Below are 43127 nucleotides of genomic sequence, written 5' to 3'. Positions count from 1 at the left end.
CTTACCCACCGTGCCGCACGCTCTTGCCCTGTTCACGGGGCGGCGAGCGGCGCCGTGGATAAGCTTTTTCACGCAAGGCTCCACTTAAGCCAACGATTTGACTGTCCAATCAAGCGGGACCACTTCTGACCCCAGGGCCGTTCAAGTATTGGACCTGGTCCGGGAGAAAATACGCGAAGGAAAGACGACCGATGCGCTTGAAATACTCAATAGTTTAGGTGACCCATCCACCCTCAAAGACCAGTTTTCCCGCTTCCGTTGGTACACCAATAAGGCCGCCATTGACTTGGCTAATGGAGAGCACGCGCTTGCGGCACAAGGCTGCCTCCAAGCGTTCAAATTAGCACCCGGCCAAGAGGTCGCCCATTTCAACAAGGTGCGAGCGCACATCCTGTTGGACGACATTCAGTCCGCCAATGCCGCTTGTAAGGAAGCCTTAGAGCGCTTTCCGGAAAGCGCTACTCTTTGGTCCCTCTACATATACATTCTGGACAAAGAAGGAGTCACCTCGCCGTTTGATGGAATTCCTGCCTCAATAGCGGAGTCCCGGGACATCCTTTTAATGAAGGCTGAACTTCATCATAAGCACTCGGAGCATGCGGAGGCCATCGAACTTCTTAAAAAAGCGGTCGAACTAGAACCAGACCAAAACGACGGAAAGCGCGCCTATCTGGCCGTAGCGCTGTCTTGGGCTGCCCAGGATACCGTCCAAGCTCATTTCCGCCACATGTCGGAGGAACACCGAGAGCTTCTCCTCAACGCAGTTTCGCTCTTCGAGCCACTCGAAATTAATCTGCCAGCCATCCAATCCGACCATATCTCCCTTGAGATTACAAACAACGTTTGCGCGGCGCTTCTGCTACTTGGAGAGAAAGAGCGTGCGCGCACCATCGTAGGCCTTTCCCTGCAACGGCATCCACTAGCAGATGGCCTTTTAAGAATTCGCATCGGCCAACTCGCTGAGCAGAATGACCTTAGCGCAATAAGAAAGCTTACTGACGCCCATCTAAGTGAACTACCGCCAATTCTTCTTGCACAGCTGGCAGAAATTTCTGGTAACGCAGGTGAGCTGGAGTGGCACGACCTGGTGATGCAAGAGGTCGAGGCTAAAATGCACCTCGACAAAAGACTGGAAGAGCTCCGGGCTTTCCGCGCATTGGCGATGTCACTGGCAGGTGATGTCGAACAAGGTCTTCAGTTCGCCCGCGTGTACGTGGAGACCCACCCCACTCAAATGATGGGCCAAGTTATTCTGGCACAAATTCTTCAGCATTCCGGCGACATAGAAACAGCAAGCGGCGAAGCGAAGAAATGCGTAGGCCTCATCAATGACGAAAGTTCCAGGGCTGATGTAATCCAAGTCGCGGAGCTTTTGTATCAACTCAAGGCCTTTGTGGATGCCGTTCCACTATATGAGCGATTGGTTTCCAACCCTGGTGCTGACACGCTTACTTGGCGGCTACTCATCTGCTTGCTCCAAGGTGATATGCGTGCAAAAGTTCGAAAGGTCCTAGAGAGACTGTCAAGCCATGTACGGGCCCAGCCCGAGTTTCGCAGAATTGAATGCAACTTGGCCAGGCGCACATCCGACTGGATGCGCATGAAAGACCTGCTACTGCTCGATATTGCTGAGAACCCGGACTCATGCGACGTGGCGCTGGGCTATATCGGTGCTCTATATCAGCTCGGGGAAAGTGAAACTCTCAAGGATTTCTTGTCAAAGGATACCGTCTTCAAGGATAGCTCTCCCGAAAATGAGTATGAATATGCAAAGCATCAAATTTTTGGAGGATTTGAGCAATTAGGAATGCGCCGAATATACCGGCTGTATCGAAACAACCCTTCCAGTACAAAACTTGCCAGCTATTTCGCCGCCCTTTCCCTGATGTGTAAGAACTGGGGGGCTTTACTAAATGCTGGCGGTGCCAATCAAGGAAGCGCATTTGAACTCAGGAGTGGTTCAGAAGTGTGGTGGGTGGCAGTGGAACAAGAAGGCTTATCCGCGCAAGGAGGATGGCCAGAGTTCGTGGAAACCCGTTCACCCATTGCGACTGCTCTCAGTGAATGCCAAGTTGGGGACAGCATCTCTATTTCTCGGGGTTTTGCCAATCAAACCTGTGAAATCATCAGTAAAACTTCACTTATAGGATTTGCGCATAGAAAAGCACACGAGCAACTTAAGGCATCACCACTACCGCAGGGTCCAGTGTGGACTGTCAGTCTCGATAGTCTTGTTAACTCGATTAAGATGAGCAACGCGGATGCCTTGAAAAATATACAAGAATCCCAAATGGAGAGCTCTATTCGGGCTTACAAAGAGGCCCGCTTACCGCTATGCACCTTAGCAAAAGGGGTTAGCGTGGACTTAATTTCGCTCCTTGTTGATTGGAAAAATTACAATGAGAGCCTTATGGTTTCCAGCGGTACTCCTTTGGAAATAAATGAGGAATTAAACGTACTTAAGGTTCGTTCAAATAGATATGTTTTTGACCTTTTCACAATTTCGGAATTAGTCCGGCATGATGCATTCGATGCGGCTGTAAAGGCCCTCGGAAAACCGCTCGTACCAGCTTCACTCCGGGCTTATATCTTGCAGCTGCTGCACGCGGAAAACTCCCCACATACCGCCTATCGGGCACTAAGTCGTAGGGAGCAAATTCCTGGGATTGTGGACCCATACTTGGGCCATCGAAAGTCTTTCCTCGCAAAGCTCCTTAGAGTAGTTGATATGAACTGTGAGCTGACGCCGGTATATGGTCCAGAACAGTTGACGGCTGACCAACTAGAACTCTCTGAAGTTCTCGATGAAAGTAACACCGATATTTTCTACCTTTGCTTGGAACGCGGTTCTGTATTGGTATCGGAGGACTTCAATATGCGACTGTTAGCCAAACAGGTGGGAGTAAAGTACGTACTCGGTATTCAACCCATACTTATGGGTTTGAGAGATGCAGGTGCTATATCTGATAGAAAATACACAGATGCGATAGGGCGAAAAATCAATGACGGCCATTATTTCGTAAACGTCTCAGCAAGAGATTTACTATCTTGGGCAAATATAGATAGAAAAAAAGTCAGCTGTTTAGTAAGCACAGGATTAAAGGCATTCCAGAATCAACATGTAGATTTTAACTCTGTCCTTAGAGTGTTTTGCGAATTCCTAGTAGCCGTATCCAAGGATTCACCAGTAGTCGTAGTGGCTCGATATGTAGAACTCGCACATGCCTCACTGAGTTCCAACTTGCAGCCTACAGGAAAGAAAGTGTTACGTCAGAAGTTAGGTGAACTTTTGCAAATCATATACGGAAAAGGTGGCAGAAAGCTCCCGGTAAACCAAAGAAGACTGTTCGGCGAATTCTTTAATAAAAATGCGTAACCGGGGACTAAAGTTCGACCGCTTCAGCGGGCTGCCAGTCAAATCTGAATTCGTACCACTGCAAGCACGGCGGCCCGCAGCTAGTAAAGCTTACCCCTCTACGTTTCGAAATTCTGACAGGTTAGTGACTTCTTCAATCCAAGAAGTGGCATTCCTTCCTGTACAGTAGAAACGTAAAACTCCCGGTTCAGGGCTTTCTGGCGTGATTTCATATCCTGCTGTTACGGGCGGCATGCTACCACGGTTATTCAAGAAGGAGTCGGCTAGTTCCTCGGGACCAATCTCATCAAATTTTTTCGCAAGCGCTTTAATCGCTTGCATCGCGCTCTCGTGTGACATCCGGTAGCCTGGCCGGTGCACATGAAACACTTCTTGAATTACTCCCTCCTTATACATTTGGACACGAATACACTTCTCTTTCGCTTTCAACTTCGGACATAGCTTGTAGCCTGTATTCAATTCCAATGTTATAACCCATCCCTTTCTAAGACATTAATTTTTACTAAATCGATGTCCACCCGACTAAGACCGATTGCCTTCATGCACTGAAGGTAAAAAGCGAATGAGAACGACCCTCGGTGCATTTTGTTTGTAATGGCACTTGGTGTCTCTTCTACTCCAATTTGCTCGAGCAGCTGGGACAGCCGTTTGTAACCAATATTCTTTCGGGCGAGTTCCGCCCTCAGGATGGCCTTGGCCTCCTGGTTCCAGTCTGTCATGTTGTTATTTTGCAACAATTGTAGTTAAGTAATTATTATATTCAACTTAAAGGCCTCTTTCAGACCTAATAAATCGCAGATATGCGATTAATATCGCGCTTTCGTGATTTTTAGACCAAAAGTCTAAAAGTGATTCCTTTTGTTTACCCGTCAGCACAGCCGTGCTGGGCATCTCACTAGGACAAACTAAAAAGGAACTGAAGTGGCAAAAATTAAGTGGACGGAAAAGAAAATCGCTCAAATGCAGGCCGAGGGCTTGGGCGAAGGTAAGCTGGCTAATTACAAACCCTGGATTCACGTCAGGGACTTCAGCAGTCGGGGGCGTGCCCGCCGCATCTGGAGCGTCAAGACTGGCCGCGTGCATCAACTGCTCTCCGACGTCGAATACCAAGTCTTCATTGCGCTGGAATGGCAATCGAACATCGTTGATATCCGGGAGCAGTTCCCCCTGGACCGCGCTCTAACTCAGGATATCGCACGTAGCCTGGGCATCGTGCATCCATGCTACCCAGGGACTACCGTGCCGACCGTGATGACGGCCGACTTCGTGGCCACAGTAGTTAAGGACGGCGAAACCACCTCGATTGTGTTCAATGCCAAAACTGCCGCCGAAGTCGAAGACCCACGCGCAGTCGAGAAGCTGGAAATTCAGCGCGAATACTTTCACCAGTTGGGCTTTGAGCACCACCTCATTTTTGACTGCGACCTCCCACCCAGCAACATGGCCAACATCGGTGAGATTCGTGAAGCGCCACTCCGTCCAGATGAGCTTGAGCCGCGACCAGGCTACTTCGATGACCTATGTCAGCGCATGGTCAACGACATGCCTGCCGCACACCAGCAGATGTCGCTATTGAAGTACTGCATCCAATTCGATGAGCGCTTTGGCTGTCCTCCTGCAACCGGCATTCGCGTGGCAAAAATCCTGATGGCCAGGCGCATACTGGTTCCTGACCTCAGCTCACCAAAGCTGGAGCAAGAGCCGCTGTCGAAATTCGTGCTTATGTCCAAAATCGTGCCACTTCGAGCAGTTGGTGGAGCGTAATGCTATTTAAAAACGACATTTTCACTTTTGAGGGCCGACGATACCGTTTTCTTCATGCCGACAACTACCGTGGTGTGGCTTGGGTATTCGCTCTCGACGATTCGAACGCGTGGCCAATAAGCCTGCCCCTCGCCGTCACTCAGCGCTTCAGCGGCGAGGATACGCATCAGGTGATGCCCGTACCGCAGCCCTCACAGGCCATGCTCTCCAAGCGGAACAAGGCCTTCGAGCGCATTCGACCACTCGTGGAAAATCTTCACGAAGTTTACGCTGCCGAATCCCGAGGCCCCCTCGTGGAGTATCGTGCAGCCGAGCTGCAATGCTCCAAGCGTACGCTTTACAAGGACCTTCGACGCTGGTTCCAGGGTGGTCAGACACCAGATGCCCTCATAGCACAGTACCAAAACTGCGGACGAACTGAAGTCGCGGTCACTGTTCGGCGCGGAAGGCAACCGGCTGAAATCTATGACCTGGATAACTTGGACGAGGAACCCCAGCCCGGCTACCAAACGTATCAGCTCTCTGAAGATGACCTTCGCATTTTCCGCGAGCACATTGAAAAGCCTAAAGAAGGCTACCTTCATGACGTAAGGCTTACGCAAGAGGCTTCCTATCAGCGGCTCCTTGAGAAGCACTACACGACTGTCGATGGAAATGGCGTCGCGTATATTCGACATGCTGGAAATCGGCCCAGCCGACGCCAGTTCACGCACTTCCTGCGGAAGCACTACAGCCTTGAAGTCCGTCTCCGCAGCAGGAAAGGTGATAAAGCGTTTGAACTCGAACACGCCGCTAAAATTGGCTCCATCGCCGGAGACTGCGATGGCGTCGGCCACTACTATGAGATTGACGCAACCATTGTGGACTGCAACGTAGTTTCCGAATCCGACGTCACAAAAATCATCGGCAAACCGACGCTCTATCTAATCATAGACCGGAAGTCCCGCTTGATTGTTGGCTTCTACTGCGGCCTGGAAAATGCCAGCTGGACCGGTGCAATGCAAGCCATTCTGAGCATTGCAACCGACAAGCGTGCCTTGTGCGAACGCTACGGGGTCAAGTACGACCCTGAAGACTGGCCCGCAGATAAGGTCTTCCCGCGCTTCTTACTCACCGACCGTGGTCCTGAATTCCTGGGCAAAAACAGCGACAAAATCGGCAATGGGCTAACGATTACGATAATCAACCTGCCCGCAAAGATGGCCAAATGGAAGCCCGTCGTCGAATGCGAATTCAAGTTGACACACCAAACGGTTACGGACGTTGTGCCAGGCTACGACCCACCATTTAACGCAAAGAAGCGGCAAGGCAAGCGATACGACAAAGACGCATGTCTAACTATGAACGAATTTTTCGCAATCATGCTGCGTACTATCATCGCGCACAATCGTAGGCCGATGACCACTTACGACGCTCCCATTGAGGAAATCACCGCTAGGGTTCAGCCTATACCTTTGCACATCTGGAATCACGACATCCAGAAGTCCGCGAGTAACTTGACACGCTATACGGAGGCGCAAGTACGGCTAGCTCTACTACCGAAGGAAAAAGCGACCATCACCGAATTCGGTATACTCTTTAAGGGCTGTTACTACACATGCGCGGAAGCCGAAGCTCGCGGATGGTTCATCCACGCTCGAAACACGTCTCAGTCCGACGTCATGGTCTCATTTGACTATCGCCTTGTGGACTCAATTCTCGTCTATAACCCCCACGACAAGAAGTCCACATTGGATGCGAAGCTGACGCCACGGTCTGAAAAATTCTCAGGCATGTCGTTCGCTGAAGTTGACTACTACGAAAAGCTACGTGCGCAAGAGGCAGAAGCCAATCGTCAACAGCGCCGCCAAACAACATTTGAGTACCACCAAGGTGTTGACCCGATTGTTCAAGCTGCGAAGAAGCGCCATCAGCGCGTTGCCGCAGGCGTCAGTCGTTCGGCTCGCAAGGCCGACACCAAAGTGGCACGTGCTCATGCTTTGAAGGAAGAACGCAAACAGCTTGCTGACGTCGGTCAAGCAGTCACTGAGCATAACCAGCCCTGGCGCGATGCAGGCGCACCACCGCAAAGCATACAGCCCGCGAGCCCCGCGTCAGCGGCCGGAACCAAATCCACAGCACAACGCCTTCAAGAACTACGTCTGAGACTACAAAATGGAAACTAATTACATGCAAACACTTAGCCCCAACTGCGTAACCGCGAACTACACGCCGCAGCGGATACCTCAATTTATTGGTAACAAGCTTATCGAAGCTTTGCCACCGTCCATGTCGGATGATGAACTTTTTTTGGCGCTGTCACTGAATCCACCGTTTGCGCCTGAACAGCGGACTTGGGCCACTCACGAACGCATGTATATGCTCAAAGAGCTGAAAAATTTCATGGTCCCTCTCGCCAAGCACATCGAGCTTGCACGGGCGTTGGACTCGATGATTCGCAGCGGCTATGTGGGCCGCGCACCGCGCACGCCAGAGCACACTGCAATCTTCAAGACCATTCACGAGCACGAGAAGGCCAAGCGTACTTTTGCCCAAGCTGCTAACACGCACACGCCACAAATCTCTACATCGCTAATCGGCATATCGGGAATGGGCAAGACCACGCTGGTCAAACGCTGGTGCGCTCACATCGACCAGGTCATTTACCACCCAGACCTCCACGTGTACCAGGTCCCGTATCTTCACATCGAGATGCCAAGCGATGGCTCTAGTGTCAAAGGTCTTGCGCACGGCATCCTTCAGAAATTGGACCAGCTTATCCCAGGGGCCAATTACTATGAAGAGTACGCAGTAAAGGGTCGCCCCGGCGCTGACACATTAATGCGAAGTGTCGCTCGGCTGCTGAACCGCCACTTCGTAGGTATTCTCATCTGCGATGAAGTTCAGAACCTTGCAAATTCCCGTAAAGGCCAGCAAACCGTGATGACTGAACTGGTCTCGGCCTGTAATGACCTGCGTGTTCCGATTTTATTCATCGGGACCACAAAGGCTTTGAAGGTCCTGTCACTCGATTTTCGCCAAGCTCGCCGCTCTTGCGGCCACGGGGTCGCTCCTTGGCAGCGCCTATCTTTTGAGGTTCATCCCGGGGAAGTCAACGAATGGCAGGTGTTCGTGGAGATTCTTTGGCAAAACCAATGGGTTCGAAATCCGGTCGAGCTCACTGATGACCTACTCACAGCTATGTATCGCTACTCGCAAGGAATCATCGACGTCGCCATAACGTTGTTTGCATCAGCACAGGCTCGGGCGATGCTAGATGAATCGGAAACCATCACTCCCGAGCTTATCCGCAAAGTGTTCGTGGATGAACTTGGGCCACTCCATGGTGCAATCGATGCACTGTACCACGATGACGTCGAAGCCATCTCGCTTTTTGACGATATCGGCTCTCAAATCGAACTGAACGGCATTATCGACAGCATGTCTCGTAAGGCTCAGAGCAAAGCATCGCCCTTGTACCAAGTGACGTCAAACGACGCCACATATGCCGAACGAATCTCCTCAGGGCTGGTCGCGATGGGCTTTGGCGAAGAAGAATCACTGGCTGCTGCTCAGAGCACAATTAAACCCAACCAACGGCTTTCTCTCATCGAGGGAAGTAAAAAGGCAATCGAAGCACTTACTGTTCCGAAGAAAACCTCGAGAACTAAATCGAAGGAGTTGAACGAAGAAATCGCTACTTTTGATGGCCGACCGGCCGACTATCGGCGAGCTCTCTCGGCTGCCAAGCAAACAGGAGAATCTGTACTACACCACATGCGAGCACTGGGTCTGGTAAAGCCAACGCATCAACTCTTGGAACTTCGCTAATGCCGGTATTGCCCCAACCCTACCCGGATGAAGTAATTGGGAGCGTCATTGGCCGTGCCGCCTATCATGGCGGCCTGCCGATGAAACGCCTAGTTCAATCACTGTTTGGCGACACCAGAAGCTGCGTGTCATTTCTAATGGCCAGCAAACTGCCGGAGATTGGTCGCTTTACCGGCATGGACCCGGAAGAAGTATTGGTGCGACACACTATGTACCCGTATGCGGTCGCGTACATTCCCAAAAAGGAACAGGGAAAATTGCGGTCCAAGATACTATTACCTGGAGAACGCGAATGTATCGGCTCGTTGACCAAAAACGTCTCCCACGGCGTATCTCACCGTAGATTCTGCCCCTTGTGTCTCGCAGAGGACTTGGCGGAACTTGGCGAAAGCTATTGGCGTCGTTCGCACCAACTTCCTGGGGTGCTAACTTGTTCACGTCATCAGGAGCCACTTATTGGGACGGCAATCCGCCTTAGAGACAACGTGCACCTGAGGACCATCGCACTGCCTCAGGACGCTAAAAGAACAGTGCTGTCGATACCGGTAAATGCGGAAATCGCGCAGACCTTACAAACGATATCTCTGAATGCATTGAATTCATTGGTCCCACCACGGAATGACTGGGCTACAGTTTATAGAACAATGGCAGCCGAAAAAGGATACGCTCGAAATGGCGGAGACATCTCGACTAGGCACATGTCACAGGACCTCGCGCAGTTCTTCGGTCCCACGCTGCTTAAAGATGCCGGTTGTACCGTTGCTATGTCGTCTCTGCAACCATGGCCCAGCCTCATGGTCCGTGAGAGCATTCCGCAGAACTTCGCAACACCAAAACATATATTCTTTCATGCGTTCTGCACGATATCGGGTAGCCAAACAAGAGACTTTAGCTACGCTAGACCTGGCAAAAAAACACTAGATTTCCCAAAGGCTGATGCGAAAGGCCTTCGCCAGCTTGAACATCTCTTGAGTAGCGAAGCCGCACAAGACAAACGCTTTACAGTAAAGGAACTTCTCCAGGCCATCGGCCTTTGGCAGCCTTTTCGCCACAACCGACAACAATTCCCGCTGCTCAGTGAGCGCATCGAGCGCTTCAAGGCGTCGAATCAAAGCGAGCGACAAACAGGCCTCCGCCCCTATTGGCGGGAACGCCTTCGAAGCCGGAAGTCTTCAAAAAGCACGGAGGGCGCAACCAGCTGATGTTAAAGGCTTTTCGGTATGAATCTGCATTTTTCATATTTGTACCGAAAAGTGCCGCAGCACCGACCACTGAGGGACCTGCCCGGATAAAAAGGATTCCTAAACTGCTTTCTACAACGGAGAGCAGAAATGAACTGGGCAATTGGAATAGGAACTCAAGACGGAAAACTTGCAGCAGGTATCGCGGCAGCCAGTGGTGAAGTCCACCTTAAACGGCTTGACGCATTGATTGAAGAAGGCATCCCAGCACCTTCGGTAAGACAAAAGAAAGTCGGCCTTATCACCAACCTCAAAACCTGGCAGCTTGTAGCCCCCGACGAATACATAGCCGCCCATGGACTGGACATTCAACAGGCCCGGATGTCTCGACATCAAATTTTTGAGTTCAAGGTCCGAGACACGACAGTACAGGTACCGGCGTTGGTACTGATACGAGCATTGTTCTATCCAGCCAAACAACTACTTCCCACAATGTTCGGGCCGCAAGCTCTGGATGCAATCGGCTTTTTGGACGATGACATACTGCATATCGAGAAATCTCGGACGCATGTCAGCTACCACTGGGCTAATGAAATCGTCGTTTCTCAACTTCGCTGGCTATACGCCTTCCCGAGCGCGAATAGGTCAGCATATTCAGTTCATGAGCATGCCCTACGCGGAATAATTGGGCTAACCCTGCCGGACGCCGTCATTACGCTCGCGGTTTCAGGGAAGAAATTGGGCAGCACATATTTTGCAACTGAGGTTAGGATTAGCAAAATTGTGGCGCAAGAAGCCAGCTTCAGCCACGTTACGTCTTTACCCGCCACCATCATAGAAGCGAGCAGTTCGTTGTCCATGCCTGCCGACCAAACTATTCCTTTGCGAGATGGTAGCGCAGACCTTTCGGACGACGAATGGGCTCATGTGGCACCGATACTCCTCTCAAAGTCAAATCACAGATTCCGTCTTTCGCAGCGCGACCTATTCGATGCCATTCTCACTAAGCTTTCAACTGGTACACCCTGGCGAAAACTTAGCCTCCGTAGCGGAACATATGTTCACGCCTCTCAAGCATACCGTGTCTGGAAGTCTGAATCTGGCACCTTTGGTCCCGCCCTCGAAACGCTAAAAAGGCTGAGAAGCCGAAACTAATCCAACCGCATCAAATAAGAAGCCCTTGGTCGAATGTCTGACCAAGGGCTTTTTTGTTTTTGAGCACTTTGCTTGAGGGCAGAACTATGTGTACAACCAGGGCAGAACTTTAATGTACAGTGAACTGGAAAAAGGAGCGCCTTGAGAGCAGCACTTTAATGTACGCAAAAAAGACGAAAAATCATAACCCATTGATTTCATTAAAGATGCCAGGGCAGAACTTTAATGTACACCACCACGGGAGATGCCGCGCTGATCACCGAGCACCAGCGCGACGATCACACCGGCGTAAGGCCGGCCATCGAGTACCCGCAGTATGCGTACCCGCAATGCCGCCCGCCCCGCGTTGATCACACAGGAACCGCAAGGAACGAAGGCGTCCAGCAACAGCGGCGCTCGGCTATGGCGCACCACGGCGCTGGCACCTATGCCCTGTTCCAGCAGCCACACTTCGTAATCGAAGCCATGCGGGTTAGCCTGGCCATGGGGCCGGGTCAGGCGCAGCTGCAGACGCCAGCGCTGGCCCGGCTCAAGTTCTGGCGGCGGGCCCGGGTGCCGGCCCTGTGACGCATACCAGCCCAGTGCCACACGCTGTGGTATGGTTTGATGTGTATCCGAGTAAATGTGCTCGATACGGAAATCACAGCGCACCACGTCGGCCGAACGATAGGGCAAACTCTCGACAATACCTTCCACCAGTAGATCACGCCCTTCGTCAGCCTGTGCCAGGGGAGTAAGCAATGCCAGCTGGGCCATCAGGGCAGCCCAGAAAAATCCGGCCAGCGCGGCCATGCCAGAAAGTAGCAGCGGCGCGCCCCGGGCCCACAACAGCCGGCGGCGCCAAACCACAGCCAGCGCGGCACCCGCGAGCGCGCCCAGCAGGTACTCGTACCAGCCGGGCAGCACGGCTTGCTGCTGCAACAACAGCACCCCCGCCACAAAACCGATGCTGAACCGGCGCATGCTGCCTACCCTCCGCTACCGTCGCTCCTAAAGGTCCAGCCATTATGCGCGTCCGGGCACGGCGCTATGCAAGAGGGCAGCGGTATCGGTGCCGCCCTTGTTCTTCCTCAAATGAGCAAGCGGGGCAACACAGCAAGGGCATTGACCGTCGTGGCTTGCGCCACGTCCATCGGCGATACGCCGCGCAGCTGGGCCAGCTCGGCACCAATGCGGGCCAGCTGGTCCGGGCTATTGCGGCCCGGATGTATCCAGCTCGGTGCAATATCGGGCGCATCCGTCTCCAGCACGATGGCCGACAGCGGCAGATCCGTGGCCAGACGGCGGATCTGCAAGGCGCGGGTATAGGTCATGGCGCCGCCAAACCCCAGTTTGAAACCGGCATCGATATAGGCTTGCGCCTGCTGCATGCTACCGTTGAACGCATGGGCAATGCCACCAGCGGGCCGGATCTGGCGCACATGCTTGAGCACCACATCCTGCGAACGCCGCACATGCAGCAGCACCGGCAATTCGAACTCGCGCGCGATCTTCAGCTGCTCGCGCAGGAAATGGATCTGCTTTTCGCGCATGGCCGGTTCGGTCAGCATGGGAATGAAGAAATCCAGGCCGATTTCGCCCAGCGCCACGAAGCGCGGATCGGCCATGGCGGCTTCGACCTGCGTGCGCAAAGTCTGCAGATCAGCTTCCGTGGCCTGCGGTACGTAAATGGGATGGATGCCCAGCGCGTAGCTGGCATTGCCGGCGCTGGCAGCCAGCGCCGCTACCGTGGCGAAATTGGCCGCCTCGACGGCCGGTATCACGATCATCTGCACGCCCTGCTGGCGCGCCAGCACGGCCTGCCCCACACCATCTCCGGCAAATTCGTGCGCATCCAGATGGCAGTGGGTATCGATCCACATGGGCTAGTCCTGATAGGGCTGCAGGCCGCTATCGGTCAGCCGCAGCACGCGGTCGCAGCGGCGCGCCAGTTCCAGATCATGGGTGACGATGACGAAGGCCGTACCGAGCGTACGCGACAATTCCAGCATCAGATCGAAGATCTGCTGGGCCGTGGCCTGATCGAGGTTGCCGGTCGGTTCATCGGCCAGCACACAGGCCGGCTGGGTGACCAGCGCACGGGCCAGCGCAACCCGCTGACGCTCGCCGCCGGACAGTTCGCCCGGCACGTGGGTGACGCGTTTGGCCAGATTCACGCGGGTCAGAATGTCCTGCGCAGCGCTGCTGGCCCGGGCGCGCGGCTGGCGCCGTATCATCAGCGGCATGGCCACATTGTCCAGCGCGCTGAACTCCGGTAACAGGTGGTGGAACTGGTAGACAAAGCCCAGTGCCGCGTTACGCAGCTCGCCCCGTACACTTTCGCTCAGGCTGGCGAAATCCTTGCCTTGCAAGGTCACACTGCCCCGGGTCGGCGTGTCGAGTCCGCCCAGCAGATGCAGCAGCGTCGATTTGCCGGAACCGGAAGCGCCGACGATGGCCACGCGCTCGCCGCGGCGTACATCGAGGTCGATGCCGTTCAGCACCTGCACCGAATAACTACCCTGCGTGAAGGTCTTGCCCAGATTGCGGCACGACAGTACCAATGCTTCGTGATTACTCATAACGCAGTGCCTCCGCAGGTTTCACGCGGGCAGCCCACCAGCTCGGGTATAGCGTGGCCACAAACGCCAGCAGTACGGCCACGCCACCGATCTTGAACACGTCAGGCCAGCGCAGGTCGGACGGCACGGTGCTGATGTAATAGATATCCTTGGACAAGAACTGCACTCCCAGTAAATGCTCGATAAACGGTACGATCACGTCGATGTTGAGGGCCACCAGCACACCCAGCCCGACGCCGATGATGGTGCCCAGTATGCCCACCAGTGCGCCCTGTATCATGAAGATCTTCATGATGGAACGGGGCGTGGCGCCCAGCGTGCGCAGGATGGCGATGTCGGCCTGCTTGTCGGTCACCGTCATCACCAGCGTCGACACCAGATTGAACGCTGCCACGGCAATGATCAGTGTCAGGATGATGAACATCATGCGCTTTTCCGTCTGTACGGCAGCAAACCAGTTGGCATTCAGCTTGGACCAGTCGCGCATGATCAGATCGCCCGACATGCTGTTCTTGAGTTGCTGCGCCACTTGCGGCGCCTGATGCATATCCACCAGCCGCAGACGCAGGCCGGCCGGTGCATCCAGCCGCAGCAGCTTTTCCGCATCGGTCAGATGGACAAAGGCCAGCGCAGAATCGAATTCGTTGTGGCCGGCTTCGAATATGCCGACCACGGTAAAGGTGCGCACGCGCGGCAGCACACCAGCCGGCGTGGGCTGGCCCTGCGCCAGCGCCAGCGTGACCTTTTCGCCCAGATTGACGCGCAGGGCACGCGCCAGCTCGATGCCCAGCACGATGTTGTAGCTGCCCGGCTGCAGCGCATTGAAGCTGCCGCGCCGCGTCTGCTTGGCCACATCCGATACGTTCGGCTCCTGCTCCGGCAGCACGCCGCGGATGATGGCGGGCCGCAGCACATCATCACGCACCAGCATGCCCTGGGTTTCGGCGAACGGGGCGGCGCCGATCACGGCGGGATTGCGGCGTGCTTCGGCGGCTGCCGCGTGCCAGTCCGGCATGGCGCCGCGCGCATCGAATACTTCCACGTGGGCCAGCACGGACAGCATGCGGTCCGTGACTTCCTTCTGGAAGCCGTTCATGACGGACAGCACGACGATCAGGGCGGCAACGCCCAGGCCGATGCCGGCCATGGATATCAGCGAAATAAACGAGATAAAACTATTGCGCCCGCTGCGCTTGCCAGCGCGCGTGTAGCGCAGGCCGACCAGCCATTCGAAGGGCAAATTCTGCATAAGACTCATGGGCTCCGGTGAAGGTTTGCATAGACGAGCCCGAAGTGTGCCACATATTGGCACCAAAGCGGGAGACAGCTTAATTAAGAACAATAAAAAACCGCGCCGTGCAGGAGTGCTGCGACGGCGCGGCCGGGCTTAGATTCTCAGGGAATTAAGCGAATTTTTCGTTCTTTTGCTTGCGGCGGCCAACCAGACCGACCAGGCCCAGACCCACGGCCAGCATGGCCCAGGTATCTGCTTCCGGCACCGCAGTCACTTCGCTTACGCCCAACAACTCTTGCGACGCCTTACCATTCACAACCCCGGTGAAGCTCACATAGTTGTACTTGTTGATCAGCGTATGGCCAGCAGCAGTAATCAGCATTTGCTCTGCCAGATTCACGATAGGGTCAACACTTTTCGGATCGGCTTTATCTGTCGCCGCAAACTTCATGGCGCCTTGACGCAGGTTAGCGTCGTCATTCTGCAGTTCCCACAACGCCAGCTGGAACGCTTGTTCCTGGGTGCTGTTGTTAAGGGAGCCAGAATAAGCAGTCTCGAACAGCTTGCGTACGCTGTCTTTCGCTACGAAATTACTATTAACCGTATATTTTGCAGCCGTCTGGAAATCGATCTCTGGCTGTATGCAGTAGGCAAAGTACTTCTGGGTTGAATTACCAGTACCGGCAATTTCATAAATAGAAACGCCGATGATGTTAGCGCCAAAGTCGTAGTCTGCCTTGATTCCGCCAAAATAAGAGCTTGATTCGAGGTCGGCAAGTATGGTTTCGGACTTCGTCGAAGTAGCAGTAAATTCGGTGCCAGCATAAGCAACGGCGCCAAAAGAGAGGAGCGAGGCAGCCACTGCGCCTTGAATGATTTTGTTGAAAGTGGTTTTCATAATGTAATCTTAGTTGTCTTTAGAATATTTTATCAAAGAATCTTAAATATGTGGAGGAATTTGACTCTGACCAACTAACGTTGTCACAATTTCACCACTAATCAGATCGGCAATGGTCGCCGTGGTGACGCCCGCAGCCTGTGCATCTTCGCGTGCCACGTTGAAGTAGACGTCAGTCATGTCGGCGCTCTGGCCATTGCTCATCACCACGCTGCTGCGCTCCAGATGCACGTTGTTATTGGCATCGACGAACGGCAGTTCCACATAGCTCACCTTGAGGCTGGCCACACCGGCCTGCTCCAGCGTCATCAGCTCGCCCGCATCGGTCTTGCCGTTGCTATTGGCGTCCTGCCAGATACGCAGGCTGGCAAACTGGGCATCCTTGGCATCGACCACGCCATCGTGGTTGCTGTCATAGGTTTCCAGCTTGGCGAAGCCCGAACCTTTGGCTGCGCCGCCGAACAGCTCGCTGATATCGTCGATGCTGCCATTGCCGTTGCTGTCGATGGCCAGGAAGCCGTCGCTGGCCGACAGCCAGCCGGTCTGGATGGCTTTGCCCGTGCCCAGCAGATCGAAGCTACCCGTCATCGCTTCGCGGGCGATGGTGTGGATGCCGTCACCGTTCAGATCGATCGCGATCGGGGTGATGGTGGCATCCCAGCTCATATCGTTCTTGCCCGAAGTCAGGGTGATGGTGTCGGTATGGGTTACGTTGGCAAAGTCCTTGCCGTCGCCTACCACGTCCGAATCGATCGCATCGTTGCTGCCGACGTTCTTCACGCCCCACTTCCAGTTGCTCATGTTGTAGGTACCATGATCGGAAGCGAAGGTCACCGTCACATTGGTCTTGTCGAACACCAGATAGTAGGTGCCTGGGTTCAGGTCGGCGAACTTGTAATTGCCGCTGGCATCGGTCTTGATGGTCGAACCCACCTGCTTGTTGGTGGTCGAATCGAACAGCGAGACGCTGATGCCGCCGATACCCTCTTCGCCGCTATCCTGCACACCATTGTGGTTGGCATCGCGCCAGACCTTGTCGCCGATGCTGGCTTTACGGTACACGCCGGCATCCTTGTAGCTAACATCCTGGCCTGCGGACAGCGTGATGGTATCCATGCGGCCCGTGCTGCCGCTGACGCTGGTGATGTCCGAATTGGTGGTACTGGTACCTGCGCCCGTCTTGGTGAAGTAGTAGCCGGTCTTGTTGGTCACTTCCACCTGATACGAGCCTGCTGCCAGACCGGTGAACTGGTACTGGCCGCCGTCGTGGGTGACGGTGGTGGCTTTCAGGACGTTGTTGGCGTCGTACAGTTTCACCGTTACGCCGTCCACGCCTGCTTCACCGGCATCCTGCACGCCGTTGTAGTTGCTGTCTTCCCACACCAGATTGCCGATGCTGCCCGACTTGATCAGGCCCGCTTCGCGGGTCAGATCATTAGTGCCGGAGCTGACGCTGAACTGCGACGTCACGCCATTCGCGCCAGCATCCGAATCGACGCTATCGTTGCTACCCTGATCCTGCTTGGTGAACATGTAGCCGCTCGGTGCATTGAACTTGACCGAATACTTGCCCGGGCCCAGATCGCTGAACAGATAGTTGCCGCTGGCGTCGGTCACATCGGTAGCAACCACCACGCCTTTTTCGTTCAGCAGCGATACGGTGACATTGGCCGCACCCAGCTCGGTCGACTGCTTGATACCGTCGCCATTGGTGTCGTACCAGACTTTGTCGCCGATGCTGGCTTTCTGATACAGGCCGGCATCGAGGTTGCTGACGTTCTGGCCTGCTGCCACCGTGACCGTGCCCAGATTGCCGCTGGCATCGGCGTCGCTATCGAGCGCGCGGTCGCTGCCGGCACCCGCCGTGGTCAGGGTGTAGCCGGTCGGCGCTTTCACGCTGACCGAGTAGGTGCCCGCTTCGACCGAGAACTTGTAGTTGCCGTTGGCATCGGTGGTAGTAGTCTTCACCACGTTGCCGGCCGCATTGCGCAGTTCGACCGTGACACCGGCCTTGCCGCTGTCGCTACCGTCGTCCTGCAGGCCGTTACCGTTCTTGTCGATCCAGACTTTGTCGCCGATGGTGGCGGCAGCCAGTACACCGGCATCGACCGATTTGTCGGTCTGGCCGGAAACCAGCGTGACGCTGTGCGACAGGCCGTTGGCGTCCACGTCCGAGTCCACCGAGTCGCTGGTGCCCTGATTGGCCTTGGTGAAGGTCATGCCTTCCGGCAGCGAGCTCTTATCGAACTGCACGGTGTACACGCCCGGCTTCAGATTGCTGAACATGTAGTTGCCATCGCAATCGGTGGTAACGGCATTACCTACCTGCTTGCCGTCGGCATCGAGCAGGATCACTTTGACGCCGGCTACGCCGCATTCGTCGCAATCCTGCAGGCCGTTCTTGTTGCTATCGAACCAGACGCGATCGCCGATGGCGGCAGCCTTGTACAGACCGGCATCCACCGTGTTATTGACTTCGGCGGCAGCCAGTTTGACCACATTGCTCACGCCAGCGCTGCTGAAATCGCTATCTTTCGTGTCGTCGGTGCCGGCATCCTTGGTGGTGAAGCTGTAGCCGCTCGGTGCCGTGACGGACACCGTGTAGCTGCCCGGATCCGCGGTGAAGGTGTAATGACCGGCCGAATCCGTGGTAGTGGTAGCCACCACCTTGCCCGTAGCATCCTTGAGCTGCACGGTGACGCCGCACAGACCGCTTTCGCCGCTATCCTGCACACCATTGCCGTTCTTGTCTTCCCAGACGGTGTCGCCCAGCTTGGCCTGGATCGCCATCACGCCAGCGTCCAGATCATTGTTGACCTGACCCGACGTCAGCGTGACCTGTGCGGTTTTACCCGTGGTGACGTTGGCATCCGAATCCTTGGCGTCGCTGCTGCCCTGATCGGCACTGGTAAAGATGTAGTTGGTCGGCAAGCTGGTCTTGTCGAACTGTACGCTGTAGGTGCCAGGCTTCAGGTTGGTGAAGCTGTAGCTGCCATTGGCATCCGTGGTGGCGGTCACGCCCGTCGGATTGCCGGCCTGATCCAGCAGGATGACTTTCACGCCAGCCAGACCCAGTTCGCCCGTGTCCTGCAGACCGTTGCGGTTGGTATCGAGCCAGACGCGGTCGCCCAGCGTCGCGCCTTTGTACAGGCCGGCATCGAGGTTGACATTGCTCTGGCCCGGTGCCACGGTGACCAGATCGCTCTGGCCGCTGGCATTGATGTCGCTGTCCACGGCGTCGTTGCTGCCGGCATCTTTGGTAGTGGCGAACATGCCGCCAGGTGCCGTCACCGAGATAGCGTATTTGCCTGCATCAACGGTGAAGCTGTACTTGCCGTCGGTACCGGTGGTGGTGGTCTTGACGATATTGCCTGCCTCGTCTTTCAGATCGACTTTGACACCAACCAGACCGGCTTCACCCGCATCCTGGATGCCATTGCCGTTCTTGTCTTCCCACACGCGGTCGCCGATGGTCGCTTGCAGCGCGACCACGCCGGCATCCAGATTATGGTTGGAACCGCCCGAGCTCAGCGTAACCTGCTGGGTAATACCGGTGTTGACGTCGGCGTCGGAATCCACGGCGCCATTCGTGCCGGTATGGGCACTGGTGAAGGCGTAGCCCGTGCCCAGCGTGGTCTTATCGAACTGCACGCTGTACGTACCCGGCTTCAGGTTGTTGAACAGGTAGTGGCCGTCCACATCGGTGGTGGTGCTGGCCACGGCCTTGCCGCTGGCGTCGAGCAGCGTCACTTTGACGCCGGCGCGACCGGTTTCGCCGGCATCCTGCACGCCATTGCGATTGGCATCGTTCCAGACTACATCGCCCAGTTCCGCGAACTTGTACAGACCCGCATCGACGGTGGTGTTGGACTGGCCAGCCGTCAGCGTCACGCTGCCGCTCTTGCCGGCTGCATCGATATCGCTGTCTGCGGCCGTATTCGTGCCCTGGTTCTTGGCAGTGATGCCATAGCCGCTTGGTGCCGTCACGGCGATCGAGTAGGTGCCCGGATCGACCGTGAAGCTGTACTGGCCGCCATCGTGACTGACGGTCGAAGCAACAGTGTTGCCCAGGCTGTCTTTCAGATCAACTTTCACGCCATCGATACCGGTTTCGCCGCTATCCTGTACGCCATTGCCGTTGCTGTCTTCCCACACGCGGTCGCCCAGCGTGCCCTGCTGTATGGTCAGGCCGGCACGCACGGTCAGGTTGTCGCCAGAATTGAGCGTTACCTGGCCCGTTTTGCCGCTGCCCGTATCGGCATCGGAACCGCCGCTACCTGGCGCGCCCTGTGCTGCCGAAGTGAAGTTGTAGCCGGCAGGCAGCGTGCTCTTGTCGAACTGCACGCTGTACACGCCCGGTGCCAGACCATTGAACTGGTAGTGACCGTTGGCATCCGTCACAGCGGAAGCGCCCGGTACCGGATTGCCATTGGCATCCAGCAGGGTGACCTTGATACCGGCAGCGCCCACTTCGCCGTTGTTCAAACGGCCGTCGCGATTGCTATCGATCCACACGACTTCGCTCAGCGAAGCGGGGCGGTAGATACCGGCGTCAACGTTCTGGTTGACTTCGCCAGCACTGACCGAAACAGTCACGTTGCCGCTGCTATTCACATCGCTATCGAGCGCGGCATTGCCGCCCTTGCCTGCTGCCGTGAAGCTGTAGCCGCTAGGTGGTGCCACCGAGACCGTGTAGGTGCCGGGATCGACCGTGAAGCTGTACTGGCCGCCGTCATGGGTAGTTACCGTGCCCAGCGATGCGCCAGCAGCATTCTTCAGCGTGACGACAACGCCATCCACGCCTTGTTCGCCGCTGTCCTGCACGCCGTTGCCATTGGTGTCGAGCCAGACGCGGTCGCCGATGCTGGCTGGCAGCGCCACGATGCCGGCATCCAGATCCTGATAGTTGTCGCCCGAGTTCAGGGTGACTTGCGAAGTCAGGCCGGTGTTGCTGTTGGCATCGGAATCGAGCGCAGCGTTGCTACCTACGTGGGCCGAAGTCAGCACATAGTTGGCTGGCAGCGTGCTGGTATCGAACTGCACGCTGTAGGTACCTGGTTTGAGGTTGCTGAAGCTGTAGTTACCATTGCCATCGGTCATGGCGCTGGCACCGGTAGGATTGCCGCTGGCATCGAGCAGCAGCACCTTGACGCCAGCCACGCCGGCTTCGCCGCCATCCTGCACGCCGTTCTTATTGCTGTCGAGCCAGACACGATTGCCCAGCGATGCGGCCTTGTAGTAGCCCGCATCGATGTGGGCGTCGTTGCTGCCCGAGGTCAGCGTGAACACATCGCTCTGGCCATTGCTGCCGATATCGCTGTCGATGCTGCTGTCGCTGCCGCTGTGCTGCGCAGTCACGCTGCTGCCGGCGGGCGCCGTTACCGAGATCGAGTATTTGCCCGGATCGACCGTGAAGCTGTACTTGCCATCGGTGCCGGTGCTGGTGGTAGCAACGACTTTACCGCTTTCATCTTTCAGTTCGACTTTCACGCCCACGATGCCGGCTTCGCCCGCATCCTGTACGCCGTTGCCGTTCTTGTCTTCCCACACGCGGCTGGTCATATTGGCCTGCACCACCGTAACGCCGGCATCCAGCGTATGGTTGCTGCTGCCCGAGCTCAGGGTGACCTGCTGGGTCAGACCGGTAGCGCTGTCGGCGTCGGAATCGATCGCTGCGTTGCTGCCCGTGTGGGCGCTGGTGAACTGGTAACCGTCGCCCAGCGTTGCCTTGTCGAACTGCACGCTGTAAGTACCCGGTTTCAGGTTGTTGAACAGGTAGTGGCCATCCGTATCGGTGGTGGTGCTTGCTACCACGGCACCGGTGGCGTCGAGCAGCGTGACTTTCACGCCGGCGCGGCCGGTCTCGCCCGCATCCTGCACACCATTGCGGTTGGCATCGTTCCAGACGGTGTCGCCCAGTTCGGCGAACTTGACCAGACCGGCATCCAGATTGCCGTTGTTCTGGCCCGCCGTCAGCGTGACGCTGGCGCTATTGCCATTGGCATCGATATCGCTGTCGACGGCGGCATTGCTGCCCTGGGTCTGTGCGGTGGCGGCATAACCGGCCGGTGCTTTGACAGCGATGCTGTAGGTGCCCGGATCGACCGTGAAGCTGTACTGGCCGCCGTCGTGCGTGACGGTGCTGGCCACGGTGTTGCCGAGGCTGTCCTTGAGGTCTACCGTCACGCCGTTCAGGCCCTGCTCGCCGCTGTCCTGCACGCCGTTGCCGTTGGTGTCTTCCCAGACGCGATCGCCCAGCGTAGCCTGCTGTACGACCAGGCCGGCGCGCAGGGTCAGGTTGTCGCCCGAAGCCAGCGTCACCTGAGCGGTTTTACCCGTGGTGGTATCGGCATCGGAACCGGCGCCCGATGGACCGCCCTGTGCAGCGCTGGTGAAGTTGTAGCCGGCCGGCAGGCTGGCTTTATCGAACTGCACGCTGTAGCTGCCCGGAGCCAGACCGTCGAACTGGTAATGGCCATTGGCATCGGTGGTGGCCACGGCGCCCGCAACCGGGTTGCCGTTGGCGTCGAGCAGGGTGACTTTCACGCCTGCTGCGCCGACTTCGCCGTTGTTCAGGCGGCCGTCGCGATTGGCGTCGATCCACACCACTTCGCTCAGCGTGGCCGGACGATATACGCCGGCGTCCAGATCCACATTGCTGGAACCAGAGCTGACATTCACGCTCGCGCTAGTACCATCGGCACCGACATCGCTGTCGAGCGCGCCATTGCCGCCTTTGCCGGCGCCGGTGAAGACGTAGCCATCAGGTGCCGCCACGGAGACCGAATAAGTGCCCGGATCGACCGTGAAGCTGTACTGGCCGCCATCATGGGTGGTGACCGTGCTGACCACATGGCCGTCGGCTGCTTTCAGCGTGACCACGGCGCCATCGACGCCCTGTTCGCCCGCATCCTGCACGCCATTGCCATTCTTGTCTTCCCAGACGCGATCGCCGAGTTTGCCCTGCACCACCACCAGACCTGCATCGAGATCGGTATTGTGATCGCCGGAAGCGAGCGTAACCTGAGCCGTCAGACCGGTATCGACATTGGCGTCGGAATCGTTGGCGCCGCCTTGACCTGCAGTGGTGAATACATAATTGGCAGGCAGCGTGGCTTTATCGAACTGCACGCTGTAGGTGCCAGGCTTCAGATCGTTGAAGCTGTAGTTACCGTTGGCATCAGTGGTCGCCACGGCGCCGGTCGGCTTGCCGCTGGCATCGAGCAGAACTACTTTCACGCCGGCCACACCGGCTTCGCCTGCATCCTGCACGCCGTCGCGGTTGGCATCGATCCAGACCTTGTCGCCCAGCGAAGCCGGACGGTAGTAACCGAAATCGATATCGCTGTTCACCGCACCCGCCTTCAGGCTGACGGCCGTGCCGGCATCGCCCGGATTACCGGTGGTGGCAACATAACCATTCGGTGCCGAAACGGAAACCGAGTAGGTGCCCGGATCCACGGTGAAGCTATACTGGCCACCGTCATGGGTGGTCACGGTGCTGACAACCTTGCCGGACGCATCCTTCAGGCTGACCAGCGCGCCATCGATACCCTGCTCGCCTGCGTCCTGCTGGCCATTGCCATTGCTATCTTCCCACACGCGGTCGCCCACGGTGGCCTGACGTACCACGATGCCGGCATCCAGATGCTGGGCGGTATCGCCGGAATTCAGGGTGACCTGTGCCGTAGCGCCGGTATTGACATCGGCATCCGAATCTTTGGCAGCATCGCCGCCCTGGCTCTGAGCCGTGAACAGATAGTCGGTAGGCAGCGTGGTCTTATCGAACTGCACGCTGTAGCTGCCCGGTTTGAGGCCGCTGAACTGGTAGTGGCCATTCGCGTCCGTGGTGGCGGTGACGCCGGTAGGCTGGCCGCTAGCGTCGAGCAGGGTCACTTTGACGCCGGCGACGCCGGTCTCGCCATTGTTCTGGATGCCGTCACGATTCGTGTCGTACCAGACGGTGCTGCCCAGCGATACCGGACGTACCAGACCGGCATCGGCCTTGTTGTTGGTTTCGCCGGGAGTGAGCGTAATGCTGGCGGTATTGCCCTGCGCGTCGATATCGCTGTCAGTCGCATCGCTGCCGCCCGCTGCCTTGGTCGTGGCGGCATAGCCGTTCGGCGCCTGCACGGTAACCGAGTAGGTGCCGGGATTGACGTCGAAATGATATTTGCCGCTGGCGTCGGTCTTGGTGGAAGCGACCACATTGCCGCTACCATCCTTGAGTTCGACCACAACATCGGCCAGGCCGGCTTCGCCGCTGTCCTGTACGCCGTTGCCGTTAGTGTCTTCCCACACGAAATCGCCGAGGTGGGCCTTCGGCACGTTGAAGGTCAGGTGATTTTCGGCCACGCTGGTATCGGCTGCGCCCGGGCCTACCGTGCCACCGGTGTCGCGCACGTGGAAGCCGACGTCGAAACTGCCAGCCTGGGTCTGGCTAGGGACGAAGCTCAGGTGACCAGCATCGATCTCGGCAACCGCTATTTCCGTATTGGCGGTGACTTCTACGCCATTCAGCATCAGCTTGCCGGCACTAGGCAGCGACGTCACGATCACGGACTTGAAACCATCATGTTCGACCGGATCGACAAAGCCGAAATCGGCGCGCGCCAGCACTACCGCATTGCCATTTGCCAGATCAAAAACCTTATTCGCGGCAACCGGTGCATCATTGACCGGATCCACATTAACGGTCAGCGACAAGTTTACCGAAGCACCACCAGTACCATCTTCGACTACCAGATCCAGCGTCGTGAACTTGCCGAACCAATCCTTGGCCCACTCGCCCGGACGGACATAGATGGTGTCCTTGTCCAGACGACCAAACATACCGGTATCCAGGCTGGTTCGAGTTCCATCTGGCAGATTTACGGTAATCGTCTTGATCGTCAGCTCGGCCGTACTATTGAACCCTGCCGTCTTCAGCAGATCGCGAATTTCAAACGTATTCTGCGTATCTTCAAATACATTAATGCTGCCTTTTACGAGTGGGGTACTCATGCCTGCACCTCTACCGCAACACTGCTGAAAATGGAATTCGTCATTTTTTTTAGTCTTTAAAAGTTGTTCTCGGATTAATCGAACGGGCCGGAAAGACTGTTGACGGGGCTGGGGTCAGCAGTGGTCGGCTTAACTTGTATCAGGCAGGGTCTAGATCAGAGTCATGCCTAAAAAACATTTGTATTGTCGAGATTATAGCAAAATTTATCCGTGTACAATGAATTTTTCTTAAAGAAAGATTCTCCTATATACATAATTATTCCGTCAAGCAACATTTCCACCCTGCCCCGTGTTGGCCTACAATGACGGAATGAACCAGCTTACCGTTGCACTACCCTTTGCTTTGCCGCCCGCCGAACTCGCTGGCGACCTCATTCGCGTGCTTGAAGCCCCTGCTCTGGCGACGTTGTTGTCTCGCCACAAACGTTTACGTTCAAGCATTTTCGATAGCGCTGTGCGCGCCCTGCCCCATGAAGTCTGGCTGGCTGGACTTGATACGGGCATGACAGACAGCCTGGCACTGGCCACCGGCGCCATGCTTGGCTATGGGCTGCAGGCGGCAGCACAGCAGGGCTACTGGTTCATGGTCCAGCCCAGCCACCTGCAGCTGGCCCGCACCCATCTGCTGCTGGCCGACCAGCGCGGCATCAGCCTGAGCGAAGCGGAATCGCGCGCCCTGTTCGATGCCGCGCGCCCCAGCTTCGAACAGCAAGGCGGCACGCTGCTGTACGCCACCCCGCAGCTATGGTTCTGGCGTGCCGACGACTGGGCCAGCCTCGACACCGCCACACCGGATGCCGCCGTGACGCAGAATGTCAGCGACTGGATGCCGGAAGGCGAACTGGCACGCGCCGGCCGCCGCCTGCAGAATGAAGTGCAGATGGCATGGCACGAACACCCCGTGAATCAGGCCCGCGAAGCCCGTGGTTCCGCCGTCATCAATGCCTGCTGGATCTGGGGCGGTGCTGCTGCGCGCACGAACGCGGTACCGGCACTGGCAGTGGCGGGCGGCCCTGACTGGCTGCAAGCCCTGACAGATCACACCTGGCGCAAGGCCAGCGCCCAGCAGCTGCTGGCCGCGCCGCGCCCCCTGATCGTGCCCGACCTGATCGGGCCGGCGCAGGCCGGTGAATGGTCCGTCTGGCTGGAACGCATGCAGACCATCGACCAGACCTGGCTGGCGCCTCTGCTGCAGGGGCTGCGCAGCGGCCAGATCGACCAGCTCACGCTGCTGCTGAGTGATCGCGAACGCACGCAGCAAGCTGATTGCAGCCGTCTGTCGCTGCGCACTTTCTGGCGCAAATGCAATCTAAACCATCTATCGAAGCAAGGCTGACATGACCCGTATCGCCACCCGCCCCTGTCCGCTGCGCGCGGCCGAAATGCTGCGTCAGGGCGGCATCCATCCGGTACTGGCGCGGCTGTATGCAGCACGCGGCCTGACCGATCCGCAGGAACTGTCCAGCGAACTGGCCGCCATGACACCACCGGGCGCGCTGCTGCACATCGATGCTGCCGCTGGCTTCCTGGCCGATGCTATCGCCCGTCAGGCCCGCATGGTCATTGTGGCCGATTACGATTGCGATGGTGCCACCGCCTGCGCCGTGGCTTTGCGCGGCCTGCGCAGCATGGGTGCGAATATCGATTTCATCGTGCCCAACCGCTTCGATTACGGCTACGGCCTGACGCCCGAAATCGTGGCCCTGACGGCGGCGGAAAAGCAGCCGGACATCATCATCACGGTCGACAATGGTATTGCCAGCATCAGCGGCGTGGCCGAAGCCAACCGGCGTGGCATCGCCGTGGTGGTCACCGACCACCACTTGCCGGGCGACGAACTGCCGGCCGCGCAGGTGATCGTCAACCCCAATCAGCCCGGCTGCGGCTTCCCCAGCAAGCATATCGCCGGCGTGGGCGTGGTGTTCTACGTGCTACTGGCCTTGCGCGCCGAACTGCGCCGCCGTGGCGTATTCGACGCCCAGACCCAGCCCAAGCTCGATCACCTGCTGGACCTCGTTGCACTGGGCACGGTGGCCGACGTGGTGCGACTCGACAGCAATAACCGCATCCTCGTGGCGCAAGGCCTGAAGCGCATGCGCGCCGGCCGCATGCACGCCGGCGTGGCGGCCCTGTTCCGCGTGGCGGGACGTAACCCGCGCACCGCCAATCCGTTTGATCTGGGCTTTGCGCTGGGACCGCGCCTGAATGCAGCGGGGCGGCTGGAAGATATGTCGCTCGGTATCGAATGCCTGATTACGGATGACGAAAGCCGCGCCTGGGAACTGGCCCAGCAGCTCAACGACATCAACCTCAAGCGCCGCGAAATCGAAGCGGAAATGCAGGATACTGCCCTGCTCCATCTGGACAGCTTCGAGCCGGCCCACAGCAGCACCATCTGCGTCTTCGATCCGGAATGGCATCAGGGCGTAATCGGCATCGTCGCCTCGCGCCTGAAAGAGAAGTTCTTCCGCCCCACCATCACCTTCGCCCCCGGCGGCGATGGCTGGATTAAAGGTTCGGGCCGCTCCATCCCCGGCTTCCACCTGCGCGATGCACTTGATCTGGTATCGAAAAAAGCCCCGTCACTGATCGACAAATTCGGCGGCCACGCCATGGCGGCTGGCCTGACACTGCGCGCCGACGCTTTCGATGCTTTTGCCGCCGCATTCGAAGAAGTGGGGCGCGCATGGCTGAGCAGCCAGCAGCTGGAACGCGTGGTCGAGACGGATGGCCCGCTGGAAGAGGCCTATTTCAGTACCGACTTCATCGCCCTGATGGATGGCCAGGTATGGGGGCAGGGTTTTGCCCCGCCCGTATTCTGCGACGATTTCCGCGTGGTCAGCCAGCGCATCCTCAAGGAACGCCATCTCAAACTGCTGCTGGAAAAGAATGGCGCGCGCTACGATGCGATCTGGTTCGGCCACACGGATGCGCTGGGCGAACGGGCCAAAGTGGCATTCCGGCTCGATGCCAACGAATACAACGGCGTAACAAAAGTGCAATTACTGGTCGAACACGCAGAAGCAGCCTGACACGTCACCGTTTGACCACCCTCCGGAAAAGGAGTATAAATACTCCAAAGACGGAGGAATCATGAATCTGACTTACGCCTACCCACGCAGCCGCTTCGAACCCACCATACTGGTCGACCTGAATGCCAAGGCCGAACGGGAGCGCCTGAGCAAAGCCGCTCTGAAGGGCTTTTTCAAACTGGTGGCAGCCTGGAAGCTGCGCGATGAAGACGCCCGCGAGCTGCTGGGCGGCATTTCCAACAGCGCCTATTACGAGTGGAAGAAGAAACCCGAGCGCACGCTGGAAGTCGATTGCATCACACGCATCTCCTATCTGCTGGGTATCTACAAGGCCTTGCACATTCTTTACGGCGACCAGCTGGCCGACGAGTGGATCAGCCTGCCCAATACCAATCTGCTGTTCGGCGGCCGCACGCCGCTGAACTATCTGCTCAGCGGCGGCCTGCCAGCCATGCAGATCGTGCGGCAGCTGCTCGATGCGCGACGCGGAGGCCTGTAAGTGCTGCCGCTGACGAGTTTGCGCCAGTTCGACACCTGCCGGCTGCTGCCGTCCCGTTACGCCGATACGGAGGACTCGGTACTGTCGCCACTGGCGGAGACGGATCAGGAACTGCACGACCTGTTCGAACTCGATAACGCCACCAATGCCCGCCTGCGCGCCCAGCATGGTGGCGCGGTCGGCATTACGACCGATGAACTGGTGTTCGGCGTGCCGCATTTCCGCATCATCAACGCCGCCTTTACCTACGCCCGCCCCGAAGGCAGCCGTTTCAATACGGGCGAACGGGGCGCATGGTATTGCGCCTTCGATGTGGCGACCGCCTTGGCCGAAGTGAGCTTCCATAAAGCTGTGGAGTATGCGGAGATCAAGCGCTATGACGATAGCGTGCAGTATCAGACCATGCTGGCCGATTTCACTGCCAGCTTCCACGATCTGCGCGGCCAATCGCGCTATCAGGACTGCCTGCAGCCGGATAGCTATATCGCCTCGCAGACGCTGGCCGAACGCCTGCTCGACAGCGGCGCGCTGGGGGTCATCTATCCCAGCGTACGCCATGCGGGCGGCACCAACCTCGCCTGCTTCCGCCCCGCGCTGGTGGGCAATGTTCGCAAAGGGGCCAGCTATCGGTTAACATGGCGGGGTAGTCCTGTCCCGAACATCGAACCACTGTGAGTCAAGCAAGCCCATGCAAACAAAACCTGAAAAAGATATCGAACTTCGCAACAAGGTCAATCGCGAAACGGCACGTCTGCCATGGACCGAGCTGCTCAAGCATTTTGCACAGGGTAATGTGGTGTGGATCGCCGATACGCTCGATCTGGTCGATGTCGCCGTACGCATTTCACATGACGACAAGGCCAATATCAGCCGCTGGATGGAAGCGGGCCTGCTTGCCAAAGTCAATGACGAACAGGCCCAGCGCTGGCTGGAAACCAGCGCCGAACTATGGGCCTGCGTGGTCAGCCCCTTCATACTGGTGCAACAGCAGAAAGCCGTACCGACCAGCGTCCACTAAGCGTTGCGGGCAGCCTGCGCCAGTTGCAGCGCCAGCCCGTTATGCCGCTCTATCAGCGCGGGCAGATCCAGTGTCGCCAGCTGCCCGTCGCGTACCACCACGCGGCCGTGGATAATGCTGTAGTCCACCGCCGGCGGCGTGCAGAACACCAGCGCCGCCACCGGATCGTGCAGCGCACCGGCTGTCGCGATGCCGTCCATGCGGAATAGCACCAGATCGGCCGACATGCCCGGCTTGAGTGCACCGATATCATCCCGATTCAGCACCCGTGCGCCACCCAGTGTGGCCAGTTCCAGCGCCTGCCGCGCCGTCATGGCGTCCGGGCCAAAGCCCACGCGCTGCAGCAGCATGGCCTGCCGCACTTCGCCCAGCATATGGCCGGCATCGTTGGAAGCACTGCCATCCACGCCCAGTCCCACGGCCACGCCACGGTCGAGCATCTTGCGGATAGGCGCTATGCCGGAAGCCAGCCGCATATTCGAACACGGACAGTGGGCGATGCCCGTGCCCGTGCGGGCAAACAGATAGATGCCGTCGTCATCCAGCTGGACACAGTGGGCATGCCACACATCGTGCCCTACCCAGCCGCAGTCTTCCGCATATTCGGCCGGCGTCATGTTGAACTTCTCGCGGCTGTAGGCAATATCGTTGGCGTTTTCTGCCAGATGGGTGTGCAAGGATACGCCGTAGCTGCGCGCCAGTGCCGCCGCCTCCTTCATCAGATCACGCGACACGGAAAACGGCGAACAGGGCGCCACCACCACGCGCTGCATGGCATGGCGGCCGGCGTCGTGATACTGCTCGATCAGGCGCTGGCTATCCTTGAGGATGGCCGCTTCGCTCTCCACCACACGGTCGGGCGGCAGGCCGCCTTGCGACTGGCCCACGCTCATGGAACCGCGCGCGGCGTGGAAACGCATGCCGATCTCGCTGGCCGCCTCGATGCTGTGATCGAGCTTGCAGCCATTCGGGTAGATGTACAGATGATCGCTGCTGGTAGTGCAGCCGGACAGTATCAGCTCGGCCATCGCCGTCTGGGTCGACACTCGCACCATTTCCGGTGTCAGCCCTGCCCAGATGGGATACAGATTGGTCAGCCAGTTAAACAGTTCGCCGTTCTGCGCCGCCGGTATGGCGCGCGTCAGGCTCTGGTACATATGGTGATGGGTGTTGATCAGCCCCGGCAACACCACGTGGGCGCTGGCGTCGATCACCTCGTCCGCCGTCTGTGGCAGATCGGCGCTATAGCCCACCTGTTCGATCACATGATCGCGGATGAAGATGGCACCATCGGCCAGTTCGCGGCGTTGCTCGTCCATCGTGACCAGCACACGCGCATTTTTTATCAATAAGGTTTTACTCATGGTGTAGCGTAAAGATAGTTGCAGCCCTGATCGGCCGGATCACGTTGCTGGATACGGTCGTACAGGCCCAGATTGCCGGCCATGGTGCGCTCCAGATCTTCCGGCAACAGCAGACGCGCGCGGATCAGGTTTTCAGCGGCGCCACGTACGGCATCTGCAAAGTTTTCACGGGTCGGATAGCGTTCGGCCAGACTGGGACGCGGATCGCCAGCGGCCAGCCGCTCGGCCTCGGTGCGTGCGAACGGCACGAAGCTGCCATCGAAACGCGACGTGGCCCAGCCAAAGCCGGTGTCAGGTGCACGCAGATTCCAGCCCGTGTGCGTGCCCAGTGGTGCCTGCACTTCCACCAGTCGCACCCCGCCCTTGTCATTGCCGTCGCCATCCGGCACCGGCACCAGCGTTTCGTATTCGGCGCCCTGTTTGGGCGGCACCGTATCGGCGATACCGAAGCGCTCGTAACGCCAGCCGAACTTCAGCCGTGGCTCGCGCAGATTCTGTTCGGGTGGTGTGATGCCCAGCCCTTTTGGGAATACGGCGCGATAATCGGCCACGCTGGTCAGCGTATGCTCGTTCAGGCTGGGATAGGCGCTGGCTGGCGGCGCCTTGCCCTGACTGGTCCATTCATCCAGCGCCAGCACCAGTGCGCGCATGGTGGTGTAATGGTCGCTGGTAGAAACGCAGGCCGTGAACGGCGCGCGCGTACGCGAGCGTCCCACATAATGCTGCGCTCCCATTAGGCCGTACAGGCGCACATTCTCTGGCGGCGCCACATCGAGCCCCCCATCGGGCGTGGTGGCGACCAGCGAAGCGCCACGGTTCCAGAACTCGGTCGAAGTATTGGCAATGAATAGCTTGGGCAAACGGCCCTGACGGTCGCGCGCCTTGTCGAGGGTGGATGCGGTCTTGCCCATCACAGGGTCACGCGTAGGCGCTGCCGTGAACGGGAAGGCATCGGCCGGATAGTCGTGCTCCTCCAGCATGGAAGGGTGACGGGTAGGCTGGACGAAACGACTGTTAAAACCGGCCGAACCACCGGCACCGGGCACGTGCAGGTAGGCGCCATCGAACACCAGCTTGCCGCCTTCGTCCACATTCAGGCCATCATGCAGCATGCGGCCTATCAGGCGGCCGGACTGGCTGATGCCGAACATCAGAATATTTTTCGGCACAGGCGCGCCTTCCAGCGGATGGTCGCGCAGATAGGACAGCAGATCACGGATACCGGCCATGCCGGCGCCAGCCACATACGGATCGCGGGCCACATAGCTCAATTCGTAAATCACGCCAGTCTGGAATCCACCTTCCAGCCGTATCCGCCCCGGACCGCCCGCCTGCGCCGGTTCGACGAACTGCCAGCTACTCCGTGGTATAGGCCGGCGCGGCTCCTCCGGCCGGCGGCGCCGGGTCAGCTGGGCATGGGGATCGTTAGGCGTGGCCGGTTCATAGGTCAGCCCGCGCATGCCGGCATAGCTGGCGATATCGCTTACGGCATTGACGATGAATTCGTTGTTCACCCTGCCCTGCACGCCTTTCAGCACGGGCGGAACCAGCACCAGCGGGCGCGCTGCCGGTGCGCCCGGTGCCACGTCCCAGGTCCAGGCCGAAAACAGCAGGCTGAAACCATGCCGCATCAGGAAACCATCGCCGGCATCTTCCGCCGTGGCGGGGTCGTTATTGGCCGGGCTGCGGCCATTGATCTGCCCCAGCATGGCGATGCCGCCGCGGTTATTGACGTCGTAAATCAGGGTAGTCGGCTTGCCATGCACTGGACGCAGCAGCACGAATTCACTGGAAAAGTGCACCCGCCCGTATTCATCGCGCGGCGCCCGTCCCAGATCAACGATGCCGGCATTGGCGCGCTCGCGCGGGTCGAGCGCAAAATGGGCCACGCCGCGGATTTTTTCGTATGCACCAGCCTCGCCGTAACTGGTGCCGGCCGCAAACGGCACGCGCTCGCGGATTTCGATGCGTTCCACAGCAGCCTGCGCCAGTACCGTGAAGCCGCCCAGCACAGCCAGCGTCATGGCACTGGCCATTCGGCCAAGCTTCAGCATACGTCCACCCACTGGCCCGCCGTCACGCTGGCGATCATGGCCGGTGTAATGCGCACAGCGCTATTGATGGAACCGGCCGCCGGCAGCACTTCATCATAATTATTGAGCGACTGGTCCAGATAGATGGGGATCTGCTGCGCCAGTCCGAACGGGCAGACGCCGCCGACGGGATGGCCGGTAATATCGGCCACTTCGTCTGGCGCCAGCATCTTGCCTTTGCCGAAAGCGTCCTTGAATTTGCGATTATCGATACGTGCCACGCCACTGGCCACCAGCAGTATGATCTTCCCTTCGCCTAGCCGGAACGCCAGTGTCTTGGCGATCCGGCCCGGTTCCACCCCGTGCGCTTCGGCAGCCAGTGCTACGGTGGCGGTACTCACATCCAGTTCGATGATGGGCATCTGCATGTCGCGAGCGACGAAAAAATCACGTACCGATTGCAAACTCATATAGCTAGTGTCCTCCTCCCAGGTAGGCCGCAATCACCTTGGGATCTGTTTTCAGGCTCTCCGCCGGGCCGTGGACGGAAATACTGCCATTCTCCAGCACATAGCCATAATCGGCAACGTTTAGTGCAGCGGCGGCAAACTGCTCCACCAGCAGCATGGTCACACCTTCCGTCTTGAGCCGCTGGATGATGCGGAACACTTCTTCCACCAGTATCGGCGCCAGTCCCATCGACGGTTCATCGAGCAGGATGACTTCGGGGTTGAGCATCACGGCGCGCGCCATGGCCAGCATCTGCTGCTCGCCGCCGGACAGCGTACCGGCCAGCTGGGTCTGACGCTCCTTCAGGCGGGGGAACAGGTCCAGCGCCTTGTCCAGATCGTGCTTGATATCGCCTTTGGGGCGGGCGCGGGTAAATCGCGGGAAGGCGCCGAGCAGCAGGTTGTCCAGCACCGTCATCGACGCGAACACACGCCGCCCTTCCGGCGAATGGGCCAGACCGGCACGGGCTATCCGGTGCGAATCCACGCCGGTAATGTCCTTGCCATCCAGCGTTACCTTGCCGCCCTTGGGCTTGAGCATGCCGGAAATGGCGCGCATGGTGGTGGTCTTGCCGGCACCGTTAGAGCCGATCAGCGTCACCAGCTTACCCTTGGGGACTTCCAGTGAAATACCGTGCAGGACTTCGACTTTGCCATAGGCAGCCTGCAGATTTGAAATCGAAAGCATGGGCTATCCTTATCTGTCTATTCAGTGCGCCGCCGGCGCTTTGGTACCGCCGTGTTCTTCACCGCTGCCGCCAAGGTAGGCCTCGATCACCTTGGGATCGTTCTGCACGGCGTTAGGCACACCTTCCGCGATCTTCTGGCCGAAGTCCAGCACCGTCACCGTATCGGACAGCGCCATCACCACGTCCATATGGTGTTCGATCAGGATGATGGTGATGCCGTGGTCGCGGATCTTGCGGATGATGGCCATCAGCTCCTTGATATCGGGTGCCGTCAGACCAGCCGCCGGTTCATCGAGCAGCAGCAGACGCGGACTCAGACCCAGTGCACGGCCTATCTCCAGCAGGCGCTGCTTACCATACGGCAGATTGCGCGCTTCCTCGTTGGCCATGGCGGACAGGCCGACAAATTCGAGGATGCTGGCAGCACGGTCACGCGCGGCTTTTTCCTCAGCCTTGTAACGGGGCGTCTGCAGCATCACATCCAGCACATTCGATTTGAAGGTATTGTGCAGGCCGACCAGCACGTTCTCGGTGGCCGTCATTTCACCGAATAGCTGCACGTTCTGGAAGGTCCGCGCTACGCCGCCCAGCGCAATCTCCGATGGCGTACGGCCAGAAATCACCGCACCGGCAAAGCTGACCTTACCGTTGGTAGGCTTGTAGATCCCCGTCAGCACATTCATCATGGTGCTCTTGCCGGAACCGTTAGGCCCGATCAGGCCATGGACCGAGCCCTGAATCACGTTCAGGTTCACCTGATTCAGCGCTTTCAGACCGCCGAACTGCATCAGGATCTGGTCGACCTGCAGCAGCGTACTGCCGGCCGTGCCGCCCTGTGCACGGTCGAACGGCGCCACGCCGCTGGCCGCCACACCCTGCGCATGCTGGGCGCCGCGCCCCATCAGGTTCTGCAGGAAGCCGACGATACCGTCCTGCAGGTAGTACACCACGAACAGCGTCATCAGGCCGAAGATGGTCAGACGCCAGTCGACGATGTTCTCCAGCTTGAACGAGGTTGCCGCCATGCCGATGGTGGCCACCAGCGGCACCAGCACGCCGCGCACCGTGCTGCGCTTTTTGGCCAGCATCAGTGCCGAACCGAGCACCCCAAGTACCGCGGCAGCAACGGCAATCTGGCGGAACAGTTCGATGTCGGCCAGCAGGCTAGGCAGCATTACCACGATCAGCGCGCCGATCAGCGAACCGGAACGGGTCTTGCGGCCGCCCATGATCACGGCCAGCAGGAACAATATGGTCAGCTCGAAGTTGTAGGTATTGGGCGAGATGTATTCTTCCGAATACGCATACAGGCTACCCGCCAGACCGGCGAAACCGGCGCTGATGATGAAGGCATACACCTTGTAGCGGTACACCGAAACGCCCATACAGTCGGACGCAATCGGACTATCGCGCAGCGCTTCGAACGCGCGGCCCAGATTCGATTTGAGCACGCGGTGCACGATCACCAGCGCCAGCACCATCAGCACGGCCACCATGTAGTAGTAGCCCACTTCACTGAGCTTCTGACCGAGGATCACCGGCTTGGCGATCTTGATGCCCATCGGCCCTTCCGTCAGGAAGGTCATCTCGTTGATCAGAATCTGGATGATGGTGCCGAAGGCCAGCGTCACCATGGCCAGATACGGCCCCGTCACGCGCAGCGCCGGCAGCGCAAGGATGGCACCAAAGATGGCGGCACTGGCTATGCTGGCCGGTATCGCCACCCAGAACGGCGCACCCAGTTTGAACGCCAGCACACCGGTGGCATACGAGCCGATGCCGAACAGGCCCGCATGGCCCAGCGACACCTGCCCCGTATAGCCGACCACGATATCGAGGCCGAACAATAGTATCGCGTAGATCAGTATCGTTTCGAATAGATGGATATAGTAAGGATTAGGAATCAGCACCGGATACAGTGCCAGTACCGCCAGTCCGAGTACGCTTGCTGCAAGTAGCTTCTTGTTCATGTAGACCTCAGACTTTCTTGATGGCGGCTTTGCCGAACAGGCCGGACGGTTTCACCGCCAGCACCAGCAACAGCAGCAGCAAGCCCGGCACTTCCTTGTAGCCGGTCGAGATGTAGTAACCCGTCATGGTCTCGGCGATGCCCAGTATCAGCCCGCCGACGATGGCGCCGACGCCCGAAGTCAGACCGCCGATAATCGCCACGGCAAACGCCTTCAGGCCCAGCGAAGCGCCCATGGTGGCACCCGTCAGCGTCAGCGGCGCCACCAGCACGCCGGCAAATGCCGCCGTGGCCGAGGACAGCGCATACGAGAAGGTAATCACCATGCCCGTATTAATCCCCATCAGGCCGGCCGCATCGCGGTCATTGGCCGTAGCGACGACGGCTTTGCCGTAGATGGATTTACGGTTGAACAGCTCGACGGCAGCCATGATGGCCAGTGCGCCCACGATCACGGCGATCTGCATGGGCTGCACATTGGCGCCCAGGATTTCTATCGGTGCGGAACTGAGCGGCATGGGGAAAGTCAGGTCATCCTTGCCCCAGATATTCTCCGCCACGTTCTTGAAGATGATGGCCAGCGCGATGGTGGACATGATCCAGCCGAATTCCGATTTGATTTTAATGGCAGGCCGTACGCCTATCCATTCGACGAACATGCCCTGCAGCCCGCCGAACACGATCACCAGCGGTATCATCAGCAGATAGCTCATGTAAGGGCCGCCGTGGATATTCCCCACCAGACTGAGGCCGACCAGCGCGCCCAGCATCAGCGATTCTCCCTGACCGAAATTGAGGGTGCCGGAAGTGGCAAAGGTTAGCTGGTAGCCGAATGCGATGACGGCATAGATCATGCCGAGCGCAATGCCACTGAACGCCAGTTGCAGCAGTATTTCCATAATTACCACCGATAGTCAGTGTCGATAAGAAAAAGGCCAGACTTGACGCATCAAGACTGGCCAGGACCAGAATCGCAGGGCTTACTTACCAGCCGCCACGACCTTGCCATCTTTGACTTCACCGAACACGGTGATGTCGGCCGTGATGGCTTCGTGGTTATCTTTGCTATATGGCTTGCTGTAGGTGGTGACCACGCCGTCGATCTTCTCGTTCAGGCTTTCCAGCGCGGCTTTGACTTTCGGCCCTTCGGTGCTACCGGCCTGCTTGATGGCGGCTGCCAGCAGATAGATCGAATCGTAACCCTGCGCGGCCGACACTGGCGAAGGCATACGGTCGCCCGGCGGGTGATAGGCTTTTACGTAAGCGTCGATGAAGGCCTTGCGCTTGGGCGTATTCGGGTCCTGAATAAAGGTTTGCGGCATGCGGGTGCCGTTGCCGTTCTTGCCGGCGTTGTCGATAAAGTTAGCCATCGACAGCGTCCAGCTGCCGATCAGCGGCACTTTCCAGCCCAGCTTTTCCATGCCGTTGGCGATCTGCGCCAGTTCAGGGCCGATACCGTAGGTCAGCACTACTTCGGCGCCGGCCTGCTTGGCTTTCAGCAGCTGGGCCGTCATGTCGACGTCTTTCAGGTTGTACTTCTCGATGGCGACGGCTTTCATGCCTTTCTTGTCGAGCGCCTTCTCCAGATCTTCACGGCCTAGCTGGCCGTAGTTGGTGGAGTCGGCCAGTATCGCCACCTTCTTGAATTTGCGGTTGTCGACGGCTTCCTGCACGATCATGTGCGACTGGATGCTGTCATTGGCCGAGTTGCGGAAGATGTAGTTCTCAGGCTGGTCGGCAAACTGCTTGGTGATAATGGAGCCGGTGGCCACATTGTTCATCACAGGAATCTTGGCGTCCTGATAAAAACGCTGCGAAGCCAGCGCCACGCCGGTGTTAATGTAGCCGACGGTAGCGACGACGCGTTCCTTGTTGATCAGCTCCTGCGCGATCTGTACGCCACGTTCGTTCTTGGCTTCGTCGTCGCGTTCGATCAGCTGGATCTGGCGGCCCAGCACACCGCCCTTGGCATTGATTTCCGCCACGGCCAGCTTGACGCCGTCACGCATGGAGACGCCCATGGGCGCAGAACCGCCCGTGAACGGACCTGCCACACCGATCTTGATGGGGTCGGCCGCCATGGCGCCAGCCGAGAAACCGAGTGCGATACCTGCTACGAGCATCTTCAACTTGAAAGTCATCTGCTATCTCCTGTTATACAACGTTTTTATAGTGTGAATTACGCTGAAACTACGCTGGAAATACGGCTGGACCACGCCCCATCGATGATGCATTGTAGGTGGCTTATCTTGTGTGAGCAACAGATACATGTGCGGCATCGCAGCAAGCGAAAACGCTTGCTGCGACTGGCCTCGTTGTAAGATCGCTGTAAGGAAGTTTGCTTAGCAAACAGGGGCTTTACATGCCCGAAGGACGGCGCTCGAACGCCCGCTGGGCAAAGCGCATCTGGGTTTCATAGAGCGCTTCGTTACGCTCGAAACCCATGGAACCATCGCGCAGGCCGATGGCCATGGCCATCACGGCATCCGGGTATTCCAGATCGGCCGCCTTCTCTATCCAGCGGCGCGCTACCAGCTCGTCGCGCTTGACGCCTTCGCCGCTCAGATACAAGCGTGCCAGCGCGAACATCGCGGCCGGCATCTGGTGGTTGGCCGCGAACGCGAGCCAGTGCGCAGCAGTCTTGGCATTGGCGGCTACGCCCATGCCGTTACGGTACATCATGCCCAGATAGTAGGCGGCCTGCGCATCGCCTGCCTTGGCGGCAGTGCTGAACAGCGCGAAGGCCCTGGGCAGATCCACCGGCACTTCAGCGCTACCGCGTAGATACAGGCGCGCCTGATCGACCGGACCAGCGCAAGCGCCTGAGCCTGCGCCCATCAGCAGAGTCGATAACAGCGCCGCCAGCAGCGTGCGCACCGGTTTAGTGCAAAGTTTGATCATAGTGACAAATCTATCGCATACAAGGCCAGCCCTTTGCCGCCGCCATCGTCATTTTTCAACTGGGTGATGCCGCGCAGGCCAGCCTCCTCGGCCAGCTCCTGCAGCTGCGGCGCCGAATGGAATACCACCGCAGCGCGCGTCTTCAGCGGTGCAAAGTGCCAGCTGCGCTGGGCGCCGTCACGGTTACGGTTCAACTGGCGCCGTTCACGGATATAGCTGATCAGCACATCGCGGCTGGCATCCGGTGCCGCCAGTACGGTGCGGCTGCCATCCAGTGCGGGGAAAGCCCCGCCGCCACTGGCGCGGTAGTTATTGGTCGCCACCAGAAACTGCTGATCTGCCAGCACAGCCGCGCCGCGATAACTGAGGCCGCCGATGCGCTGGCCCACTGGTTTGCTGATATCAATCTGATAGCTGACATCGGCATCTGTCAGCATATCGAAATTAAATCCGGGCACGGCGGGATTGACCAGCTCCTGCACGGCAGTACTGGCCGGATCGATGCGGTTGAAACGCTCGGCCGATTTTTCCAGCCACGCCTTGAGTTCGGCGCCATTCACTCGCACCACATGCAGCGCATTCGGATACAGATACAGGTCGGCCACATTATTGAGCGCCAGACCGCCTGCCAGCACATCGGTGTAATCCGCCGCGCCAGCCGCACCAGCCTTGAACGGCGAGGCCATGGACAGCACGGGCAAGCCGCCCCACGCGGGATGGCTGGTTTCCACATAGCGCTGCACATAAGCCGTCTGCGCCTGATTCACGACCTGTATGGCCGTGCTGTCGCCCACATCGGCGAAATAACTACTCATACGGAAGTCGCTATGCCCGACCGGCGACTGCACGTAGCGTATGGTGGCTTCATGCTCAAGCCCCACCAGCTGCGCCAGCGCGCCATCGGCTGGCACGTAACTGCGGTCCGGCTGGCGGGTCGAACGCACTTCCACCGTGGTGGCGTCGCGGTCCACCAGCCAGCGCTGGCCATCGTAGCGCAGCCGCAGGCCGATCACGCCCAGATCTTTCCCCCACAGATTGGCCATCACGGAGGGCACGCCGTGCACGCGGCCGCGCACCTTGTCCACGCCCGGCAGATTGAAAGCGGGCAGCGTGCTGGCTGCCTGCGGGAAGCTCTGGTGCGCATGCCCCATCAGCAGCACGTCCACCCCGGGCACTTGTGCCAGATAGTAGCCGGCATCTTCCATCCCCGCCGTGTAAGGCGCGCCATCGAGCCCGCCATGGGCCAGCGCGATCACCAGATCGGCCCCCTGCTCGCGCATCTGCGGGATGTATTGCAGTGCCGCTTCGCGTACGCCTTGCGCATACACCTTGCCTTCCAGCGCACGCTGGTCCCACTGCAGCACGCCGGGCGGAGTAAAACCGATGATGCCGATGCGTAGCGTACTGCGCACCGGCGTACCATCCGGCCCCGTGGCACTGATCTGGCGCTGCAAAATCCGGTAAGGCGGGAACAGCGGCGCATGCGTACGGCTGCTGTAGATATTCGCCAGCACCAGCGGGAAGGCCGGGCCGGCGCAGCGGGCCGCGTCGCTGGCCACGCCGCCCACCTCGAAATGGCTGGCCGTGACCTGATTCAGATAGGCCAGCCCATAGTTGAATTCATGGTTGCCGATGCCGCCACCGTCGTAGCCCAGCTGGTTCATGGCCTTGTAGGCGGCCAGCGTCTGCTTGCAGGGCAGCGGCGCGACCAGCGCCTGATAATCGGCCAGCGCCGTGCCCTGTATGGCATCGCCGTTATCGAGCAGCACATGGTTGGGGAATTCGCTGCGCGCCTGCGCGATCAGGGTCGCCGTGCGTTCCAGACCGATGGAAGGATCGGCCTTGAGCTTGTAGTAATCGTAGCCCAGCAGATTGGCGTGCAGATCGGTCGTCTCGAGCACGCCCAGCGTAGCGCGGCTGCCGGCCGGCGGCGCAGCCTCGCGCAGCAGGCTGACGCAAGCCGTGAGGCTGGCAGCCAGCAAGGCGGGCAACAGTGCTAGCCGGCCCCTGCGCCACATTACGGAGCGGGCAGAAACGGCACGAACGGAGGCAGAACCCATGGGTGAGCGGTTTCCAGAAATGTAAATATTTTTGACAACGACACACTGCGCGGAATCATACGCAGTCAGCCTGCCGGCCAGAAGCAAGGCGCAGACCAAAGGCGAGATATTACCTGTTTTATGGCATAAATGGCAGCATTTCACGCCTAATTTCCCGCATAAACACCCCGTTCGCACCGGATCCCGCCACAAACAGCGGGCCCGTAATGGGTAAAACAAGGGCAGATAGCTACAAGAGCATGGCCTGCCTAGGGTATAATCTAGGGTTTGATTTCAGCCTGAGAAAAGAAGAAAACATGGAAGCCGAACGCATCAACTCCCTCTCCGCCCTGCTCGCCGATCTGACCACGCGCGAAGCCGAACTTCGGAGGTATCTTTGACTTCGATAAGAAGTCGGAGAAACTCGAACAGGTAAACGAAGAGCTGGAAGATCCTACCGTCTGGAACGAGCCGAAAAAGGCTCAGGATCTGGGCAAGGAAAAGAAATCGCTGGAAGCAGTGGTATTCACCCTGACCAAAGCCAATACCGACCTGCAGGACATGGGCGATCTGTTCGCCATGGCCAAGGAAGAAGGCGACGACGACACGCTGGAAGCGCTGATCGTCGATGCGGAAGAAGTCCGCAAAGTCATCGAAGGCATGGAATTCCGCCGGATGTTCAACAATCCTATGGATCCGAACAACTGCTTCATCGACATCCAGGCCGGTGCCGGCGGTACCGAAGCCCAAGACTGGGCTTCCATGCTGCTGCGCCAGTACCTGCGCTATGCCGAACGCAAAGGCTTCAAAGTCGAAGTCATGGAACAGTCGGACGGCGAGGTGGCCGGCATCAAGACCGCCACCATCAAGGTGGAAGGCGATTACGCCTATGGCTTCCTGCGCACGGAAACCGGCGTGCACCGTCTGGTGCGCAAGTCGCCGTTCGATTCGTCCAACGGCCGCCACACGTCGTTCACGTCGCTGTTCGTGTATCCGGAAGTGGATGACTCGATCGATATCGAAGTCAATCCGGCCGATCTGCGCATCGACACCTACCGTGCGTCCGGCGCCGGTGGTCAGCACATTAACAAAACCGACTCCGCCGTACGTCTGACCCACGGCCCGACGGGCATCGTCGTGCAGTGCCAGAATGACCGTTCGCAGCACCGCAACAAGGCCGAAGCGATGGAAATGCTGAAAGCTAAGCTGTATGAACTGGAACTGCGCAAGCGCATGAGCGAGCAGCAGAAACTGGAAGACTCCAAGACCGATGTGGGCTGGGGCCACCAGATCCGTTCCTATGTGCTGGACCAGTCGCGCATCAAGGACCTGCGTACCAACTTCGAAACGGGTAACACCAAGGGCGTACTGGACGGCGATCTGGACGACTTCATTTCCGCTTCGCTGAAACAGGGCGTCTAATGCACAGCACTCCGGCCCGCGCCTTCATCTTCGATATGGATGGCACCCTCGTCGACAACATGGCTTACCACATGCAGTCGTGGCTGAGCTTTTTTGCCCGTCAGGGTCTGGAGCTGGAGCCAGACGCATTTTTCCGCGCGACGGCCGGGCGCCAGAGCCACGAGATTCTGGCCGCCTATCTGGGCGACCATCTGACGCGTGAAGACTACGCCCGCTTCGATCAGCAAAAGGAATCGCTCTACCGCGAACTGTATGCGCCCCATCTGGCGCCGGCCGGCGGGCTGGAAGCCTTCATGGCCAGCGCCAGGCGCGCCGGCGTGCGCATGGCAGTGGCCACGGCCGCACCGACGGAAAACATCGACTTCACGCTCGATGGGCTGGACCTGCGCGCCGAATTCGATGCGATTGCCGGCGCCGCCGATGTGGCGCGCGGCAAGCCACATCCGGACGTGTTCCTGCTGGCAGCCCAGCGTAGCGGCGCTCTGCCCGAGCACAGCATCGTGTTCGAAGACGCACCGCTGGGCGTGGAAGCCGCACGCCGCGCCGGCATGCGCGCCGTCGTACTGACCACTACCCTGCCGGCCGAAGCATTTGCCGGTTTCGATAACATCATCGCCATGGCGCGCGATTTCAGCGAACTCGATGTCGAATCGCTGTTTGCCAGCGCCAC

The 43127-nt window shown here is 58.4% G+C and carries 30 protein-coding genes (1 of these 30 running past the window's edge); 13 read left to right on the top strand and 17 right to left on the bottom strand.

Translation table 11 applies throughout. The features are described from left to right. Positions 1–148: 148 nt before the first annotated feature. Positions 149–3376, top strand: a complete 3228-nt coding sequence (locus tag GTP23_RS21165; RefSeq protein ID WP_161036960.1) for a PIN domain-containing protein — start codon at positions 149–151, stop codon at positions 3374–3376. Positions 3377–3466: 90 nt separating this feature from the next. On the opposite strand, the gene GTP23_RS21160 is transcribed toward GTP23_RS21165, so the two are convergent. Then, positions 3467–3697, bottom strand: a complete 231-nt coding sequence (locus GTP23_RS21160) for a hypothetical protein (protein WP_161036959.1) — start codon at positions 3695–3697, stop codon at positions 3467–3469. A 146-nt stretch (positions 3698–3843) separates the two neighbouring features. After that, on the bottom strand, positions 3844–4095 hold the full coding sequence (locus tag GTP23_RS22850) for a DUF6471 domain-containing protein (protein WP_229256220.1): 252 nt from the start codon (positions 4093–4095) through the stop codon (positions 3844–3846). A 202-nt stretch (positions 4096–4297) separates the two neighbouring features. Between GTP23_RS22850 and GTP23_RS21155 the strand changes: the two genes are divergently transcribed. The 5 genes from GTP23_RS21155 (at position 4298) to GTP23_RS21135 (ending at position 11286) form a co-directional block, all read left to right on the top strand. Further along, the gene (locus tag GTP23_RS21155; RefSeq protein ID WP_161036958.1) at positions 4298–5140 is read left to right on the top strand and encodes a TnsA endonuclease N-terminal domain-containing protein; all 843 of its coding nucleotides are present in this window, start codon (positions 4298–4300) and stop codon (positions 5138–5140) included. Next, positions 5140–7305 (top strand): TnsB C-terminal domain-containing protein, encoded by a 2166-nt coding sequence (locus GTP23_RS21150; RefSeq protein ID WP_161036957.1) that lies wholly within the window; start codon positions 5140–5142, stop codon positions 7303–7305. The genes GTP23_RS21155 and GTP23_RS21150 overlap by 1 nt, the downstream gene beginning before the upstream one ends. Positions 7306–7309: 4 nt before the next feature. Further along, positions 7310–8950 (top strand): TniB family NTP-binding protein, encoded by a 1641-nt coding sequence (locus tag GTP23_RS21145; RefSeq protein ID WP_161036956.1) that lies wholly within the window; start codon positions 7310–7312, stop codon positions 8948–8950. Then, positions 8950–10152, top strand: coding sequence for a TniQ family protein (locus GTP23_RS21140; RefSeq protein WP_161036955.1), 1203 nt, complete (start codon positions 8950–8952; stop codon positions 10150–10152). The genes GTP23_RS21145 and GTP23_RS21140 overlap by 1 nt, the downstream gene beginning before the upstream one ends. Before the next feature lie 129 nt (positions 10153–10281). Further along, positions 10282–11286 carry a transposase gene (locus GTP23_RS21135; RefSeq protein ID WP_161036954.1) on the top strand — a complete coding sequence of 335 codons (1005 nt, stop codon included), beginning with the start codon at positions 10282–10284 and terminating at the stop codon, positions 11284–11286. A gap of 222 nt (positions 11287–11508) precedes the next feature. Here GTP23_RS21135 and GTP23_RS21130 read toward each other — a convergent pair whose 3' ends face one another. The 6 genes from GTP23_RS21130 to GTP23_RS21105 form a co-directional block, all read right to left on the bottom strand. Next, positions 11509–12249, bottom strand: a complete 741-nt coding sequence (locus tag GTP23_RS21130) for a ComEC/Rec2 family competence protein (protein WP_161036953.1) — start codon at positions 12247–12249, stop codon at positions 11509–11511. Between the two features lie 107 nt (positions 12250–12356). Further along, positions 12357–13148 (bottom strand): TatD family hydrolase, encoded by a 792-nt coding sequence (locus GTP23_RS21125; RefSeq protein WP_161036952.1) that lies wholly within the window; start codon positions 13146–13148, stop codon positions 12357–12359. A 3-nt stretch (positions 13149–13151) separates the two neighbouring features. Continuing rightward, positions 13152–13847 (bottom strand): lipoprotein-releasing ABC transporter ATP-binding protein LolD, encoded by a 696-nt coding sequence (lolD, locus tag GTP23_RS21120; RefSeq protein WP_161036951.1) that lies wholly within the window; start codon positions 13845–13847, stop codon positions 13152–13154. After that, positions 13840–15105, bottom strand: a complete 1266-nt coding sequence (locus GTP23_RS21115) for a lipoprotein-releasing ABC transporter permease subunit (RefSeq protein ID WP_155434004.1) — start codon at positions 15103–15105, stop codon at positions 13840–13842. The genes lolD and GTP23_RS21115 overlap by 8 nt, the downstream gene beginning before the upstream one ends. A 145-nt stretch (positions 15106–15250) precedes the next feature. Beyond that, positions 15251–15979, bottom strand: coding sequence for a PEP-CTERM sorting domain-containing protein (locus tag GTP23_RS21110; protein ID WP_161036950.1), 729 nt, complete (start codon positions 15977–15979; stop codon positions 15251–15253). 42 nt (positions 15980–16021) lie between these two features. Then, positions 16022–24982, bottom strand: coding sequence for an SdrD B-like domain-containing protein (locus GTP23_RS21105; RefSeq protein WP_161036949.1), 8961 nt, complete (start codon positions 24980–24982; stop codon positions 16022–16024). 502 nt (positions 24983–25484) lie between these two features. Here GTP23_RS21105 and GTP23_RS21100 point away from each other — a divergent pair. From GTP23_RS21100 to GTP23_RS21080, 5 genes are all read left to right on the top strand, one after another. Then, the gene (locus GTP23_RS21100; RefSeq protein ID WP_229256219.1) at positions 25485–26318 is read left to right on the top strand and encodes a hypothetical protein; all 834 of its coding nucleotides are present in this window, start codon (positions 25485–25487) and stop codon (positions 26316–26318) included. Position 26319: 1 nt separating this feature from the next. Then, positions 26320–28014, top strand: a complete 1695-nt coding sequence (recJ, locus tag GTP23_RS21095; protein WP_161036947.1) for a single-stranded-DNA-specific exonuclease RecJ — start codon at positions 26320–26322, stop codon at positions 28012–28014. A 61-nt stretch (positions 28015–28075) separates the two neighbouring features. After that, on the top strand, positions 28076–28513 hold the full coding sequence (locus tag GTP23_RS21090; RefSeq protein WP_155434000.1) for an MbcA/ParS/Xre antitoxin family protein: 438 nt from the start codon (positions 28076–28078) through the stop codon (positions 28511–28513). Continuing rightward, a complete protein-coding gene (locus GTP23_RS21085; RefSeq protein ID WP_161036946.1) occupies positions 28514–29188 on the top strand; it encodes an RES family NAD+ phosphorylase in 675 nt (224 codons plus the stop codon). Between the two features lie 13 nt (positions 29189–29201). Then, complete coding sequence (locus GTP23_RS21080; RefSeq protein WP_161036945.1) at positions 29202–29531, top strand: DUF2288 domain-containing protein; 330 nt, start codon at positions 29202–29204, stop codon at positions 29529–29531. Here the strand turns inward: GTP23_RS21080 and GTP23_RS21075 are convergent. From GTP23_RS21075 to GTP23_RS21035, 9 genes are all read right to left on the bottom strand, one after another. Then, positions 29528–30895, bottom strand: coding sequence for an 8-oxoguanine deaminase (locus GTP23_RS21075; protein ID WP_161036944.1), 1368 nt, complete (start codon positions 30893–30895; stop codon positions 29528–29530). The two genes, GTP23_RS21080 and GTP23_RS21075, sit on opposite strands and share 4 nt — an antisense overlap. Further along, positions 30892–32949 (bottom strand): alpha/beta hydrolase domain-containing protein, encoded by a 2058-nt coding sequence (locus GTP23_RS21070; protein WP_161036943.1) that lies wholly within the window; start codon positions 32947–32949, stop codon positions 30892–30894. Before GTP23_RS21070 ends, GTP23_RS21075 begins: the two co-directional genes overlap by 4 nt. Beyond that, the gene (locus GTP23_RS21065; RefSeq protein ID WP_161036942.1) at positions 32943–33398 is read right to left on the bottom strand and encodes a YbaK/EbsC family protein; all 456 of its coding nucleotides are present in this window, start codon (positions 33396–33398) and stop codon (positions 32943–32945) included. The genes GTP23_RS21070 and GTP23_RS21065 overlap by 7 nt, the downstream gene beginning before the upstream one ends. Positions 33399–33402: 4 nt before the next feature. Then, positions 33403–34125 (bottom strand): ABC transporter ATP-binding protein, encoded by a 723-nt coding sequence (locus GTP23_RS21060; RefSeq protein ID WP_155433995.1) that lies wholly within the window; start codon positions 34123–34125, stop codon positions 33403–33405. Positions 34126–34146: 21 nt separating this feature from the next. After that, positions 34147–36096 carry a branched-chain amino acid ABC transporter ATP-binding protein/permease gene (locus GTP23_RS21055; RefSeq protein ID WP_161036941.1) on the bottom strand — a complete coding sequence of 650 codons (1950 nt, stop codon included), beginning with the start codon at positions 36094–36096 and terminating at the stop codon, positions 34147–34149. Between the two features lie 7 nt (positions 36097–36103). Next, the gene (locus tag GTP23_RS21050) at positions 36104–36994 is read right to left on the bottom strand and encodes a branched-chain amino acid ABC transporter permease (protein WP_161036940.1); all 891 of its coding nucleotides are present in this window, start codon (positions 36992–36994) and stop codon (positions 36104–36106) included. A gap of 81 nt (positions 36995–37075) precedes the next feature. After that, positions 37076–38236 carry an ABC transporter substrate-binding protein gene (locus GTP23_RS21045; RefSeq protein ID WP_161036939.1) on the bottom strand — a complete coding sequence of 387 codons (1161 nt, stop codon included), beginning with the start codon at positions 38234–38236 and terminating at the stop codon, positions 37076–37078. 217 nt (positions 38237–38453) lie between these two features. Continuing rightward, the gene (locus tag GTP23_RS21040) at positions 38454–38996 is read right to left on the bottom strand and encodes a tetratricopeptide repeat protein (protein WP_161036938.1); all 543 of its coding nucleotides are present in this window, start codon (positions 38994–38996) and stop codon (positions 38454–38456) included. Beyond that, positions 38993–41014, bottom strand: coding sequence for a bifunctional 2',3'-cyclic-nucleotide 2'-phosphodiesterase/3'-nucleotidase (locus tag GTP23_RS21035; RefSeq protein ID WP_161036968.1), 2022 nt, complete (start codon positions 41012–41014; stop codon positions 38993–38995). The genes GTP23_RS21040 and GTP23_RS21035 overlap by 4 nt, the downstream gene beginning before the upstream one ends. Positions 41015–41352: 338 nt before the next feature. On the opposite strand from GTP23_RS21035, the gene prfB reads away from it, so the two are divergent. Both prfB and GTP23_RS21025 read left to right on the top strand, forming a co-directional pair. Continuing rightward, a protein-coding gene (prfB, locus tag GTP23_RS21030; protein ID WP_161036937.1) for a peptide chain release factor 2 occupies positions 41353–42457 on the top strand; the annotation gives its coding sequence in 2 pieces (ribosomal slippage) (positions 41353–41433 and positions 41435–42457; 1104 coding nt in all). Continuing rightward, on the top strand, positions 42457–43127 hold the 5' portion of the coding sequence (locus tag GTP23_RS21025) for an HAD family hydrolase (RefSeq protein WP_161036936.1). 7 nt of this gene lie beyond the right edge of the window; only the first 671 of its 678 coding nucleotides appear in the window; it begins with the start codon at positions 42457–42459; its stop codon lies off the right edge, out of view. Before prfB ends, GTP23_RS21025 begins: the two co-directional genes overlap by 1 nt.

The sequence above is a fragment of the Duganella fentianensis genome, assembly GCF_009857835.1.
GTDB lineage: Bacteria > Pseudomonadota > Gammaproteobacteria > Burkholderiales > Burkholderiaceae_D > Rugamonas > Rugamonas fentianensis.
The sequence above is the reverse complement of the archived record's forward strand: the minus strand, read 5'-3'. Positions and strand labels throughout refer to the sequence as shown.

Bases quoted from the DNA above. Each gene is read 5' to 3' on its own strand.
- GTP23_RS21160 (WP_161036959.1), bottom strand. From the start codon at position 3,697: ATGCAAGCGATTAAAGCGCTTGCGAAAAAATTTGATGAGATTGGTCCC.
- GTP23_RS22850 (WP_229256220.1), bottom strand. From the start codon at position 4,095: ATGACAGACTGGAACCAGGAGGCCAAGGCCATCCTGAGGGCGGAACTC.
- GTP23_RS21150 (WP_161036957.1), top strand. From the start codon at position 5,140: ATGCTATTTAAAAACGACATTTTCACTTTTGAGGGCCGACGATACCGT.
- GTP23_RS21145 (WP_161036956.1), top strand. From the start codon at position 7,310: ATGCAAACACTTAGCCCCAACTGCGTAACCGCGAACTACACGCCGCAG.
- GTP23_RS21140 (WP_161036955.1), top strand. From the start codon at position 8,950: ATGCCGGTATTGCCCCAACCCTACCCGGATGAAGTAATTGGGAGCGTC.
- GTP23_RS21135 (WP_161036954.1), top strand. From the start codon at position 10,282: ATGAACTGGGCAATTGGAATAGGAACTCAAGACGGAAAACTTGCAGCA.
- GTP23_RS21130 (WP_161036953.1), bottom strand. From the start codon at position 12,249: ATGCGCCGGTTCAGCATCGGTTTTGTGGCGGGGGTGCTGTTGTTGCAG.
- GTP23_RS21125 (WP_161036952.1), bottom strand. From the start codon at position 13,148: ATGTGGATCGATACCCACTGCCATCTGGATGCGCACGAATTTGCCGGA.
- lolD (WP_161036951.1), bottom strand. From the start codon at position 13,847: ATGAGTAATCACGAAGCATTGGTACTGTCGTGCCGCAATCTGGGCAAG.
- GTP23_RS21115 (WP_155434004.1), bottom strand. From the start codon at position 15,105: ATGAGTCTTATGCAGAATTTGCCCTTCGAATGGCTGGTCGGCCTGCGC.
- GTP23_RS21110 (WP_161036950.1), bottom strand. From the start codon at position 15,979: ATGAAAACCACTTTCAACAAAATCATTCAAGGCGCAGTGGCTGCCTCG.
- GTP23_RS21105 (WP_161036949.1), bottom strand. From the start codon at position 24,982: ATGAGTACCCCACTCGTAAAAGGCAGCATTAATGTATTTGAAGATACG.
- GTP23_RS21100 (WP_229256219.1), top strand. From the start codon at position 25,485: ATGACAGACAGCCTGGCACTGGCCACCGGCGCCATGCTTGGCTATGGG.
- recJ (WP_161036947.1), top strand. From the start codon at position 26,320: ATGACCCGTATCGCCACCCGCCCCTGTCCGCTGCGCGCGGCCGAAATG.
- GTP23_RS21090 (WP_155434000.1), top strand. From the start codon at position 28,076: ATGAATCTGACTTACGCCTACCCACGCAGCCGCTTCGAACCCACCATA.
- GTP23_RS21080 (WP_161036945.1), top strand. From the start codon at position 29,202: ATGCAAACAAAACCTGAAAAAGATATCGAACTTCGCAACAAGGTCAAT.
- GTP23_RS21075 (WP_161036944.1), bottom strand. From the start codon at position 30,895: ATGAGTAAAACCTTATTGATAAAAAATGCGCGTGTGCTGGTCACGATG.
- GTP23_RS21070 (WP_161036943.1), bottom strand. From the start codon at position 32,949: ATGCTGAAGCTTGGCCGAATGGCCAGTGCCATGACGCTGGCTGTGCTG.
- GTP23_RS21065 (WP_161036942.1), bottom strand. From the start codon at position 33,398: ATGAGTTTGCAATCGGTACGTGATTTTTTCGTCGCTCGCGACATGCAG.
- GTP23_RS21060 (WP_155433995.1), bottom strand. From the start codon at position 34,125: ATGCTTTCGATTTCAAATCTGCAGGCTGCCTATGGCAAAGTCGAAGTC.
- GTP23_RS21055 (WP_161036941.1), bottom strand. From the start codon at position 36,096: ATGAACAAGAAGCTACTTGCAGCAAGCGTACTCGGACTGGCGGTACTG.
- GTP23_RS21050 (WP_161036940.1), bottom strand. From the start codon at position 36,994: ATGGAAATACTGCTGCAACTGGCGTTCAGTGGCATTGCGCTCGGCATG.
- GTP23_RS21045 (WP_161036939.1), bottom strand. From the start codon at position 38,236: ATGACTTTCAAGTTGAAGATGCTCGTAGCAGGTATCGCACTCGGTTTC.
- GTP23_RS21040 (WP_161036938.1), bottom strand. From the start codon at position 38,996: ATGATCAAACTTTGCACTAAACCGGTGCGCACGCTGCTGGCGGCGCTG.
- GTP23_RS21035 (WP_161036968.1), bottom strand. From the start codon at position 41,014: ATGTGGCGCAGGGGCCGGCTAGCACTGTTGCCCGCCTTGCTGGCTGCC.